Genomic DNA, 56,141 nt, shown 5'->3' with positions numbered 1-56,141 from the left:
ACAATCGCGTAGACGGTCTACAAGACTGTAGACGATACCTGGAGGAAGCGCCGCCATGTCCGACGTACCGTCCGCCCGCCGCCCCGCCGGTGAGCTGGAGGCCGAGGTGCTGGCCGCGCTCTGGTCGGCGAGACAGCCGATGACCCCGCAGGACGTGCAGGCGGCCCTCGGCGGGGACCTCGCCCGCACGACCATCGCCACGATCCTCGCCCGGCTCCACGACAAGGGGACCGTCGAGCGCACCCGCGCGGGCCGCGCCTACGCCTACACCCCCACCGTCCAGGACCCGGCCGGCCTCGCCGCCCGGCGCATGCACACCGAGCTCGGCCGCGAGGCCGACCGCTCCACCGTGCTCGCCCGCTTCGTCTCCGACCTCTCCGCCGAGGACGAGCAGCTCCTGCGCGACCTCCTGGGCGACGGCGGGCCAGGGTCGGCGGGCGCCCCATGATGCTCGCCGTCTGGGCCCCGCTCCTCCTGCCCTTCCTGGCCGCCCCTCTCGCCCGCCGCCTCGCCGACGCCCTTCCGCCCCGCGCCGCGGCCCTGACCCTCGCGGGCACCACGGCCGTCCTCGCCGTCGGCACCCTCTGCTCCCTCGGCCTGCTGGCCGTGGCCGGGCTCCTCCAGCTGCCCCCGGTCGCCGCGGTCGGCCACCTCTCCCTGCCCTGGCTCACCGCCGCCGCGCCGGACGCCCCCTTCGCCGCCGCCGCGGCCGGAGTCGCCCTGCTCGTCCTCACCGCCCTCGCCGTCCGCACCGCCCGCCGACGCCGACGCGAACTACGCGCCGCCCGCGCCGCGCTCCCCCCGCACGCCCCCGTGCGCCCGCCGCGCTCCCCCCGAGGCCTCCTCGCCTCCCTCCTCCAGCCGGGCGAACCCCCGCTCACCGTCCTCGACGACGAGCGCGCCGACGCCTTCGCCCTCCCCGGCCACCTCCACGAAACCGGCCGCATCGTCGTCACCTCCGGCATGCTGCGCGCCCTCGACGGCCCCGAACGCGCCGCCCTCCTCGCCCACGAACGCGCCCACCTCACCGCCCGCCACCACCTCTACCTCGCCCTCGCCGAACACGCCGCCGACCTCCACCCGGCCCTGCGCACCCTGCGCTCCCCCCTCGGCTACCACCTGGAACGCTGGGCAGACGAGTCCGCCGCCACCCACGTCGGCGACCGCACCGTCACCGCCCGCGCCGTCGGCCGCGCCGCCCTCGCCGCCAGCCGCGCCCCCTGGCCCGCCCGCCCCCGCCTCGCACCCGCCGCCCACTCCGGCCCGGTCCCCCGCCGCGTCGCCGCCCTCCTGCACCCCCGTCCCACCCCGCGCCCCACCCCGCGCCACCGCGCCACCACCCTCGCCCTGGCCGCCTGCCTCACCCTCACCACCGCCGCCACCCTCGAGGCCACCGCCGACCTCCACCACACGGTCGAAGCCGCGCAGTACACCCCCGGGCACCACCACTGACGGGGCGCACGGGCCGGAGCCCGCGCGCCCGCACCACCCCCACCCGGCGACCACCCCGACTTGCCGGACCCCATCCCCACAGCCCCACCTCCCCCGTACTCTTTCGTCAGCGCGCCACCCCGGCGCGCCCTCGACCCCCGCGAGGAGCGATGCGCGTGCGGCAGACCGGACGCCAGTCCCGACGGCCCGAGCGCCGTACCCCACCTGCCACGGCAACCACCGCAGAGCTCGCCAAGGTCCACGAGCACACCCTCACCGAACCCCTCGCCGACCTCACGGCGCCCGCCGAGCCCGCCCTCCTCCAGCCCCGCCCCGAGATCGGCGACTCCTGGGCCCGGCTGCGCCGCCTCGGCCTCGACCCCGACACCGGCGCCGCCGCCGTCCAGCTCGGCCCCGCCGAGCTCGAGCGGCGCCGACGCACCAGCGGCCTGACCACCGTCATGCCCGTCCTGCGCGACACCCTCCTCACCCCCGTCGCCCAGGCCCCGCTGCTCCTCGCGATCGCCGACGCCGAGGGCCACGTCCTGTGGCAGGAGGGCGAACGCGGCCTGCGCCGCAGCGCCGAACGGATCGGCTTCCTGACGGGCGCCCGCTGGACGGAGGAGAGCGTCGGCACCAACGGCATCGCCGTCACCCTGCGCGCCCGCCGCCCCATGCAGGTCCACTCCTCCGAGCACTACCTGCGCAGCCACCACGCCTGGACCTGCGTCGCCGCCCCCGTCCACGACCCGGGCACCGGCCGCCTCGTCGGCGCGATCAACCTGAGCGGCCCGGCCCACAACGTCCGCCCGTACCTGCTGCAGCTCACCGCCACCGCCGCCCGCCTCGCCGAGACCGAACTGCGCGCCCACCGCATGGAGGCCCTGCACCAGCTGCGCACCCTCGCCGCGCCCCTGCTGGCCCGGGTCGGCGGACCGGCCCTCGTGGTGGACGCGGCCGGCTGGACGGCCGCCGCCGCCGGCATGCCCGCGCCCGAACGGCTCCGGATCCCCGCCAACGGCTGGGCCCCCGCCGCACTGCACTGGGTGCCGGGCCTCGGCGAGTGCGTCCTGGAGCCCCTCGCGGACGGCTGGCTGGTGCGCCCGGTCGGCGTCCCCGGCGAGGACGGCCACGGCGAGCTGAGCACCGAACGGGCCGAGGGCGCCCGGCTACGGCTGGACCTGCGCCGCCCCGAGCGCCCCGAACTCTCCGTCCAGGGCGCCGCCGACAGCTGGTCGCACCCGCTCAGCCCGCGCCACGCCGAGCTGCTGCTCCTGCTCGCCACCGCCCGCGAGGGCAGCACGGCGGCGCAGCTCGCCGAGGCGCTGTTCGGCGACCGCGCCCGCACGGTGACGGTGCGCGCCGAACTGTCCCGGCTGCGCCGCTACCTGGGCGGGCTGCTGGCCCACCGTCCGTACCGGTTCGCCGAGTCGGTGCTGGTCACGGTGGACGGACCGGAGGACCCGTACGACCTCCTGCCCGCCTCCACCGCTCCGGCGGTGCGGCATCTGCGGGCCGCCCTCGCCGCGGGCACGGCCCGGCTGCCGGGCGCGGTCCCGGCAGCCGTCCCACAGCCGCGCCCGCCCGGGGACGGCCCGACTCAGCAGCCTCCCGCGAGCAGTTCGGCGAGCTGGGCGTCGGTGGGCCCGCAGTCGTGCTCCTGGTCGACGGAGACGAGCGCGTAGGTGCGGTCCAGCCACGCCTGGACCCGGGGCTTGGAGACCTCCAACAGGGCGCTGCCGTGCGGGGATTCGAGCGCCAGGTGCAGCGTCGAGCCGTGGCAGGGGCAGTAGGCGGGCCACAGTTTGACGTCGCCCTGGCCGCTCAGGGTGCACAGGCCCTCGCGCAGCAGGTCGCGGGAGAACACCCAGTCGGCCTCGTCCGGGCGGCCGAGGTGGAAGGTCAGCAGCACCTCGTACGGGCGGGCGGCGTCGAATCGGAACCGGGTGCGCACCTCGCCGATGACCTCCTCGCCGAGCGAGATCCTCAGCATCAGCACCTCCTCCACCGCCGCCGGAGCGGCGGTGGAGCCGTCCCCATCGCCGCCCGTGGGGGTAGCGGCGAGGGGCGCACTGGAGGCTGCGGACAGCGGGTCGGGCGGCATGACGATCTCTCCGGGACGGCTCGGGATGCCTCCCAGCGTGCGTCACCCGCCGCCCGGCGGCAAGGGTTGCAAAGAGGTTGCAATAACCCCCCTTCGAGCCCCGCAGCCCTTACCGAAATCACCGGACGGACCGTCAACTCCCGGCTGTCGAACGAGTGTCCACGAAGTGGATCGGAAACGTCCACAGGTCGACCGCCCGCTGGTAGGCTCGCCCCCTCCCTGCGCGGGCCGGGGCGCCTCGAGGTGCGTGGGAGAATACTGCGACGCGACGGCGGCTTCGGGGAGGGATGGGTCCGTTGGCGGTACGCGAGGACACCGCGCGGGACGTACGGCACGAGCCCGAACGGCACGGCAGACACGGCCGCCCGCGCCCGTTCGGCGGCCGGTTCCGCCTCCCCACGCTCCGCTTCTCCGGCGCCGCGATGGCGATGTCCACCGTGGTCGGGATCAGCATCGCCACGACCCTGCTCCTGAACGAGCAGCAGGGCGTCGGCCGCCGCGCCGGAGTCGCCCGGATCGGCACCACGCCGCCGGCCACACCCACGGCGGACGAGCAGACGGAGGCGGCCGCCGGGCAGACCCCGAGCGCCGACCACGCCTCCGGGCGCCCCTCCCACCAGCACGATCGCGGGCCCAGGCGGGGGAACGACGGCACCACGGCCGCCGGCCGCCAAGGCCCCCAGGTCCCGTCCCCGAGCGTGCCCGCGCACGGCGGCGAGACCACCGACCACGACGCCTCGCCCTCCGCGGCCTCCGCGGCCTCCGGACCGTCCGGCACCCCCTCGGCCCCGGCCTCCGGCACGGCGGGCGCAGCGGGCACCACCGACACCCCGAGCGCCGGACCGTCCCCCCACATCACCGGCCCGCGCCCGATCTCCCCCCACCTCCCGGTGCCGGGCCCCGCCCCTGAACCCGCTCCCGCTCCCGTTCCCCCGCCCGGCGGCGACGGGGACGGCGACGGCGACGTGACGGCCGCGAAAGCCTCCCCGCAGTCCCCGCAGTCCCCGCAGCCTCCGCAGACCCCCGAAGCCTCCGGTGACGACGCCGCCGAGACCCCGCTCCTCGTCGGCAGCGCCCAGCGCACCCCGCTCGGCCCGGACGGCCTGCGCCACCGCCTCGACCTCACCGTCATCGAGCCCGTCACCGCCCTGCAGGTCGAGTTCCGCCTCGCCCCCGGCACCTCCGCCCCCGGCACCGACTCCGCCTGGACGGACCTGCCCGGCGCCGAGGTCACCGTCCTGCAGGAGCGCGGCACCCTGGTCTACCGCTTCACCACCCCGCCCGGCACGGACGTCAGGCCCGGCCGCTACGGCTTCGGCGTCTCCGGCGCCCGCCCGGTCGGCGTCACCCCCGCCGAGAGCTGGAGCGCCGCCGCCTTCGGTATCGACCACCCCCACGCGGTCGCCACCCTCGGCGCCTTCCCCGCGCCGCCGCCCGCGCCCTCGCCCACGCCCTCATCCACGCCCTCCCCGGCGCCCCCGCCCGTACTCCGGCCCGCCCCGAAGGCCCCTGCGGCGACCACGACGACCACGACGGCCACGACACCGACACTCCCGAAGGCCCCCACCACCACCCCCTGACGGACCCCCACCCCGCCGCCCGCCGACCGGGCTCGTCCCGCCGCACCCGTTCGTTACTGTGGGCAGCACCCGGCCCGGCGCCCCGAACGCCCCCGGCCGGGCCGCCGCCCAGCACCTGAGGAGGAGTCCGTGCCCACCGTCCTGTCCCCGGGTGGCAACGCCCCGCTGACCGCCCCGCGGGTGACCGTCGAGGTCACCGCTCCCAGGGCGCTGGACGTCTCCGCCCTGCTGCTCACCGACAACGGCAAGGTCCGCTCCGACCAGGACTTCGTCTTCTTCAACGCCCCGCAGGGCCCCGGCGTGACCCTGCGCCCGGCCGGCTCCGGCGCCCCGGACACGATCACCGTGGACACCCCGGCCGTCCCGAACGCCATCAGCAAGATCGTGGTCACCGCCAGCCCCGCCGACCAGACCTCCACCTTCGCCGGGATCGAGCCCACCGCGACCGTCCGCGACGCCGACACCGGCGACGTCCTGGTCACCTTCACCCCCGCGCGGCTCGGGCTGGAGACCGCGCTGATCGTGGTCGAGGTCTACCGCCGGGGCGGCTCCTGGAAGGTGCGCGCCGTCGGCCAGGGCTACGCGGACGGTCTGGCGGGCATCGCCACCGACTTCGGCGTCACCGTCGAGGACTCCTCCACCGGAGCCGCCGAAACCGCCGGAGCCGCCAGCGCAACCGCCGCTGCCGCAGCCGAGCCCCTCGACCCGAGCAACCCCACCGTCCAACTCCCCTTCCCGGCAAGCCCCGTGAGCGCGCCCACCGTCCACCTCCCGCTCGCTCCCCCGCCGCCGCCCGTACCGCCCGCCCCCGCCTACGACCCGCGCGTCGAGTACGCCGCGCCCGCGCCCGCCCCGGCCCCCGCGGCCGCCGGGCGCCCGAAGGTCACCCTCGACAAGGGCCGCGTCAGCCTGGTCAAGGGCGGCTCCGTCTCCCTGGTGAAGAACGGCCGCCCCTACCTCTCCTCCGTCCGCATGGCCCTCGGCTGGGAGTCCGCGGCCCGCGGCCGCGAGATCGACCTGGACGCCTCCTGCCTCGCCTTCGACGCCCGCCACAAGCGGCTGGAGACGGCCTGGTTCATGAAGCTGACCATCTTCAACGGCGCCGTCGCCCACTCCGGCGACAACCTGGTCGGCGGTGACGGCGGCGACGACGAGTCGATCACCGTCCACCTGGAGGGCCTGCCCGAGGAGGTCCACGCCCTCGTCTTCGTCGTCAACTCCTTCTCCGGCCAGCGGTTCACCGAGGTCCGCAACGCCTACTGCCGCCTGGTCGACGTCCGTACCGAGGAGGAGCTCGTCCGCTTCGACCTCACCCACTCCGAGGCCCACACCGGCGTGGTGATGTGCAAGCTGGTGCGCCGCCCCTCCGGCGAGTGGGAGATGACAGCCCTGGGCGAGTTCGTCGACGCCAAGACCGCCCGGGGCATGATCGAGCCCTCCGCCGCCCTCCTGCAAGGCCGGTAGCGCGGCAACCTCACCCCCACGATTTCACCCTCCCGGGATCTCAAGCCGTCCCCTCAACGGCTCGATCTGACTCCCAGGGGGTGACATCGCGCTCTCCCCCGCACCCATTGGAGGAGAGACCGTGCCACGCTTCCTGTCCCGCCTCGCCGTCGCCGGCTCCGCCGCCGCGCTCGCCGCCGGCCTGCTCTCCCCCACCGGCGCCCAGGCGGCCGTCAAGCCGACCCCGCGCCCCGCCGCACTGCGCTGGGCCGCCCTCGGCGACTCGTACACCGCAGGCCTCATCGAGGCCACCGGCCGCCTGACCGACCCCCGGGACGGCTGCGCCCGCACCGCGCTCTCCTACCCCGAGGTGCTCCGCCGCGACCTCGGCTCCCTGGTCGACCTGCGCAACGTCAGCTGCAGCGGCGCCACCACCCAGAATGTGTACGCCACCAAGCAGACCCCCATGGGCCGCCCCCTCCCACCGCTCGGCACCGACCCCGACGCCCCCTACCCGCCCGTCCCCTCGCAGATCGACGCCGTCTCCCCGGACGCGGACGTCGTCACCGTCGGCATCGGCGGCAACGACCTCGGCTTCGGCGGCATCCTCAAGGACTGCATCGAACTCGGCGCCGCCACCCTCGGCCAGGGCACCCCCTGCAAGGACAAGTACGACGCGAGCCTGCCCGACCGCTTCCACCGGCTCGACGGCGACTACGGCACCATGCTCGACTCGCTGCACTCCAAGGCCCGGTTCGCCCGGATGATCACGGTCGGCTACCCGCACCTCGTCCCCGAGGACACCTCGCTCTGCCGCTACGGGGACCCGCTCCAGTTCGCCACCTTCACCACCGGCGACCTCGACTGGGCCCGCACCGCCGTCCTCGAACCCCTCAACGGGGTCGTCGCCGCACAGACCGCCCGCCACCACGACACCTTCGTCGACCTCTACCCCGACTCCACCGGCCACAGCGTCTGCGACGCCGACCACTGGCTCGACGGCGTGCTCACCAGCGTCATCCCGCTCAGGTACGCCCTCGTCCACCCCAACGCCACCGGCCAGGCCCACATCGCCGACCACGTCGGCCAGGCCCTGCTCGGCTGAAAAACCGCTGGCGCCCCGGCCCCTCCCCCGGTCATCCTGACCCGATGCCCAAGATCCACATCCGCGAGGCCACCGCCGAGGACTGGCCCGCCATCTGGCCCTTCTTCCACACCATCGCCGCCGCCGGCGAGACCTTCGTCTACCCCCTCGACCTGACCTTCGAGCAGGGCCGGGAATGGTGGATGCTCGATGCCCCCAACCGCACCGTCGTCGCCGTCGACGAGGACGGCACCGTCATGGGCTCCGCCAACATGCACCGCAACCGCCCCGGCCCCGGCTCCCACGTCGCCAGCGGCAACTACATGGTCGCCCCCACCCACCAGGGCAAGGGCATCGGCCGCGCCCTCCTCGAGCACACCGTCGACCTGGCCCGCCACCAGGGCTACCGCGCCATGCAGTTCAACGCCGTCGCCGCCAACAACCACCACGCCCTCAAGCTCTACCAGTCCGTCGGCTTCGAGATCGTCGGCACCGTCCCCGAAGCCTTCCACCACCCCACCGACGGCTACATCGGCCTCCACGTCCTGCACCTCTACCTGTAAACCACACCATCGAGTGAAGATCCGCCGCACACGGCATACCCGGCTCAAACAGTGAATAGCGTGACGCCCATCTGAAGGAGGGGCATCATGAGTGCTGTGGCGCATGAGCAACCGATCACGGACTCCCCATCGCAGGCTGACATCCTGCTGGAGAGCTTCCTGAGCCTGCACTCCCCCGAAGGCTTCCGGGCCGAGCTCATCGAGGGAGAGATCATCGTGGCACCACCGCCGGACGGCGATCACGACGACTGCATCAACCACCTCATCAAGCAGGTGACTCGCCGTTCAGCGACCGATATGAGCGTCTCCGGCACCAGAGGCATCCGCCTCGTAAGCGGCGGTCTCTGCCCGAAGAATCATGTGATCCCTGATGCGACCTTCGCGCCCGAAGAACTCCGCCTCTTCAAAGGTGCTCCGCCTTGGATGGAGCCGGATGGCATGGTGATGGTCGCCGAGGTCACGTCCAGCAAGCCCGACATCGACCGCATCACCAAGCGGCACTGTTACGCCCGTGCCGGCATCCCGCTCTACCTCCTCGTCGACCGGAAGAAGTCGCAGGTCAGCCTGTTCAGCAAGCCACACCGCGAGGAGTACACCGAGGTCCATCTGGCCGCCTTCGGCGAGCCGCTCGCCCTCCCCGCGCCCTTCGAGTTCGAGCTCGACACCAAGCCGTTCCTCTAGCCGCACGGCAAACGGCCCGCACCCTCCGTCAAGGGTGCGGGCCGTCGGTCCTGGGTGTCGCGGGTCAGCCCCGGGAGGCCATGGCGCGCAGGAAGAAGGTGAGGTTGGCCGGGCGCTCGGCGAGGCGGCGCATGAAGTAGCCGTACCACTCCTGGCCGTACGCGAGGTAGATGCGCACGGTGTTGCCCTCGGAGGCGAGGCGCAGCTGCTCCTCGGGGCGGATGCCGTAGAGCATCTGGTACTCGAAGGAGTCGCGCTTGCGGCCGTTCCACTGGGCCAGCTGGCCGGCGATCTTGATCATGTTGGGGTCGTGCGAGGCGACCTGGGGGTAGCCCTCGCCGGCCATCAGGACCTTGAGCGCGCGGACGTACGCGAGGTCGACCTCGTGCTTGCCCTGGAAGGCGACCGACTCGGGCTCCTTGTAGGCGCCCTTGCACAGGCGCACGCGCGAACCCGCGTGGGCGAGGTCGCGGCAGTCGCCCTCGGCGCGGCGCAGGTACGCCTGCACGACGACGGCGACGGACGGGAAGTCCACCCGCAGGTCCCGCGCGATGGAGAGCTGGCCGTCGGTCATGGTGTGGTCTTCGGCGTCGAGGCTCGCGGTGATGCCGATCCGCGCGGCGGCCTCGCAGATGCGGTGGGCGTTCTCCAGCGCGATCTTCTCGCCGTCGACGGGCAGCGACTGGCCCACGGCGGTCAGCTTGATGGAGACGTCGGCGCCCTCGGCGATCCCGTTCTCCTCCAGCGCCTTCAGCAGCGCGAGGTAGGCGTCGGCGGTGGCGGTGGCCTGCGAGACGTCGACGGTGTCCTCGCCGAGGTGGTCGAAGGTGACCGTGCGGCCGGTGGCGATGAGCTCCCGGTACGCGGCGAGGGCCGGCTCGATCGCGTCACCGGCGACGAAGCGGTCGACTATCGCGTGGGTGAGGGGGAACTTCTCGACCACGGTGCGGACCTGCGAGGACCGGGAGGCCGCGAGAAGGGCGGTACGGAGCATCGTGACTCCAGGAGCTGGTGATTCCAAGGGTGGCAGAAGAGCCGGGGCGGCGGAACGGGGGTGTGGCCGCCGCCCCGGCGGGGCGACGCCCCGGCTGCGGGGCCGGGGCGTCGCGGGCGGTCCTGGACGGACCGCGGGGGGGCAGGTCAGCCCATGTGCGGGTAGCGGTAGTCCGTCGGCGGGACGAAGGTCTCCTTGACCGAGCGGGTCGAGGTCCAGCGCGCCAGGTTCTGCTTGGCGCCGGCCTTGTCGTTGGTCCCGGAGGCCCGGCCGCCGCCGAAGGGCTGCTGGCCGACGACGGCGCCGGTGGGCTTGTCGTTGATGTAGAAGTTGCCCGCGGCGTACCGCAGCTTCTCCATCGCGTGCTCCACGGCCGCGCGGTCCTGGGCGATGATCGCACCGGTCAGGCCGTACGCGGAGACGGACTCCATCTGGGCCAGCATCTCGTCGTACTTCTCGTCCTCGTAGACGTACACGGCGAGGATCGGGCCGAAGTACTCGTCACGGAAGTACTCGCTGGCCGGGTCCTGGCAGACGAGGACGGTCGGGCGGACGAAGTAGCCCACCGAGTCGTCGTACGTGCCGCCGGCCAGCACCTCGACCGAGGAGTCGGCCTGGGCGCGGTCGATGGCGGCCTTGTTCTTGGCGAAGGCGCGCTCGTCGATGACGGCCGACATGAAGTTGGACAGGTCGGAGACGTCGCCCATGGTGAGGCCGTCGACCTCGGCGGCGAACTCGTCCTTGAGGCCGGCCCACAGCGAGGCGGGGACGTAGGCCCGCGAGAGCGCCGAGCACTTCTGGCCCTGGAACTCGAAGGCGCCGCGGGTCATCGCGGTCTTGAGCACGGCCGGGTCGGCGGACGGGTGGGCGACGAGGAAGTCCTTGCCGCCGGTCTCGCCGACGATCCGCGGGTAGGTGCGGTAGCCGGAGATGTTGTCGCCGACCTCGCGCCACAGGTGCTGGAAGGTGGCGGTGGAGCCGGTGAAGTGGATGCCGGCCAGCGCGGGGTGCTTGAGCGCGACGGCGGAGACGTCCAGGCCGTCGCCGGTCACCATGTTGATGACGCCCTTGGGCAGGCCCGCGGCCTCCAGCAGCTGCATGAGCAGGTGCGCGGAGAACTGCTGGGTCGGGGACGGCTTCCAGAGCACCACGTTGCCCATCAGCGCGGGCGCGGTCGGCAGGTTGCCGGCGATCGCGGTGAAGTTGAACGGGGTGATCGCGTAGACGAAGCCCTCGAGCGGGCGGTGGTCGCTGCGGTTCCACACGCCGTCCGAGGAGATCGGCTGCTCGGCCATGATCTGGCGGGCGAAGTGCACGTTGAAGCGCAGGAAGTCGACCAGCTCGCAGGGGGTGTCGATCTCCGCCTGCTGCGCGGTCTTGGACTGGCCGAGCATGGTGGCGGCGGCCAGGGTCTCGCGCCAGGGGCCGGCCAGCAGGTCGGCGGCCTTGAGGAAGATCGCGGCGCGGGAGTCGAAGGAGAGCGCCTGCCAGGCCGGCGCGGCGGCCAGGGCAGAGTCGATGGCGTCCTGCGCGTCGGCCTGGGTGGCGTTGCGCAGGGTGCCGAGCCGAGCCGCGTGGTTGTGCGGCTGGACGACGTGGATCTCGGTGCCGCCGCCCATCCGGCGCTCACCGTTGATCGTCATGGTCAGCTGGACCGGCTCCTGGCCGCCCAGCTCCTTCAGCTTGGCCTCCAGGCGAGCCCGTTCGGGGCTGCCGGGGGCGTAGCTGTGGACCGGCTCGTTCACCGGCGCGGGGACCTGGGTCACAGCGTCCATAGAGCGCACGCTCTCCTTCGTTGGTGCAGGGGGGATGCCGACGCGGGTCGCGCGTCGGCCACAGCACGAACGCTATTCCTGCCCGGTGGCCCACTTGATTGGCCGGGCAGCTAAATTCCCCCGTACGGCGTTGTCCGCCCCGACGAAGCGGTCACGCCGGGATCACGGCGCCCCTCAAGCGGCGCGCCCCTCGCGACCCTCGCGACCCACGGGAACCACGGGAACCACAGGAACCACAGGAACCACCCGTCGCTCCCAGTCGATCCGGTACCCGTGCACCGGCCGCAGCATCCGCTCCGGGCTCATGACCGTCCGCGCCATGAGGGGCGCGACCAGCCGGAACACCATCCGCGCGACCGACCCGGACGCCTTCTGGTTGTTGGTGCGCGCGGCGTCGGCGGCGATCTTCTCCACCCGGGGCCGGCGCATCGCCTCGTACGCGGCGAAGGCCGCCGTGTGGTCGGGCAGGTCGCGCAGGCAGCGGGCGAGTTCGACGGCGCTCTCGACGGCCAGCGAGACGCCCTGGCCGGAGCTGTTGGACGGCGCGTGCACCGAGTCGCCGACCAGCACCATCCGGCCCCGGTACCAGCGCGGGACGGACGGCATGATCTCCAGCCGGGGGAAGGTCTCGATCGTCGCGGCGTCGACCTCGCGCAGCACGTCGCGGGCGGGGACGTCGTCGGCGTGCAGTTCGCGGCAGCGGCGCAGCCACCCCTCCGGACCGATGGCGCGGGCCTGCTCGGGGGTCAGCGGCTCGGGCTGCGGGATGTTGCTGAACCAGGCGGTGCCGCTGCCGTCCGCCAGGCCCCAGTAGCCGAAGAACGCCTTGGCGCCGTTGGCGAAGTGCACCGTCTCGCCGCGCCCGGCGCGCCCGGGCAGCCGGTGCGAGCTGTAGCCGCCGACGCCGAGCAGGCCCGTGTACCGGGCGGCGGGTGCGGCCGGGTCGATCAGGGTGCGGACGGTCGACCCGGTGCCGTCGGTGCCGATCAGCAGGTCACCGGTGGCGCTGGTGCCGTCGGCGAAGTGCGCGGTGATGCCGTCCGCGCCCTCCTCGGCGTCCACCAGCCGCTTGCCGTAGTGCACGGTGATCCCCGTCTCGCGCAGCCGGCGCTGCAGCACCTCGTACATCTCGGCGCGGCGCATCAGCCGCCCGGGCGGCAGGTCGGCGAGGCCCGCGAACTCGGCCAGCGTGCCGCCCTTGCCGTCCTCGATCACCATCGGCCCGACCGGCTGCCCGATCCGGCCGACCTCCGCCCCGAGTCCGACGGCGGAGACGGCGCCGAGCCCGTTGGGGGCGAGCATGAAGGTCCCGCCGATGCCCGCGGCGGAGTGCTCGTAGGCCTCGAAGACCTCCGCCTCGATGCCGGCCTTGCGCAGCGCCAGCGCCATCACGGGGCCGGCGATGCCGCCGCCGATGACGAGGGCCTTCTTGGACGTGCGCGGTGCGGTCATTGCAGTCTCCCGAAGTACTCGTTCCAGGTCCGGACGAACTCCGGCTCCTGGAGTTGGGTGACGAGGTGTTCGACGAAGGCGATCTCGGTCTCCAGTCCGCGGACCCGGTACTCCTCCTCGATCAGGAAGAGCCAGCCGACGCCCTCCTCGGTCGCCTTGCGCAGCGTCTGCCTGGTCTCCGCGACCTCGGCGGTCAGGGCGGCCAGCCGCTTCCCGAGGAGCTCCACGGACTCGGCCGGCGGGAGCACCATGAGCAGCGACAGCGAGACCCCGAACGCGGGGTACTCGTGCTGCGGTTCGGCGACGAGTTCGCGCATCCAGTCGAAGAGCTCCACCCTTCCCTCCGGCGTGAGGGCGTAGACGGTGCGCTCCGGTCGCTGGGTGTCGCGGACGGTTTCCTGCTCGGCGACGAATCCGGCCTTCCGCAACTGCTCGACGACCATGTAGAGCGAGCTGCGGTTGTACTTGATGTTGCGGTCCTTGGCGTGCTCCTTGAGCCGGCGACCCATCTCGTACGGGTGCATCGGTTCGGCCATGAGCTCCGCCAGGACCGCGAGGGCCAACGGGTTCGACACCTTGCGTCGCTTCGCCACGAGACATCCTCATCTCTTGGTCAGTTCTGACTATCTACTCCTGAATAGTCAGAGTCAACTAATTACGTTCGGCAGACCCCAACTCTGTCCGCCCGGCTAAAATCAACCACATACCGTTGTCCGAGCGGATGAAGGAGGCCCCGCGTGACCACCCCCGGCCTCCCCCTCCGCCAGCTCCTGATGTCCCTGGGCGAACCCCTCGTCGAACTCCAGGCCGCCCCCCAGGGCCTGGACGTCCCCGTACGCGACGTCGCGATCCTCGACCCCGAGGACCCCCCGACCGCCTCCCCCGGCGAACTCGTCCTCGCCATCGGCGCCCGCGGCCGCGCCGCCCTGCCCGCCCTGCGCGCCGCCGGACGGGCGGGAGCCGCCGCCGTCGCCGTCAAGCTCGACGGCCCCGGCCAGGCCGACGCCCTGCGCGAGGCCGCCACCGAGGCGGGCGTCGCCCTGCTGTCCGTACGCCGCGAGACCCGCTGGGAGCACCTCGACTCCCTCGCCCGCGCGATCATCGCCGGCCCCGACGCCCCGAACGCCCCCGGCGCCCCCGAACCCAACGCGGGCGACCTCTTCTCCCTCGCCCAGACCGTCGCCGTCCTCACCAGCGGCATCGTCTCCATCGAGGACACCTCCAGCCGCGTCCTCGCCTACTCCCGCTCCTCCGACTCCGACGAGGTCGACGACCTGCGCCGGCTCTCCATCCTCGGCTGGCAGGGCCCGGAGCCGTACCTGTCCAAGCTCCGCGAGTGGGGCATCTTCCAGCACCTGCGCACCTCCGACGCCCCGATCGCCGTCGAGCCGCACCCCGAGCTCGGGCTGCGCCGCCGCCTCGCCATCGGCATCCGGGCCGGGGCGCAGCCGCTCGGCACCATCTGGGTGCAGGAGGGCTCCCGGCCGCTCGCCCCGCACGCCGAACAGGCCCTGGTCGGCGCCGCCCGCGTCGCCGCCGCCCAACTGGTGCGCCGCCGCCGCGAGTTGTCCGCCGACGTCCGCCTCACCCAGACCCTCCTGACGGGCCTGCTGGAGGGCTCCACCGGCCCCCAGTCCCTCGCCACCCACCTCGGCCTGGACCTGCGCCGCCCGGCCACCGTCCTCGCGTACGGCGCCCACACCACCGAGGCGCTGCACCGCTCCGACGTCACCGGCCTGATCTCGGTGCACACCGCCGCCCGCCACCGCGCCGCGTTGCTCGCCCCGATCGAATCCCGGGTGTACGTGCTGCTGCCCGAACTGCCCGCCGGCCTGCCGATGAGCACCGTACGGGCCTGGGCCGCCGAGGTCGTCCAGGCCGCCCGGGACCACCTCGGCGTCCCGCTGCGCGCCGCGATCGGCTCCACCGTCGAGGGCCTCGCCCAGGTGCCCGACTCCCGCGCCCAGGCCGACCGCATCCTCGACGCCATGAACCGCGGCGGGGTGGACCTCGACGTCGCGGCGCTGATCGACGTCCAGGCCGAGGTGCTGGTCAGCGAGATGCTCGCCCTGCTCCAGGACCGTACGGGCCTGCGCGACCCACGCCTGACCGCCCTCACCGCGTACGACCGCCGCCACGGCACCCGGCTCGCCGAGTCCGTACTCGCCTGGCTGGACGCCCTCGGCGAGGTCCGGGTGGCCGCCGACGCCCTGCACATCCACCCCAACACCCTGCGCTACCGGGTGCGCCGCGCCGAGCAGTTGACCGGCATCGACCTCGCCCAGCCGCAGCAGCGCCTCCTGGCGATGCTCCAACTCCGGCTGCCCAGGGACGAGTAGGCCTACCGCCGCCCCACCCGCCACTGCTCCCAGGCCGACAGCCACAGCTGCTCGGCCATCCGCTGCTCCTCCCACACCGCGGCCCCGCCGTCCGCCGGCCGCTCCCGGCGCAGCTGCGCCCAGGCCCGCTGCGCGGGCAGGCTCGCCACCTCGCTGGCGAACACCGTGTACCGCACGACCTCCTCCACGGCCGCCTCCCCCTCGGCCGTGCCGACCAGCCAGTGCGTCTGCCGCGACAGCCGGTCGAGGTGCTCGACCATCGCCGTCACCGCCGCCACCGCCTCCTCGCGGCTCTCCGTCGCCAGCCGCATCTGCTGGCGCACCGCCGCCTCCCACCGCACCGCGCCGGCGTCCCCGCGCAGGCGCCGCGGAAGCCTGGGCGTACGGCCCGCCCGCAGCTGCGACTCGAGCGCGGAGCTCTCCGCGACGGACTGCGCGATCAGCGCCCGGTGCGCCTCCAGCCCGGTGACGGGCGGCAGTTCGCGCTCCTCGACCGGCACCCACCGGGCCCGCCGCGAGGCCAGGTCGCCCAACAGGGCGGTGCGCCCGCGCAGGTGCCGCTCGAAGTCCCGGATGCCGGCGAGCTCCACCCCGCCGGAGGGCACCCCGCGCCCGCACACCGTCACCGTCAGCCCGGCGACGCGCAGCCGCCCGGCCCACACCGGCCCGGCGCTCATCCCGGGCCACAGCACCGGCCGGTCCTCGTGCACCTCCGCCGCGCGCGGCTCGCCGTCCACGGTGATCCACTCGCGCAGCGCCCGGACGCGGCCGGGCCCCTCGCCCTCGTCGATCCCGGCCTGCTCGTACAGCCGGTCCCGCTCGTCCTCGACCACGTCCTCCAGCTCGGGCAGCCGCTCGCAGCCGTCCGCGCCCGGCCGGTAGGTGCGCACCGTCACGTACGGTCCGGCGGCGGAGGCCCAGTCGCCGCACTGCACCTCGACCCAGCACAGCTCGCCGCCGCAGGTCTCGAAGGCCGTCAGCGCCTCGCCGCCGTCCGCGGCCCCGCCGACCACGCCGTACACCGGGAAGCCGACCCGCTCCAGGATGTGGCGGGAGAACTCCTCCTGCTCGTCGAGCCGGTCGTCCAGGCCCCTCGGCCCGGCGCCGGGCCCGGCCTCCGCCCGCCGGGCGTTCCACTCCTGGGGCCTGCCGCCGATCTCCCGCACCATCCTGTGCCGCACCCCCGGTTCCCTCGCGTCCGCACCCGCTCCCGCCACCATACGTGCCCGGCAGCTGCCGGGTCATCAGCTCGGTTGCGGTACGCACCTGCTGTCCGTACGGGTACGAGCTCTCCGCCATGACCGTGTCAGGCGGCCGGTTGTCAGCCGCCGTCCCTACCCTGGGCGGCATGACAGCACAGAACGACCGGAGCTTCCCCGCCCGGATCAGCATCGTCACCCTCGGCGTCTCCGACCTCGACCGCAGCGCCCGCTTCTACGAGGGCCTCGGCTGGAAGCGCTCGGCCGCCTCCAGCCCCGAGATCGTCTGGTTCCGCACGGCCGACTCCGTCCTCGGCCTCTTCCCCGCCGACGAACTGGCCGCCGACGCGGGCGTGCCGGGCGGCGGGGAGCCGGCCTTCCGCGGCGTCACCCTGGCGGTGAACCTGGAGTCACCCGCCCTGGTGGACGCCGCCCTGGAGACGGCCGTCGAGGCCGGCGCCGTGGTGGTCAAGCCGCCGACGCCGACCAGCTGGGGCGGCTACTCCGGCTACTTCGAGGACCCGGACGGGCACCTGTGGGAGCTCGCCCACAACCCGTTCTTCCCCTTCACCGAGAGCGGCTCCCTCGACCTGCCGTAGATCCCCTACCGCCGCCGACGCCTCCCTACGGCCTTTTTTACTGCCGAGACCGCGCCTTGAAGGCCGCCTTGCGGGCCTCCTTCGCCACCGCCCGCTCCGGGTGCATCTCCCCGATCGCCTCCAGGACGTCCGCCGTGTACGGGTGGTCGACGCGCCACACCTCGGCGAACCACCCCGAGGACTCGTCCCCCACCGGCAGGTCGGCGATCAGCTCCCGCATCGCGCCCTCCCCGCCGCCGAGCAGCTGGGCGGCGAAGGTGTCGATCACCGTCCACAGCGCCATCGCCCGCTCCGGCGCGGGCACGTCCGTCCGCCCGAGCCCGGCCAGCCAGGCCCGGGCCGCCCCGCCCAGCTCGGGGTCGTCCATGACCTCCCGGGCCGCCGGCTCGGCCGCGGCCCCCAGCTGCCGCAGGGCCTCGACCGCCAGCACCCGGCGCATGGGCGCGTACGCGTCGGAGCCGCGCGAGGCCGCCAGCAGCTCGCGGGCCGCCGCCAGCGGCTCCCGCCCGGCCAGCCAGACCTTGAGCTCCTCCTCCGGCAGCACGTTCACCGACTCGCAGACCGCGTGCAGCAGCTCGGCGGCGTCGCCCTGGGCGAGGTCGCCGACCAGCGGCGCGTCGTAGCCGTCCTCCAGCAGCCACTGCCGCACGCCGTACTGGCCGAGCGGCGTCAGCCGTACGAGCCCGAAGCGCGCCGACTCCTCCTCGTCCAGCGGCTCCTCACCGACGACGACGGGCCCCTCGCCCTCGTCCTCGTCGAAGAGCTCGGGGTCGATCGGCCGGTAGTCCAGCATGCCCAGCTCGGCGAGGTCGGCGAGCATCGGGTCCAGGGCGACCATCAGGTCGGTGATGTCGCCGAGCATCTCCTCGCTCGGCTCCTCGCCCTCCGGCACCACCAGCAGGGCGGCGAGCACGCCCAGCGGCACGGTCTCCTGGCCGGGGTCGGCGAAGGCGGTGGTCTCGTACAGCACCTGCAGCGCCTCGTCGAGCAGTTCGGCGGCGGCCTGCCGGGCCTCCTCCACCTCGTCGAGCGCGCCCTCGTCCCCCTCGTCGCCCTCCTCCCCTTCCTCCGGCAGCGAGTCCGCGTCCACCGCCAGCTCCCGGACGATCCCGGCGGCCGTCAGCCACAGCTCCAGGACGGTGTCCGGGTCCCCCTGCTCGGCGGGCTCCAGGTCCGGGCCGGGGACGGCGACGTGCCGGCCGTCCTCCGTCGTCCCGAGCTCCACCAGGTCCAGGTCGCAGGCCAGCGACCAGGCGCGCATCGCCTCGATCTCCGCCGCCTCGGGCACCTCGCCCTCGGCCGGGGCCAGCCCGAGCAGCCGCGCGGCGGGCGCCCGGTCCTCCTCGACCAGGTCCCCCAGCGCGTCCACGACCCGGTGCGGGGCGGCCCAGCGGGCCATCGCCAGGGCGTACCCGAACATGGGGACGGCCTTCGCGAGGACGGCCAGCTCCGGCTCGGGGAGCAGCTTCACGGGCGGGACGAGCACGGCCGCGTCGTCCAGGTCCTCGTCGTCCAGGCCGTGCGCGGCGAACGCCCCGTAGAGGTCCTGGAGGTCCAGGTCGGCGGGCAGCACGGCCTCCGCGGCCGCGCCCTCACCCGTCTCGGCACCAACGTTCTTCCGACGTCGTCCGGCCATCGTCGTGTGCTCTCCCTCAGCCAGCGGTCCGCTGATCCACTCCGCGTACCGGTCCACTGCCTCAGCGTATAGGTCGGGCACCCCCGACGCCCTGGCTCCAGGGGCGCGCGAAGGGGCGCGCGCCGCCTTCGTGCGCCCACCCCTTATCCTTCGATCTGGTACCGCGCACACCCCGCACGGACCACCGGGCAACGAAGCCCACATCCTCAGCTCATCCGCTCCACCTGGGAGCCCCGCACCGCGGCCACACCACAGCGCCTCAGGACGGGTGCGCCGGCACACCCCGCCGACCCGGTGGGGCCCTGCCACAGGAGATCCCTCACATGGCGGACCTCTCCCCCGCCGGCCCCGGCCTGCGCACCGCGCAGTTCGACGGGCGCCGACTGTCGGAGGCCCTGCTTCCCCTGGAGCTCGCGCCCCGGCCCCAGCTCCAGCTCTCCGCGATCAGCCGCTGGAACGCGATGCGCGGAGTCCGCGTCGGCCTGGTCTCGACCGCCCTGCTGCTGATGCTGATCGGCGCCAACCTGGCGACGCCGATCTACCCGCTCCTCCAGCAGAGCCTGCACCTGACCGCGCTCGACACCACGATCCTCTTCACGATCTACGTGTTCGCCCTGGTCCCCGTGCTGGCCGTCGTCGGCCACTGGTCCGACCACCTCGGCCGCCGCGCCCTCATCCTGCCCGCCGTCGCCCTGGCCGCCGCCGGCGACGTGGTCTTCGCCACCTCCGGCAGCTTCTGGCAGCTCGCCGTGGGCCGCGCGATCCAGGGCATGGCCGTCGGCCTCTCCACCGGCGCCGCCGGAGCCGCCCTCGGCGACCTGCTGCCCGACCACCCCACCCTGGCCGCCAAGCTCACCCTGGCCTGCTCGGCCGGCGGCGTCGCCCTCGGCCCGGTCGTCGGCGCCCTCCTCGCGGGCGGCTCCGACCCCCTGATCACCCCGTTCCTCCTCCACGCCGTGGCGCTGCTCTCCCTCTGCATCCCCCTCGCCGTGGTCCACCCCCGCATGCCCGGCCGCAACCGCCCCCCGGCGTCCCCGCCGCGCATCACCACCCCGGCCCACCTGCGCCCGCAGCGCCTGCGCCTGCCCCGCACCGGCCGCCGCGAGTTCCTCCTCGCCGCCACCGCGGGCTTCATCTCCTACGCGGTCTTCGGCGTCTACCTCAGCCTGGCCCCCGCCTTCGCCGCCAAACTCCTCCACACCCCCTCCCACCTGGTCGGCGCCGTGGTCGCGGCCCTCCTCCTCGGCTCCTCCGCCGCCGCCCAGCTGCTCGTCCCCCCGACCTCCGACCGCACGGTCATCGCCCTCGGCATGACCGGCCTCGCCAGCGGCCTCGCCCTCGTCGTCGCCGCCGGCTACACCGGCACCCCCGCCCTGCTCTTCATCGGCAGCGTCCTCGGCGGCGCCTGCCAGGGCGTCGCCTTCCGCTCCCTCTTCACCACCGCCGTGGCCGCCATGAACCCCGAACGCCGCGGCTCCGAGCTGTCCGCCCTCTGGATCATCGTCTACCTCGGCAGCTCCCTCCCCATCGTCATCGTCGGCGCCCTCGTCCAGCGCTACGGCCTCCTCCCCGCCATCAGCGGCTTCGCCACCGTCGCCGCCCTCCTCTGCACCGCCCTCGCCCTCGCCGTGGCCCGCAAGCCCAGGACGCCCTGACCCGTAGAACACAACGGTGCTGCCCGGGACTCCTTCGGAAGTCCCGGGCAGCACCCTTTCCACCAGCTGAACACCCGCGCATCATCCGCTCCGTTGCACAGCTCCACCACCGTTCCCCACCATCCACCCCCCACCCGCCTCCCGGCGGGTGCCCACCCCCGGCCTCCGCCGCGCGCGCCCTGCCGGGCAGCGCGCGGCGCTGAGCAACGCACCTGCACCCTAGCCATGCGCCGAGCGGGGCACGCCTCGCAGTGGTCCGGCATGAACCGAAGCCCGCCCGTCCGCCCCCGAAGCGGGTACCTTCCGAGTACGGCCGTGCTCCCGGAAGGGGACCAGGATGACGCAGTGGACCGACTACACCACAGGCGAGCGCATCAAGCTCCTCCGCGGACCGGAAATGACCCAGGAGCAACTCGCCGAAGCCTCGGGCCTGTCCGTGGCGACGATCCGCAAGGCGGAGCGCAACCTGGGCGGCAGCCTCCAGACGCTGCTTCGCATCTCGGCCGCGTTGCACACCGACGTGTCGGTGATACTCGGTCAGCAGGCTCCCCGCCGCGCGATGCACGGCGGGGACCGGGCGATGATGCGCGAGTTGTCCCGCATCGTCCATGACACGGCCGCAGGCATCGGCATCGACGTACAACCCCCGCCCCCGGCCGACCTCGCGGCCGGACTCGCCGCCGCTTGGGAGTCCTACCGCTCCGGCGACTACGTGGGCGCAGGAGTACGCGTCGCCCCAGCACTGCGCGAAGCCGCCGCCGCGCTGAAGGCCGCTCCGGTCGACCAGGAGAGTGCGGCGGCGGGTATCCTCGCGGACGCCTACCGGCTTGCCGCCTACGTGGCGAACCAGTTCGGCGCCCGAGATCTCGCGTACGCCGGGATCGGTCACGCGCAACACCAGGCCGACCGCGTCGGAGACACCGTCCGCTCGGCCATGGTCGCGTCGGGCCGGTCGTGGATCTACCTGCGGGACGCCCGGCTCGACCAGGCGGAGGAGACCGCCCGCACATCGTACGAGTCCATCGAACCTCGGTACGGGGACCGTAATCTCGGAATGCTCGCCACCTACGGATGGCATGTGACCTTCGCCGCCGTCGTCGCCGCCCGCCAGGGGAATGTCGACGGCGCCGACGACCTACTCTCACAGGGGCTTGCGGTAGCAGCCCGAATGGGCCGAGACGTCATGGTGAACGGCACGGCGTTCGGACCGGCAACGGTCACCGCACAGGCGATCGGGATCTCCGTCTCAACCGGCCAGCCAGGGAAGGCGCTCGGCCTGTTCCAATCGATCGGCGACACGAGTTCGCTCACCCCGTCCGCACGCAACCGGATGCTGCTGGACGTGGCGCTCGCACAGGCCGAAGCCAGGCAGTCCGACACTGCTCTGGACACTCTGCTCGAGGTGTGCTCCGCCGCTCCTGGCTGGGCCCGGCATCAGGGACTGCCCGGGGTGATCGCTCAGAAGGCGAGCGCGGGCAGCGCCACCACAGCCAAGTTGCGCAAGCTCTCGTCGATCCTCGGCACATCCGTGATCATCAGCTGAGAGTGATACACCGCGTATCACTCGACACCGGTACGACTTCGGGAACTGACACCCTCCATCTGTTCACGGACAGTAAGTCCTCCGCGACAGTTGGTACATGCCGACGCTCCATCCTCTGCTGCCGAAACCACTGCCCGCTCCCTCGTCGAGCCCGACCACCCTCCGGTTGCCCTACACCCCCATGTCAGCCCGCACCGCCCGCCACATGGTCCGCGTCAAGCTCACCGAGTGGAGCCTTCCCCACCTGATCGACGACGCCGAGCTGATCACGTCCGAATTGGTGGGCAACGCGGTGAAGACCGGCTGCCTGACGTTCCTGATCGTCGGCATCCGGCGCACGACCAGCAGCACCGTGCGACTGCTGGTCTCGGACGGGTCCGCGTCCCCGCCGGTCCTGATCGATGCCGGTCCCGACGCCGAATCCGGCCGAGGGCTCGCCCTGGTCGACCAACTCACCCGCCAGCGGTGGGGCGTGACCGTATGGCCACACGGCAAGGTCATCCACGCCGACCTTGCCGCTTCACTTCCACGCTCGGTCGACGCTCGCAAAGACCGTGCCCGCACAGCCCGATAGCCGCACCGGGCAGCCTGCGGGGCGCGCGGCCGAAGCCAAGGAGAAGAAAGACCGTGAACACCGATCCCACCCCGGAAACCCTGCGCACCGCCATGGTGAAGGCCCTGCGCGAGGATGGCACCATCCGCACCGAGCGCATCGCCGAGGTCATGGGCCGCGTACCGCGTGAGCCGTTCGCGCCCGAGGCGCGGCCCGCCGACGCCTACGACCCCGAAAACGCGGTGGTGACCAAGCGCGACAAGGACGGGCTCGCGATCAGCTCGGTCTCCGCCCCGCGCATCCAGGCGTTCATGCTGGAGCAGGCCGGTCCCCGGCCCGGGGAGAACGTCCTGGAGATCGGCTCCGGCGGCATGTTCGCCGCCTACCTCTCCGAACTCGTCGCGCCCAAGGGCGCGGTCACCACCGTGGACATCGATCCGGAGGTCACCGGCCGCGCCCGCCGACTGCTCGAAGAGGCCGGCTACGAGAAGGTGCGGGTCGTCACCGCAGACGGCGCGTTCGGCCTCCCCGAGCACGCCCCGTTCGATCTGATCGCGGTCACGGTCGGCGCTCCGGACATCCCTCCGGCATGGCGGGAGCAGCTGGCCCCCGGCGGCCGGATCGTCGTGCCGCTACGCGTTCGCGGCCTGATGCGCTCCATCGTGCTCGTTCCCGAGGGCGACCACCTGGTCAGCACCGGCTACGAGCTGTGCGGCTTCGTCCCGATGCAGGGCTCGGAGGAGAACCGCGAGCGCCTGGTGCTGCTGCACGACGCCCCGGGCGAGGAGGTCGGGCTGCGGCTGGACGACGGCGATCACGTGGACGCCGAAGCCCTGCGTGCGGCCCTCACCTCGCCCCGCCAGGAGGTCTGGTCAGGGGTGACGGTCGGCGGCGAGGAGCCGATCGACGACCTCGACCTGTGGCTGGCCACCGCACTGGACGGCCATGCGCGGCTGACCGCGACACCGGCCGCCCGGGACAAGGGGCTCGTCGCATCCGCTTCCCCGCTGGGCGTCGCCACGTTGGTGGTGGGCGGGACCCTCGCCTACCGCACCGTCCGCCCCATCGACGAGACCCTCACCCGCTTCGAACTCGGCGCGTACGGACATGGCTCGGCGGCTGCCGCTGCCACCGCCCGTCTCGTCCACGAGATCCAGGTCTGGGACAAGGAGTACCGGGGCGGCCCGGGTGCCCGCTTCGACGTCCACGTGGCCGGCACGCCGGACGACCGGCTGCCCACCGGCCGCGTGGTCGACAAGCCCCACACCCGCATCACGATCTCCTGGCCCGGGAAGCCGTAGCCCCCCGGGCCAGGTGAGCATCACCCCACCCATCCCCAACACCTCCAGGAAGTAGGAGACATGGCTCAGGACCAGGACAACGGCTTCGAGCTGGACATCACGATCGTCGAGCAGGGCCCCGTGATCGGCGAGCTGATGGACAGCACCAGCGACGGCTGCGGCAAGACCTGCCAGTCGGCCTGCTCCAACAGCGGCTGCATCGCCTGACCCACGCCTGTGTCTGGTGCAGGGGCCGTGCGGGCCCCTGCACCAGACACAGGCAACGACCTCACCGACACCGAGACGGAGGCGCGCATGTACCGAGCTCTGGAGGTGGCGCTGTTACGTGCCTCCGCCCGCACCAGCCCTCGCCCGCTACGGCCGTGGCCCGACCTCGACGCCGACCCCGCCCCGGCGGAGGCTTGGCAGTCCTGGATGTCCGACACCTGGGCCGACCCGCAGCTCGCCGCGGCCGTCCACCTGGCGAACCCCGCCTTCGCCGCACGCGTCGAAGAGGTCGTCGACGGCCGCGTCCGGGCTCCTCGCACCGTTCGCAAGGCCGGTCAGACACTCGTCCGCTACGCCCTGCGGCAGCATCACCGCGCGACTCCGTTCGGCCTGTTCGCCGGTGTCGCCCCGGTACGCATCGGCCCCGCGCTGAAGGGGACTTGGGACGCGGACCACCACGCGATCGCCCGGCCGGACGCCCGATGGCTCACGGAAGTGCTGAGCCTGCTGGAACACGACCCCGAGCTCCTGCTGCGCCTGCCGGTGACGGCCGAGCAGACCTGCACGACGCGCGGCGACCAGCTGGTCGTCCCGCTTCGTCGCCCCGGCCAGCAGCAGAGCGCCGAGGCGCCCACCGAGGTCTCCCTACGCCGCACCGGGCCAGTTCGTACCGCAGTCGATTCGGCTCAACGGCTGATCCGGCTCGACCGCTTGGCCGAGCTCGTACTCGCCGCCCATCCCGGTGCCAGTCCCGAGCAGGCCGAACAACTGCTCGTGCAGTTGGTCCGCCACGGCGTCCTGATCACTACCCTGCGCCCACCGATGACCGCTTCGGACCCGCTGAGCCACGTCCTGGACCAGCTCACCACGGCCGAGGCCGAATCGATCCCCGCCGTTGAAGACACGATCCGGCTGATCCACGAGGTCAGCCACAGAATCGTCATCCACAACCTGGCCCCGAACCGCGAGCAGCGCGAGGAGCGCACCCACCTTTCGAGGCTGACCGGCGGCGCCGACCGGCCCACTCTCGCCGTCGATCTCCAGCTCGGAGCCGACCTGGCCATCCCGCACACGGTGGCCCGAGAGGCCGAAACCGCCGTCGCCCTGCTCGCCCGGGCGAGCCCGTTTCCCACCGGCACTCCAGCCTGGCGCGACTACCATCTGCGGTTCCTGGAGCGGTACGGCATCGGCGGGCTGGTACCGCTCCTGGACCTGGTGAACCCGGACACGGGGCTGGGCTTCCCGGCGGGCTACCGCACGAGCGCCCTGGAGCCGCCTCCCACCCAGATCACGTCCCGCGACAAGGTAATGGCCAAGGCCGCGCAACTCGCCGCCCTCGACGCGGCCGACACCGTGGAATTCACGGACCTGCTCACCGGACTCGGCACGGATCAGCCCGACCACCTACCGCCCCACCTCGACCTGTGCGTCCAGGTCCACGCCGCAAGCCGCCAGCATCTCAACGACCGCGACTTCCGGCTCGTGGTCACCGGCCTGTCTCAGGGCGCGGGCACGACCATCGGCCGGTTCCTGCATCTACCCCACGCGGACCTACGTCGGCTCGCGGACGGGCTACGCGACGCACCCACACTGACCGCGGGCGCCCGCCGCGCCCAAGTCTCCTGTCCGCCCCTGTGGGCCGGCACCGACAACGTCGCCCGGGCACCACGCATCCTGGACGACGTCATCGCCATCACCCAGCACGAGCCCGAGGCGCTACCGCTACGGGACCTGCTGGTGACCGCCGATGCCCGCCGGATGCACCTCCTGTCCCGAACCACCGGGCAGGTGATCGAGCCCTCCTCGTTCAATGCCGTCGAGGCGGTGAACTTCACCCACCCCCTCGCCCGGTTCCTCACCGAACTGCCCCGCGCCGGTGCCGCCGTCCTCACCCCGTTCTCCTGGGGCCCGATGGCTGATTCCCTCCCGGTCCTTCCGGCCGTCCGGCACGGACGCATCACCCTTGCCGTCGCCCGATGGCGACTCAGCACGACCGATTTCCCCGCTGCCAGGTGGGAGCGCGCCTTCGACGACGCACGACACCGGCTGCGGATAGCGACCCACGTCGACCTCGGCGACGGCGACCAGTGTCTGAGGCTCGACCTCGACCAGCGCGCCCACCGGCAGCTGCTGCACGCCCATCTGCGCCGCAACAACACAGCCGTCCTGCGACAGGCCCCCGGCCCGAAGGACCTCGGTTGGGCGGACGGCCGCGCCGTCGAGATCGTCCTGCCGCTGGTCTCCCTCGCCGAGCCACTGCCACCGCCGACAGTGCACGCGGCCGCCGTCACCGCGCCGCCCGACGAACATCCAGCCACTCCACAGGCGCGGTGGGCCTTCGCCAAGGTCTACGCCCAACCGGCCCGGCACGCCGCAATCCTGGCCCGCCTGCCCGAGTTGCTCACAGCCCTCGGCCGTCCGGACTGCTGGTTCGTCCCCTACCGCGACCCGGACCCGCACCTGCGCCTACGTGTCCGTGCCGGTGTCGTCCCCTTCGAGGTCCTCGCCCGCCAGCTCGCCGCCTGGACCGACGATCTGCGCGATGCGGGCCTGGCCTGCGGCCGCCTCCAGTGGGACACCTACCGGCCCGAGACCGGGCGCTACGGAAGCGACAGCCTCCTCGAACGAGCCGAGGCCGTTTTCGTCGCCGACTCCATCGCCGCCCTCGCCCAGCGCCGCCACGCCGGCCCGGGCCGCCTCCACCCGCAGGCCCTGACCGCCGCAGCCTTCCTCGACCTCGCCTCCGCCTTCTCCGGCGGCACCGAGACCGGAGCGGCATGGCTGGCCGAACACATCACCCGCACCGCCGGCGAACCAGCCCTCGACCGGGCCGTCCTCGCGCAATCTCTGCGCCTCGCCGACCCGGCCGACACCTGGGCCGGACTACGCACCGAGACCGGAACGGACATCACCCACGCCTGGGCCTCCCGTCGCACCGCCCTGCGCACCTACCGCGCCGCCCTGCAGAACCGCCCCGGGCCGGACCCGGACTCCGTCCTGGCCTCGCTCCTGCACATGCACCACATCCGCGCCACCGGAATCGACCCGGCAGGCGAACGCAGCTGCCTCCGTCTTGCCCGCGCCACCGCGCTCGCCCTCACCCACCGACGCCAAGGACACCACCCCCGATGACCCGAACCGCCGACACACACGCTGCCCAATCCCTGGCCACCGGCGCAGTCGGCATCACCCTGCTCCACGCCGAACGTGCCGCCCTCGGATGCTCCCCCTGGAGCTCCGTCCACGACTGGCTGACCGGCATCACCCACCAGCCCCTCATCGGCTCCGACGATGCCGCCTTGTTCATCGGCGCACCTGCCTTGGCCTTCACACTCCACACCGCCGCCACGGGCAGCGAGCGCTACACGAAGACACTGTGCGGTCTCGACGAAGCAGTCCACAGGCTGGTCCACCGCCGCCTCGACCGGGCCCACGCCCGCATCGACTCCGGCGAGTTCACGCGTGCCGCCGAGTACGACCTGCTGTACGGCCTCACCGGCCTCGGCGCCCACCTGCTCAAGCGCGACCCGCACGGGGACGCCCTGCACGACGTCCTCTCCTACCTCGTACGCCTCACCCAGCCGCTGCCCGGCACCGACCTGCCCGGCTGGTGGGTGCGGTACGACCCTGCCGGACGCACCTCCGCCACCTTCCCCGGCGGCCACGGGAACCTGGGTCTCGCTCATGGCATCACCGGCCCCCTCGCCCTGCTCGCCCTCGCCAAACGTGCGGGCGCCACCGTCGACGGCCACACGGACGCGATGCTGCGCATCCTCACCTGGCTCGACACCCTGTGCCAGCACGGCCCCGACGGCCCCTGGTGGCCCCAGTGGGTCACTGCCTACGAACACCGCCTCGGCGCCATCCTCCAGGACAGCCCGCCACGCCCGAGCTGGTGTTACGGCACCCCCGGCCAGGCCCGCGCCCAACAGCTCGCCGCGATCGCCCTCGGCGACGCCCACCGCAAACGCAATGCCGAAGACGCCCTGCTACGGTGCCTCACCGCCCCCGCCCAACTCGACCAGATCACCGAACCGGGCCTGTGCCACGGAGCCGCCGGCCTCCTGCACACCGTCCACCGCGCTGCCCACGACGCCACCGACCCGGACCGGTTCACCGCCCACCTTCCCGCCTTGCGCACCCTTCTTCACTCGCAACTCCCCGCGCGGGAACCGGGATTCCTCGACGGAACCAGTGGAGTCCGCCTGGCCCTGCATGCCGCCGACCGTGGTGGTGCGCCCGCCACGGGGTGGGACACCTGCCTACTCCTCGCCTGACCGGCCATGAACCGCCACACCGAACGCCCGTACCTGGAGCGGGCAATCCTCGCCGTCCTCACCGGAACCGACACCGCCCGGGCCGCCGCCCAGCTCGGCATCGACGCCGCCGACCTGGCCACCGCCGCCGAGACCTACCGCACCGCCGGACGCGCCGCCATCGCCTCGCCCCCCGACTCCTGGGCCCACGTCAACATCAGACCCACCGACTGGCACAGCGCCGAGGCCACCATGGCTGCCCATCTCGCCCCCATGCTGTGCGACGCCGAAGCCCGAGGCACCCTCATCTCCTGGTGGTACGTCCGCAAGCACCCGTACTGGCGGCTGCGCCTGCAAACTGCTTGCCTCGCGCTCCGCACCCACCTGGCCCAGGAGATGGCCCGACTTCAAAGCCAAGGCGTGATCGCCTCCTGGTCACCAGGCATCTACGAACCTGAAACCGCAGCCCTCGGAGGGCCGTTGGGGATCAACGCAGCCCACGCCCTTTTCCACGCCGACAGCCGTGCTCTCCTGACCGAACACCATCAGCCCGAAACCCCGCGCCTCGGACGACGAGAACTCTCCATCCTGATGTGCAGCGTGATGCTCCGCGCCGCAGGCCAGGAGTGGACGGAGCAAGGCGACGTCTGGACCCGAGTCGCTGCCATGCGCCCGACGCCTGCCGGCCTACCGGAGTCCGACACCGCCGGAATTCGAGCACTACTGTCCGCCGACACCCTCGCCATGGCCGAACCCGGCCAAGCCCTCCACGGGGAAGCCGACCGCATCCACGCCTTCGCACGTGCAGGCCACGAACTCGCGGACATCGCCCTTCGAGGAAGCCTCACCCGTGGACTGCGCGACGTCCTCGCACACATGATCGCCTTCCACTGGAACCGCGTCGCGATCCCGACCCCGCATCAAGCAATCCTCGCCCGCACCGCACGCGACCACATCCTCGGAGCCCCGCCATACAGCACCGCGTCCGCGCCGTCCTTGTCACCCCGAACGACACCACGCTGCTGATCAAGCGCATCCGCCCCGGCGTCGACCCGTACTGGGTGATCGTCGGCGGCAAGGTCGAACCAACCGACACCAACCCTGAGGACGCCCTCCTGCGCGAGGTCCGCGAGGAGATCGCCGGCGAAGCCGAGATCGTCCGCCATCTGCACACCATCGAGACCGGCGACGAGCGCCAGGACTTCTACCTCGCCACCATCGACAAATGGAGCTTCGAGGACCGCACCGGGCCCGAGTTCAGCCAGGAAGGCCGAGGCGAGTACATCCTCGAAGAGATCCCTCTGACCACCGACGCCCTCAACGCAGTCAACCTCCTACCGCTGGACTTCGCCGCCGTCCTGCGCAAGGCCGTCGAGCGCGGGCTGTCGCCAGTCTCTGAAAAGTGACCCCAGCCAGTTCTTGAATGTTGACCCCTCTGGTCATCCTGTGCGGCTTGGAGGCCGCGCAGACAGGTGGCCAGTTATGGGCGTCGTCGGGGATGTCCCAGCGGTGGGTGGTCCAAGCTCGGCGGAGCAGACTGCGTACGGGAGCGGCCGGACGCTCACCGGGGGGTGGGGCTGGCGTCGTGCGGGTGCGGGTGGCGGTGGCGCTTCTTCATCCACAAGGCCGCGCACCCGGCCGTGATCAGGCCGGCGATGGCAAGGGCGGGCCCGCCAAGGGTGATGATGTGCTGGATGGACGTGGCGGCACCGTAGCCGACGCCGGCTTCGGCGGTGGCCCACAGGCAGGCGGCGGTGGCGCTGTAGGGGGCGATGCGGCGGTAGGGCAGGCTGGTGGCGCCTGCGAAGTGGGGGGCGAGGGTGCGGACGACGGGGATGAAGCGGGCCAGCAGGATGGCTCGGCCGCCGTGGCGGGTGGTGAGGGCCTCGGCGCGTTGCCAGAGGGGGGCGGGGATGCGGCGGGCCGCGCGGCCGGTGCGCAGCCGCTGACCGAGGAGGCGGCCGGTGCGGTGGGCGAGGAGGTCGCCGGCGATGACGGCGCCGGCCGCGGTGGCGATGACGAGGGGGAGGCTGAGGTGGCCGGCGCGGGCCATCGCGCCGGCGGTCAGCATCAGGGTGAGGGTCGGGATGAAGGCGCCGACCAGGAGGATCGACTCGGCCAGCACGGCCAGGGCCAGCACTCCGTAGGCGGCCGGCGGCGGGAGGTGGGCAAGGAGGTCGGTCAGGACGTGCATCTACTGTCCCGCCTGGTCCACAGGGTGCTGCTGACCGTCGGCGGAGGGCTGGGAGGGCACTGGGGGGTGTTGCAGGTGCCAGACGTGGGCGGGGGGCAGGTTGGCCCATACGCTCCAGCGGGCGGTGGCGTAGCGGCGCTGGTAGGCGGTCATGACGTGGTCCACGGCGGCGTGCCGGCGTGCTTCGGAGGGTGAGGCGAGCAGGGTGCGGGCGCGTCGGGTGCCGAGGTAGGCGAAGTAGGTGAGGGTTCCGCCGGGGTGGAGCAGTTCCATGTAGCGGCCCATGATCCGTTCCACGGTGTCCGGGGCGAAGTTGGTCAGCGGCAGGCCGGAGACGATCACGTCGTAGCGCCGGTCGGTGTCGAGGTCTTCGACGAGGCTCTGGTGGACGGTGATGTCTGCGGAGCGGGACGTCGTGCGGGGGTGGGTGGCGGCGAGGGTGCGCAGTTGGTCGGCGAAGCGGGGATTGGCCTCGACGATGTCGAGGCGGCTGCCGCGGGGAAGGCGGGGGATCAGGTGGCGGGTGACGGCGCCGGTGCCGGCGCCTGCTTCCAGGACGGCCAGCGGACGGGGCGAGCGGGCGCGGACGGGCTCGGCCAGGGCGTGGGCGAGGGCCTTGCCGCTGGGGGCGACGGCGCCGGTGGTGCGCAGGTCGCGGGCGGCTTCGATGAGGAACATCCAGCCTTCGGCATGGCGCTGCGCGGTGGCGCGCTGGTGCGAGGTCGTCCAGTCGTTCATGGATTCGACGCTACGGAGCGGCGCTGTCCTTCAAATCCTCCGTTCTGCGACGGGCTTGGCCGACGAAAGTAGGGGGCCGCCATGGACTTTCGTCTGGCCGGAAACCGTCGTGGAATGCCTAGCATGGCCGGGTGACGTGGTGGAAGGGCCCGGTGTGGGCGGCGGTCGGGCGTACGGGGTTCGTCGCCTTTTTGGCGGCGGGCGCCGCGGTGAATGCCGCGCTGCTCTTCGGCGGCCGGTACGTGGTGCCGGTGAGCGCTGCCGCGCTGGTGTGCGCGGTGGCGCTGGCGGTGCCCCGGCTGCGACGGTTCGTCGCGCCGTGGGTGGTGGCGGCGGGGACGGCGTGGTGGGGGTGGCTGCTGGCTCCGCTGCTGGCCGTTTCCCTGTTCGACCTGGCCGTGGCCCGTCGGATGCGGGTCGCCCTCGGCTGTGTCGTCGTGGCGCTGGGCGCCAATGTGTTCGGTGCCCAGGCCACGTCGCTGTGGGCCGACCGGCGGTGGGTGTCGGCCCTGTTCGTCCTGCTGTTCGGGCTCGTGGTCGGCCTGTGGCAGGGCAACCGGCGGCGGCTGGTGAAGTCGCTGGCCTCCGAGGTCGAGCATCTGCGGACGGAGTCGCAACTGCGGGAGGAGACGGCCCGGGTCGCCGAACGTTCCCGCATTGCCGCGGAGATGCACGACGTGCTGGCCCACCGGCTGAGCCTGATCGCCTTGCACACCGGAGTGCTGGCCACCCGGGGCGACGGCCTGCCCGCGCCGGTCGTCGAACGCCTGGTGCTGCTGCGTGCCACGTCCGCCGAGGCCCTGGCCGACCTGCGCGACGTTCTCGGCGCCCTGCGCGACCCGGACGCGGCGCAGGGCGCGACGCTCGCACCCGCGATACGAGACGTACGGGAGCTGGCCGAGGAGGCACGCGCCGCCGGGCAGCACGTCGAGCTGACCGTCGACGGCGTTCCCGAGCAGGCTCCCACGACCCACCGGCTGGCCGCGTACCGCATCGTCCAGGAGGCGCTGACCAACGTCCGCAAGCACGCGGGCGGCGCCGCGGTGACCGTACGGGTCGACTACCGCCCGCCCGCCACCCTGATCGAGGTCACCAACACCCCCGGCGTCCCCGGCACTTCCGGCACGGGTGCCGTCGAGTCCGGATACGGGCTCGTCGGTCTGCGCGAGCGCGTCACCGCGCTGGGCGGCACCCTGGACGCAGGGCCCGCCGGCGCCGGCGCCTGGCGGCTGGCCGCACGCATCCCCCACCCCGTCGGTATCGGACAGAACGGCACCCGCACATGATCCGCGCCATGATCGTCGACGATGACGCCCTGGTCCGCCTCGGCCTGAGCGATCTCCTCGACGGCGACCCGGGCATCCAGGTCGTCGCCCAGGCCGTGGACGGCCTGGACGCCGTCGAGCAGGCCGGCGCCCGTCGCATCGACGTGGCCCTGGTGGACGTGCGTATGCCGCGCATGGACGGCATCACCGCGACCGCCCGGCTACGGGCCCTGCCCCACCCGCCGAAGGTGATCACCCTGACCACCTTCGACCTCGACGAGTACGTCTACAACGCACTCGCCGCGGGAGCCGACGGGTTCCTGCTCAAGGACACCGATCCCGCCGAGATCCTGCGTGCCGTCCACCTGGTGGCAGCCGGCTCCGCCATGCTCCACCCCGCCGCGGCCCGCCGGCTCATCGACCGCTACCACGCCGGCAACCAGCCGAAGGCCACCGCCGCGCGGGAACGGCTTGAGCGGCTCACCCCCAGGGAACTGGACGTGCTGGCCCTGCTCGCCCAGGGCGAGACCAACGCCGACATCGCCACCCGCCTCACGATGCGGGAAAGCACCGTCAAAGCCCACGTCAGCCGCATCCTCACAGCCCTGGGCGTCACCAACCGCGTCCAGGCCGCCCTCCTGGCCCGCGACGCGGGACTGCCCACCTGACCAAGAGGGCAGGCACTGAAGGACGTTGGGGCACTGACCTCATCGACGCCCCGGTGACGGACTCACGGTCGCCGAAGCACACGGTGACCAAAACCAGGACCTCGAGGATCCCGGAACCTGCTCCTTCGCCCACCTGTTCACCAGGCCATCGACGCCTGGCTGCGCGGCTTCTTACTGTGGCGCGCAGCCGCGCAGGACGGACGCGATCAGGTCGTCCAAGCCGTACTCAGCCACCTCCGGCGGCAGGACGCCGCTCACCGTCAGGTCCGCGTAGCCGTGCAGTGCCGCGACGACTGGCAAGGCGATCCGTTCGAGTGGTCCCTCGCGTACTTCGCCCTCGCGCTGCCCGTCGCCGATCAGCTCCAGGAGTTGATCGGACCATCGGTGGGCGGTCGCCCCGAGTGATTCCGACGCCTGCGGACTGTGCTTGACCGAGAACATCAGATCGAGCAGTGCGGCGTTGGCCACGGCGAAACCCACGTAGGCGCGGGCCGCGGTGTCCAGCCGGTCGGCGAACGCCTCACCAGCGCCTTCCTGTGAGGCTGCGATGGTCTCGGCGAGCCGCTCGAACCCGGTCAGCGCCAGGGCGTCCAGCAGTGCCTGCTTGGACTTGAAGTGGCGACTCGGCGCGGCGGGGCTCACCCCGACCTCGCGGGCCAGTTCGCGCAGGGACAGCGCGGACGCCCCCCGCTCGCGCAGTGTCTCCTCGGCTCGCGCGAGCAGAGCGACGCGGAGGTCTAGCCGTGCGGGATGACGGTGGCGGGAGGCTCGGTGCCCAGCAGGGCGGCGAGGTCGGCGCGAGAGCCTTCGGTGCGGCAGATCCACGGGACATCGGCGGCGAGGATGCGCGGCGATCTCGGTGGGCGTGCTCAGGGTGCCGTCGTGCCGAGCCTGCCAACTTCCGCTGAGCACCTGGTCGGCGATGTGGTCAGGCACGCGCAGTTCGGCGGCGATCCTCCGGGCGGCATGGCTGCGCTCGCGATCGTCCGGGGCCGGAACCAGAGTTCCGAATAGGTCCAGGATCACGGCGGTGGGCCGCCATCCGGCAGGCGTCGCAGTGACGATCGGGCTCTGTTCCGGGAGGGCCAGGGTGCTGTCCATCAGTTCCCTTCCGTCACCGGCGACGGCGATGGGCCGAGACCGGTGATCGAATCACCAAGTGGGGGCTTCTCCAGCGGCTTTGCCGGCCGAAGCCTGGGGGTTGAGCAGCTGTTGAAAGCCTGCCTGCCGGAGCCCGCTCCGGCGTAGGTCCGCGCGTCGCACCGCCGTGGAACCGGCACCGAACCGAGCCCCGCGGTACCGCAGTGCGAGAGGATCGCCGCTCGTCGCGGCTGTGGTACTCGTGCCGAACCCGTGCTGAACCATTGCCCGTACGACCCGGGATGCCTCGGAATAGGCTGCTAGCGTCGTCAGTACCGATCGCGGGGGTTCGAGTGGGCACGGTGCAGCGTTGGTCAGGTCGTGAGGCCAAGGCTCTTCGTGAGGCATTACGGATGACCGTCCGCGGTTTCGCAGCCCACCTCGGTGTCAGCGATCGGACGGTGTCCAAGTGGGAGGCCGGCGGGGAGCACCTGTTCCCCGTGACCGACTCGCAGGCACTGCTCGACACAGTCCTCGACCGGGCGGACCCCGACGCTGTGGACCGCTTCCGACAGCTCCTCGACGGGCACGCCCGTCATCGAGCGACCACTACGGGAAGTTACGTCCTAGCGCCACCTCCGGAGCCCGGCTTGGTACACAGATCCGAAGACTTCGACAGCGTCATCTCCCTGCTGGCCGAGGCGAACGCATCCGGCAGGAGCCCGGTACTGGCGGTGTGCGGACCCGGCGGCTTCGGCAAGACGACCCTGGTCACGCAGGTGTGCGAGGACCCCGGCGTCCGGGAGATGTTCCCCGAGATCCTCTGGGTGGAGACAGGAGAAGGCTGCACCGCCGCCCGCGTCGTGGAGCTGATCTCCGATCTCTGCGTGCACGTCGACGGAACCCGCCCCGCACTCACCGATCCCGAGCAGGCCGGCTTCCGCCTGGCCCGCGTGCTGCAGGACAGGCGGGTGCTGCTCGTCATCGACAACGTCTGGTCGGCGGCGGACCTGGCCCCGTTCCTCTTCGGAGCGCCATCCTGCACCCGCCTCGTGACCACGAGGAACATTCGCACCTGCCCATCGACGGCGCAGGTGCTGCGGCTCGGCCCGATGTCGGCTCCGGAGATCAGCGAGCTGCTGACCCGATCCGTCTCCCGCCTGACCCGGCCGGCCGCCGACCGGCTGGCGGCCCTGTGCGGCGGGTGGCCGCTGCTGGCCACCGTGGTCGGCTCCAACGTCTCCTCCGACCTGAACGCGGGAGCCTCAGCCGAACGGGCCGTCACCGAGGCCAGGCAGGCACTGCACGCCCACGGCCCACAGGCGTTCGACGTCTGGGACGCGGACCAGCGTTCCAACGCGATCGGCCACGCCATCACCGCCAGTCTGCGCAGTCTCGACGAGGGCGTACGGATCACCGGCGGCTCGTCGCTGCGCGAGCGCTACCTCTCCCTGGCGGTCTTCCCCGCCACGCTCCCGGTGCCTCTGAGCGTGCTCACCCACTGGTGGGGCACGTCCCACGGCTGGTCGGCCAGCACCGTCCGCCAGTTCTGCCGGATCCTGGCCGACCGCTCGCTGATCAGCGCGTATCTGGCCGACCGGGACGCGGTGGTCCTCCACGACGTGTTCCGCTCCTACCTGAAGCACATGGTGGGCGATCAGTGGGAAGCCCTGCACGCCTCGTTGATCGCTTCCTACCGCGGCGCCGGTGCGGCGGACTGGTCGCAGCTGTCGGCATCCCACCCCTACATGTGGCAGCAACTGCCGTACCACCTGCACGAGGCCGGACTCGATGACGAGCTGGTGGACCTGCTGTCGTCCACCTCGTACGTGGCGCGCAAGGCGGCCACGATCGGCAGCCAGTCCCTGGCGGCCGACGCCATAGTCCTCGGGACCGTCGAACCCTTCCGGGCCGACTCCCACCCCCGGCACCGGGACTGGCATCGGGCCGGCACCCTGACCGGTGCCGGGTACCTGCTGCACGGACTCCGGACGCCGCAGGACATGGCCTCGACGCTGACCCTCGCCCTTGTGCGGGCGGGCGACCTGCCGTTCGGCAACGCCACGGAGACCGCCGACGCAGCCGGCTTCCATGCCTCGTGGGCCCGAGCCGCCGCAGTGGGGCACGGCCACGTGGGCGCCGTCGTCTCGGTCGCGACCGCTGCGGGCCTCATCGCCTCCGGCGGCGAGGACGGCGCCGTCCGGGTATGGGACCTCGCTTCGCGCACCCTGGTCCACGCGTTCCACGCCCACACCGGCTGGGTGTTCGCCACTGCCCTGACGCATGACGGCGCGCTGCTGGCCTCGGCGGGCGAGGACGGCCTGATCCGCCTCTGGAACCCCCGCACGGGAAGAGCTCTCGGCATCCTGGCCGGTCACGATCGCCGAGTCCGCTGCCTCAGCTTCACCCCGGACGGCCAGTACCTGCTGTCAGCAGCTGAGGACGGGAACGTGCGGGTCTGGAGCATCGAGGAACTGAGCCTCAGCCACTCGATGGCGACCTGCGGAACGCCGCTGTGGACGGTCTCCGTCGACGCCGCTGCGCGGGTCGTGGCCGCAGCGGGTGAGGACGAGTTCGTCCGCCTCTACGACCTGGCGACCGGCGCGCTCCTCGACGAGAAGGCGGGTCACCGGGACTGGGTCCGGTCGGTGGCCTTCTCCCGCACCGGCGGGCTCCTCGCCTCGGGCTCGGGGGACCGCTCCGTGGTCCTCTGGGACACCAGCGGCGGCAGGCTCAACCAGGTCCGGCGGGTGGACGGCCTTCCCGCACGCGTCCGCTCGGTGGTCCTCGACGGCCAGTCGGACCTCCTCCTCGCCGCCACCGAGGACGCCGTCATCCGGGCGTTCGACGCCGGTGGCCCGGTCGGCGAGGTGCGGATGCCGCCGGGCGTCGACTGGGTCCGGGCACTCGCCTGCGCGGCCGACGGCACGGTCGTCGCCGGCTGCGAGGATGGCGCCCTGCGACTGTGGACGAAGTCGGAACCTGACGGGATCCACACCGTAGCCGAAGGCTCGAACACGGTCTGGTCCACCCACATCACGTCCGACGGCGGTCTCGGCGCCGTGGGCCACGGTGACGGCCACGTCGAACTCCTGGACCTGCCCACCGCCGCGTCGCGCCGCGAACTGCTGGGCAGCGCGGGCCGGGTGTGGTCGGTGGCCACCGGTGGCAGGTACGTCGCGGCGGCCTGCGGGGACGGCTCAGTCCACGTCTGGTCCCTCGACGACGAGAGCTGGGCACTGCGGCTCAACGACGACGTCACCCGGAGTTGGGGCGTCGCGGTGGCCCGGTCCGGCACCCGGCTCGCCGCCAGCACCGGCGACGGGCACATCCGGTGCTGGGACCTCCCCTCCGGAGCGCTGGTGTGGGAGCAGCAGGCCCATGCCGGCCGCGTGCGGTCGCTAGCGTTCGACGCCGAGGGTCACCTGCTCGCGGCGAGCGGCGGCGACGGCTCCGTGCACCTCTGGGACTCGCGCACGGGTCGGCACCTCAACCGGTTCGTGAACCCCGGAGGATGGGCACGTTCGATCGCCGTCGATGCCGCGGGCGCCCACCTCGCGGTGGGCTCGGGCACCGGGGAGATCCACGTCCGCGACGTCCGAACCGGCCAGTTCACCGCTCACCTGTCCGGACACGTCGGCCGGGTCCTCATGATGGCCTTCGGCGACGATCCCGACCGACTGCTGTCGGCTGCGGCCGACGGAACCGTGCGGGCGTGGTCGCTCAGCCACCAGCACCAACTCGCCGAGGTACGCGTCGACGCGACACTGAACTGCGCCGCCGCCGACCCCGGTACGGGTCGCGTGCTCGTCGGGAGCGCGGCCGGCCCTGCGTCGCTGCAGCTCCATCACGGGCAGACCGTGGATCATGTGGCGGAACTCGCCGACAGCCGAGGAGAAGGACGAATCTGAGCATGCCCAGCGCACCCGTGATCCTGAGCGGCACCTCCGGCTCGTTCGCCCGGGATGTCTTCCACGAGCGGCACCCGAAGCTCGTCCGGCAGGTGCTCGATGCACTGCCGTACGGGCCGAGCGAGCGAGCCGCGATCGAGGAGCTCCTCGCCGAGAGCACCGAGGGTGTACTACAGCCACTCAGCACCAGTACCCACGACCACCAGCAGTGGCTGGAGTGGGGTGAGGGTCTGTTCGGACGGCCGTGGGGCGAGGCGCCGTTCCTGTGGGCCGAGAGCTACTTCTACCGCAGGCTGCTCGAAGCCAGTGGCTACTTCGTGCCCGGGACTTGGCAGGGCATCGACCCGTTCGCACCGTTCAAGAACGCCGAACTCGCCGGCCCGGCCGTCGACGCCGAGTTGGCCGGTCTCAGCGAGCTGCCCTCCCTGTCGGCCGAGAAGCGGGCCGACGTGCTGCTCTCGTCGGCGCTCTGGGGCAACCGGGCGGACCTCAGCTTCCAGATCACCGCATCGCCGAGCGACGCCCAGCCCTCTGCCCTAATTGCGGACGACAGCCTGCTCCTCTGGTCTGCCCTGTCGGCGGCAAGTCATCCAAGGGTCTGCGTCATCGCGGACAATGCCGGACGGGAACTGCTGCCGGATCTCGTACTGGTCGACCACCTCCTCACGAGCGGGTTGGCGGCCAATGTCGTCCTGTACGTCAAGCCCTCCCCCTACTACGTGTCGGACGCGACCACCGCAGACGTCCTTGCCACCATCGAGCGCCTTCGTACCGCACCTGGGCAGGAGGCAGAACGGATCGGACGCCGACTCTGGGACGCGATGAACAGCGGCACGCTCGTGGTCCGCACGCACCCGTTCTTCTGCGCGCCGCTGCCGTTCCACGACATGCCCGCCGATCTCAGGGCCGAACTCTCCGGTGCCACGATGACGATCCTCAAGGGCGACCTCAACTACCGCCGCCTCGTCGGGGACCAACTCTGGGACGCCACAGTTCCGTTCGCCGAGCGGGCTGACCACTTTCCGTCCCCGGTAGCGGCTCTGCGTACGTTGAAGTCGGACGTCATCGTCGGTCTCAACGAACCGGTGGTCGCCGGGCTGGACGCAACGGGGGAGCCATGGCGCACCACCGGCAAGTACGGCCTCATCCAGGTCCACCTGCATGCGTAGCACTTGCACTATCAGGCGAAGTTGCGAACGCGTCTGAGGCAACGTCAAATCAAACGCCACTGCCGCGCGAACCCGTTGGGTTCGCGCGGCAGCAGGTTGAAGACGGAGAAGCTGAACCTCAGCGCATCCACGCCGCGCTGCCCCCCAGCAGCCGACCTGCTAGAGGAGATCGAGGCGTTCATCGCCAGCCCGACGTCCGTCCTCATCCGGTGACCACGCCGGTAGGCTCCCCAGGCATGACCCCAGTCCACCTGACCGGGCCCCGCCTGGCGATGCGCGAAGTCGAACCCGGGGACACCGACGACCTCCTAGCCGTCTACGGCGACCCCGAGGCCACCCGGCACCTCAGCTTCGAACCCCGCACCCGCGAGCAGGTCCAGGCGATCACGGACCGCTCCATTGCCGCCGCGAACACCAGCCCGAGGAGCGAGTACTGCCTCGCCATCACCCATCTCGGCGAGCACCGGCTCATCGGATATGCCCGCCTGGCCACCGAGCCCCAGGAGGCCGCCACCATCGGCTTCGCCCTCCACGCAGCCGACTGGGGCAAGGGTCTCGGCACCGAGACCGTCCACCTGCTGTGCGCGCTCGGCTTCAACACCCTGGGCCTGCACCGCATCTGGGCCGCCCGCTCCCCGCTCAACGAGGCATCCGCACGCACGCTCCTGCGTGCAGGCATGACCAAGGACGGACGCATCCGTGACCACGTATTCGTCCACGGCGCCTGGCGGGACTCGATCACCTACTCGATCCTGGAACACGAGTGGACGCCGATCGACGGGCTGAGCACCAACCGATCCGCGCAGTCCGACGACGACATCAGCCCGAATAAGTGACCTCGCAACAAACCAAGGAGACCGACGAACAGTACGAGGGCTGCCTCAGTTCTCGTAGTGGTAGCGGCCCTGGGCGATCAGGATCGAGTCGTCGGTGACCTTGTAGATCAGCCGGTGCTCATCGTTGATCCGACGCGACCAGTAGCCCTGGAACCCGTGCTTGAGCGGTTCCGGTTTGCCGATCCCCTCGTTGCCGTTGCGCGCGACATCGGCGACGAGGGTGTTGATCCGCTTGAGGATCTTGCGGTCCTGGACCTGCCACCACAGGTAGTCCTCCCAGGCCCGGGAGGAGAAGGTGATCTTCACTCCGGGTCCGCCAGCTCCCGTACGGTTCCGCCGCCGTTCTCCAGCTCGTCGATGGAGGCCAGCAGGCGGCGGGCGTTCGCGGGGCTGCGCAGGAGGTAGGCGGTCTCCTTGAGGGACTGGTAGTCCTCCAGCGAGACGATGACCACCGGCTCGTGCCCGGCGCGGGTGATCACTATCTCCTCGCGGTCGTCGGTGACCGCATTGAGCACCTCGGCGTAGCGTGCGCGGGACTCCGAGTAGGTCATCGTCTTCATGGCTCGACTCCTCCGCTGGGTACAAGAAACTGTACGCCGGTACGGGTGGGGCGACAAGGCGGGATTCCCGGAGTGGATGGTGAGGGTAACGGGGGCGAGCCCGGGGGTGGGCACCCGCCGGGAGGCGGGTGGGGGGTGGATGGTGGGGAACGGTGGGAGAGCTTCTCAGCGAAGCGGATGATGCGCGGGTGTTCAGGCGCAGAAACGCCGCTGCCGCGCGGACCCGGAGGGTTCGCGCGGCAGCGGCGGCAAGCACATACAGAGCAATCAGACGTTGAACCCCAGCGCCCGCAGCTGGTCGCGCCCGTCGTCCGTGATCTTGTCGGGCCCCCACGGCGGCATCCAGACCCAGTTGATGCGCAGGTCCTGCACCAGCCCGTCGGTGGCCGTCTTGGCCTGGTCCTCGATGACGTCCGTCAGCGGGCAGGCCGCCGAGGTGAGCGTCATGTCGATGGTGGCCACGTCGGACTCGTCGATGTGGATGCCGTAGATGAGGCCCAGGTTGACGACGTCGATGCCCAGTTCGGGGTCGACGACGTCCATCAGGGCCTCGGTCAGGTCCTCCACCGAGACGGTTCCGGCGGTGGTGCCGACGATCAGGCCCGTACCGGCCGTCTGGTCCTCCGCAGCGGAGGTGGTTTCGTCAGTCACAATGATCAGTCCTCCTCTACGGATTCAGTCGGTAACGGGGTGCTGCGCCAGCGCCTGGGCGGTGGCGTCCTTCCAGGCCATCCAGCTGAGCAGCGCGCACTTGACGCGGGCCGGGTACTTGGAGACGCCGGCGAACGCGACCGCGTCCTCCAGCACCTCCTCGTCGCCCTCGCCCTGGCCCTTGCTCTGCATCAGTTCCAGGAAGGCTTCCTGGACCACCTGCGCCTCGCCCACGGTCTTGCCGACGACCAGGTCGTTCAGCACGGAGGCGCTGGCCTGGCTGATCGAGCAGCCCTGGGACTCGTACGAGACGTCAACGACGGTGGAGCCGTCGAGCTTCACCCGCAGGGTGATCTCGTCGCCGCACGTCGGGTTGACGTGGTGCACCTCGGCGTCGCCGTCCCGCAGGCCCTTGCCGTGGGGGTTGCGGTAGTGGTCCAGGATGATGTCCTGGTACATCGAGTCGAGCTTCATGATCGTCCGCCCTGTCCCGTCAGCCGAAGAAGTTCCGGACGTGGTGCAGGCCGTCGATCAGCGCGTCGACCTCGCCCGGCGTCGAGTACAGGTAGAACGACGCCCGCGTGGTCGCGGGAATTCCGTACCGCAGGCAGACGGGCCGCGCGCAGTGGTGGCCGACGCGCACGGCGATGCCCTGCTCGTCGAGCACCTGGCCCACGTCGTGCGGGTGGATGTCACCGAGGGTGAACGAGATCGCCGCGCCGCGGTCGACGGCCGTACGCGGGCCGATGATCCGCAGGTCGGGGACCTCGAGCAGCCGCTCGACGGCGTACTCGGTGATGGCGTGCTCGTGGGCGGCGATCTTGTCCATGCCGATGCCGGACAGGTAGTCGATGGCCGCACCGAGCCCGACCGCCTGGGCGATCGGCGGGGTGCCGGCCTCGAACTTGTGCGGCGCCGGGGCGTAGGTGGACGAGCCCATGGTGACGGTCTCGATCATCTCGCCGCCGCCGAGGAACGGCGGGAGGTCCTCCAGCAGCTCCTGGCGGCCCCAGAGGACGCCGATGCCGGTCGGGGCCAGCATCTTGTGACCGGTGAAGGCGACGAAGTCGGCTTCGAGCGCCTGCACGTCGAGCACCATGTGCGGGGCGGCCTGCGAGGCGTCGATGACGACGAGCGCGCCGACGGACTGCGCCTTGCGCACGATCGTCTCGACCGGGTTGACGGTGCCCAGCAGGTTGGAGACCAGCGTGACCGAGACGACCTTCGTCCTCTCGGTGATCAGCTCGTCGATGTTCGAGAGATCGAGCCGACCTTCATCGGTCAGCCCGAACCACTTGAGCTTCGCGCCGGTGCGCTGCGACAGCAGCTGCCACGGGACGATGTTCGAGTGGTGCTCCATCTCCGTGATGACGATCTCGGAGTCGGCGTCCACGCGGTACGGCTCGTCGGCCCAGCCCAGCATGTTGGCGACGAGGTTGAGCGACTCGGAGGCGTTCTTGGTGAAGATCACCTCGTTGCGGCTCGGCGCGTTGACGAAGGCCGCGACCTTGTCGCGGGCGCCCTCGTACAGCGCCGTGGCCTCTTCGGCGAGCACGTGCACGCCGCGGTGGACGTTGGCGTTGTGCCGCTCGTAGTAGGCGTTCAGGGCTTCCAGCACCTGGCGCGGCTTCTGCGAGGTCGCCGCGTTGTCCAGGTAGACGAGCGGCTTGTCGTCGTGCAGCACGCGCTGCAGCACCGGGAAGTCCTTGCGGATCGCGTCGGTGTCGAGCAGGGCGGAATGACCGGTGAAGGCATGCGTCACTCGGACGCGCCCCCCTTCACGTACGCCTCGTAGCCCTCGTTCTCCAGCTTGTCGGCCAGCTCGGCACCGCCGGACTCGACGATGCGGCCGCCCGCGAAGACGTGGACGTAGTCGGGCTGGATGTACCGCAGGATGCGGGTGTAGTGGGTCACCAGCAGGGTGCCGACCTCGCCGGTGGAGCGGACCCGGTTGATGCCCTCGGAGACGATGCGCAGCGCGTCGACGTCCAGGCCGGAGTCGGTCTCGTCGAGGATCGCGATCTTCGGCTTGAGCAGCTCGAGCTGGAGGATCTCGTGGCGCTTCTTCTCGCCGCCGGAGAAGCCCTCGTTGACGTTGCGCTCGGCGAAGGCCGGGTCCATCTGCAGGGCGGCCATGGCCTCCTTGACCTCCTTGACCCACAGCCGCAGCTTGGGGGCCTCGCCGCGGACGGCGGTGGCGGCGGTGCGCAGGAAGTTGGAGACGGAGACGCCGGGGACCTCGACCGGGTACTGCATGGCCAGGAAGACGCCGGCCTTGGCGCGCTCGTCCACGGACATCTCGAGGACGTCCTCGCCGTCGAGCAGCACGGTGCCGCCGGTGACGGTGTACTTGGGGTGGCCGGCCAGCGAGTAGGCGAGGGTGGACTTGCCGGAGCCGTTGGGGCCCATGATGGCGTGGGTCTCGCCCTGCTTGACGGTGAGGTCGACGCCCTTCAGGATCTCGCGCGGGCCGTTCTCGGCGTCCACGGAGACGTGCAGGTCGCGGATTTCAAGGGTTGCCATGTGTACTCAGGACTCCTGGTTGACGGAGACGAGCACATCGTCCCCTTCGATCTTTACGGGGTAGACGGCGACCGGCTTGGTGGCGGGCAGACCGGAGGGCTTGCCGGAGCGCAGGTCGAAGCTGGAGCCGTGCAGCCAGCACTCGATCATGCAGTCCTCGACCTCGCCCTCGGACAGCGAGACGTTCGCGTGCGAGCAGATGTCGTTGATCGCGAACACCCCCTCGTCGGTGCGGACGACGGCGACCGGGACGCCGTTGAGGTCCACGCGCTTGGGCACGTCCTCCTGGAGGTCGCCGAGCGCGCAGGCACGCAGGAAGCTCATCGGGATCAGACCGCCGCTTCGAGCTCGGCGTCGATCTTGACCATGAGCTGCTCCTGCACCTCGGCCACACCGATCTGCTGCAGCAGCTCGGCGAAGAAGCCGCGCACCACCAGGCGGCGGGCCTCGTCGGCCGGGATGCCGCGGGCCATCAGGTAGAACAGCTGCTCGTCGTCGAAGCGGCCGGTCGCGGAGGCGTGGCCGGCGCCGACGATCTCGCCGGTCTCGATCTCCAGGTTCGGGATGGAGTCGACCCGGGCGCCGTCGGTGAGCACCAGGTTCCGGTTGAGCTCGTACGTGTCGGTGCCCAGCGCGGCGGCGCGGATCAGCACGTCGCCGACCCAGACGGCGTGCGCGTCCTTGCCCTGGAGGGCGCCCTTGTACGCGACGTTGGAGCGGCAGTGCGGGGTGTCGTGGTCGATGACCAGACGGTGCTCCAGGTGCTGGCCGGCGTCGGCGAAGTACAGGCCGAACAGCTCGGCCTCGCCGCCGGGGCCCGCGTACTTGACGCGCGGGTGCAGGCGCACGAGGTCGCCGCCGAAGGTGACGACGACGGACTTGTACGAGGCGTCGCGGCCGACCAGCGCGTTGTGCTGGGCGACGTGCACGGCGTCGCGGTCCCAGTCCTGGACGGAGACGAAGGTGAGCTTCGCGCCGTCGCCGACGAGCAGCTCCACGTTGGCGGCCCGGGTGCCGGTGCCCTCGTGGTTGAGGACGACGACGGCCTCGGCGAACGGCTTGACGTCGATCACCACGTGGGCGAAGCGGACGCCGCCCTCGCCGCGCACGTCGATCCTGACCGGCTCGGCGAGCACCGCGTCCTTGGGGACGGTGACGACGAGCGCCTGGTCGAACGCGCTGAACGCCTGCGCGGCGACGCGGTCGACGGGCGTGCCGGCCTTGCCCAGGCGGGCGTCGTCACGGCCGACGGTCTCGGCGGTGACGCCGTCCGGCAGCGCGAGCTCGACCTTGTCCTCGCCGCGTTCGCCCGCGGCGGCGGTGCCGTCGTGCAGGCCGCCGAGGCGGTGCAGCGGCGTGAACCGCCAGTCTTCCTCGCGGCCGTGCGGCACCGGGAAGTCGTTCACGTCGAAGGAGGGCTTGACCGCGACGCGCGCGTCGATCGGCTGCTGGACCGAGGTCCGGCCGGTGCCGGGGCCGGCGAGCTGCGCGCCCGCGCCCGCCGTGCCGACCTCGATCGAACCGGCGGTGGTGGAGCCGGTGGTGTTCTGCTCAGCCATGGCTGTTCGTTGTGCTCTCTTCCTCGAAATCAGTGGATGGCGGTCGGACGGCCGGGGGTCAGCCGACCGAACCCTCCATCTGCAGCTCGATCAGCCGGTTGAGCTCCAGCGCGTACTCCATCGGCAGCTCGCGCGCGATCGGCTCGACGAAGCCGCGCACGATCATCGCCATCGCCTCGAACTCGGTCAGGCCGCGGCTCATCAGGTAGAACAGCTGGTCCTCGCTGACCTTCGAGACGGTCGCCTCGTGGCCCATGGACACGTCGTCCTCGCGGACGTCCACGTACGGGTAGGTGTCCGAGCGGGAGATGGTGTCCACCAGCAGTGCGTCGCACAGCACGTTGGACTTGGCCCCCTTGGAGCCCTCACCGATCTCGATCAGGCCGCGGTAGGAGGTCCGGCCGCCGCCTCGCGCCACCGACTTGGAGACGATGTTGGAGGAGGTGTTGGGCGCCATGTGCACCATCTTGGCGCCGGCGTCCTGGTGCTGGCCCTCGCCGGCGAACGCGATCGACAGCGTCTCGCCCTTGGCGTGCTCGCCCATCAGGTAGACGGCCGGGTACTTCATGGTGACCTTGGAGCCGATGTTGCCGTCGACCCACTCCATGGTCGCGCCCTCGTACGCCACGGCGCGCTTGGTGACCAGGTTGTAGACGTTGTTCGACCAGTTCTGGATCGTCGTGTAGCGGCAGCGGCCGCCCTTCTTGACGATGATCTCCACGACCGCGGAGTGCAGCGAGTCGGAGGAGTAGATCGGCGCGGTGCAGCCCTCGACGTAGTGGACGTAGGCGTCCTCGTCGACGATGATCAGCGTCCGCTCGAACTGGCCCATGTTCTCGGTGTTGATCCGGAAGTAGGCCTGGAGCGGGATGTCGACGTGCACGCCCTTCGGCACGTAGATGAACGATCCGCCCGACCACACCGCCGTGTTCAGCGCGGCGAACTTGTTGTCGCCGGCCGGGATGACGGTGCCGAAGTACTCCTTGAAGATCTCCGGGTGCTCGCGCAGCGCGGTGTCCGTGTCCAGGAAGATGACGCCCTGCTCCTCCAGGTCCTCACGGATCTGGTGGTAGACGACCTCGGACTCGTACTGCGCGGCGACACCGGCGACCAGGCGCTGCTTCTCCGCCTCCGGGATGCCCAGCTTGTCGTACGTCGCCTTGATGTCCGCCGGCAGGTCCTCCCAGGACTCGGCCTGCTTCTCGGTGGAGCGGACGAAGTACTTGATGTTGTCGAAGTCGATGCCGGTCAGGTCGGAGCCCCAGGTCGGCATGGGCTTCTTGCCGAACAGCTTCAGGCCCTTGAGACGCAGGTTGAGCATCCACTCGGACTCGCTCTTCTTCGCGGAGATGTCGCGGACGACCTCCTCGCTGAGCCCGCGCTTGGCCACGGAGCCGGCGGCGTCCGGGTCGGCCCAGCCGTACTCGTAGTTGCCCAGGCCCTCGAGCTCCGGGTGCGAAACGGTGTCAGTCATGCGAGCTTCCTAACGCGCGGACGCAGAATCTTCGGTGGACGCGGAATTTTCCGACGTGCTGGCAGTCGGCACTGCATCGGAGCCGCGGACCGTGCTGCGCACGGTGGGCGACGATGCGGCACCGGTTGCCGGCACATAGGTGGTGCAGACCCCGTCGCCGTGGGCGATGGTGGCCAGCCGTTGCACATGGGTGCCCAGGAGCTGGGAGAAGACCTCGGTCTCCGCCTCGCAGAGCTGCGGGAACTGCTCGGCGATGTGCGCGACCGGGCAGTGGTGCTGGCAGAGCTGGGCACCCGCGGGGGCCTTGGCCGCCGGGGGGACACGCCGCACCGTCGCAGCGTACCCGTCCGCGCTCAGCGCCTGGGCGAGGGCCTCCGGGCGATCCTGCGCCTCGGCCTGCCGCAGGGTCTCCAGGTACTTCTCGGCCTGCTTGCCGAACCGGGCCCGGGCGAAGGCGGCGACGGCCTCCTCGCCCGCCTTGCCGCCGCCCACCGAGTCGGCGATCCAGCGCAGCGCGTCGGCGGCGAGCTGGTCGTACGCCTGGTAGAAGGCGTCGCGGCCGGCGTCGGTGAGGCCGAAGACCTTGGCCGGGCGGCCGCGGCCGCGGCTGCCGTAGACCCGCTGTTCGCGGGCGTCGACCAGGCCGGTGGCGGCCAGCGAGTCCAGGTGGCGGCGCACGGCGGCGGCGGTGAGGCCGAGCCGGCTGGCCAGGTCGGCGGCGGAGGACGGGCCGTGGTCCAGGATGGAGCGAGCGACCCGGTCACGGGTGGCGCGGTGGCCGTCCAACAGCACCTCTGCCGCCGTCGCGGGCACGTCGTAGCCGGGGGCCGACTCGGCCTCCTGCTGCGGGGTGTGCTCGCGCATGTTTTTCACAACACCAGTGTTGCGTAATTACTTCCGCCGGGACAAGCCGTGATCCACGCCGCACCCGTGTCATCTGTCACGCAGGCAAGCCTTACCTGGCTTGGGAATTCGATCATGCGGGCACCTTCAGGGCGCCGTTTCGATCACCGAGGCGCCGTCCGGCCCGCGCGTGAGGCCCTCTTAGACTCGCCGGTATGAACCCCGTACCCGCGGTCCAGATCGCCGGGCTGGTCAAGCGCTACGGCGAGAAGGTCGCGGTCGACGGCCTCGACCTGACCATCGCCCCCGGCACGATCACCGCAGTCCTCGGCCCCAACGGCGCCGGCAAGACCACCACCATCGAGACCTGCGAGGGCTACCGCCGCCCCGACGCCGGCACCGTCCGCGTCCTCGGCCTCGACCCGGTCGGCCAGAACGCGGCCCTGCGGCCCCGGATCGGCGTGATGCTCCAATCGGGTGGCGTGTACGCGGGGGCGCGCGCCGTGGAGATGCTCCGGCACACCGCCAGGCTGCACGCCCACCCCCTGGACGTCGACGCCCTCGTCGAACGCCTGGGCCTCGGCTCCTGCGGCCGTACGACCTACCGCCGCCTCTCCGGCGGCCAGCAGCAGCGCCTCGCCCTCGCCATGGCCGTGGTCGGCCGCCCCGAGCTCGTCTTCCTGGACGAACCCACCGCGGGCCTCGACCCCCAGGCCCGCCGCGCCACCTGGGAACTCGTCCGCGACCTGCACCGCGACGGCGTCACCGTGGTCGTCACCACCCACCACATGGACGAGGCCGAACAGCTCGCCGACCACGTCGCCATCGTCGACGGCGGCCGCGTCATCGCCCACGGCACCACCGAGGAGCTCTGCCGCGGCGGCTCCGAGGACGCCCTGCGCTTCGACGGCCCGCCCGGCCTCGACCTCGGCCCGCTGCTCAAGGAGCTCCCCGCCGGCGCCGCCGCCGTGGAGACCTCCCCCGGCAGCTACCGCGTCCAGGCGCCGGTCTCGCCCGCACTGGTCGCCGCCGTCACCGCCTGGTGCGCGGCCTCCGGCATCCTGCCCGAACGGCTGTCCGTCCAGCGCCGCAGCCTCGAAGACGTCTTCCTCGACCTGACCGGACGGGAGCTCCGCTCGTGACCGACTACTCCCCCAGGCCGGGAGCGGCGCCCGTCGGCCGGATGCTGCTCGCCCAGACGGCCTTCGAGACGAGGATGCTGCTGCGCAACGGCGAACAGCTGCTGCTCACCGTCGTCATCCCGACCGTCCTGCTGGTGCTCTTCTCCGCCGTCGACATCGTCGCCGTCGACGGCCCCGGCAAGCGCGTCGACTTCCTCGCCCCGGGCCTGCTCGCCCTCGCCGTGATGTCCACCGCCTTCACCGGCCAGGCCATCGCCACCGGCTTCGAACGCCGCTACGGCGTCCTCAAGCGCCTCGGCGCCAGCCCGCTGCCCCGCTGGACGCTGCTCACCGCCAAGACCGGCTGCGTCCTGGTGACGGAGATCCTCCAGGTCGCGCTGCTGTCCGTGATCGCGCTCGCCCTCGGCTGGTCCCCCCACGGCAACCCTCTGGCCGTCGCCGCCCTGCTCGCCCTCGGCACCGCCGCCTTCTCCGGCCTCGGCCTGCTGATGGCCGGCACCCTCAAGGCGGAGGCGACGCTGGCCGCCGCCAACCTGGTCTTCATCCTGCTGCTCCTGGCCGGCGGGGTGATCGTGCCGCTGGGCAAGTTCCCCGACGCCGTACGGTCGGCGCTGGAACTGCTGCCGATCTCCGCCCTCTCGGACGGGCTGCGCTCGGTGCTCCAGCACGGCGCGGGCGTGCCCTGGTCCGACCTCGGCATCCTCGCCGTCTGGTCCGTCCTCGGCCTGGCGGCGGCCGCGCGCTTCTTCCGCTGGGAGTAGCGTCCTGGTATGCCCAACGCCCCCCGGCCTCAACAGGCCGGGGGGCGTTCGTCGTTCGGCTTACCGGGGGCGTCAGCCTTCGCTGCCGCCACGACGCTTGCGGGCCAGCAGCACGAGCGCGCCACCGACCAGCACCACGCCGCCACCGGCGGCCGCGATGATCGGGGTGGAGTCGCTGCTACCGGTCTGCGCGAGCACCGGGCCGGGGGTGCTGGGCGACGGAGACGGCGTCTTGGTCGGCGTCTTCGTCGCGGACGGCGTGACCGTGGGGGTCACCGTCGGAGTCGGGGTCTGCGTCGGGGTCTTGCTGGGGGTGGGGACCGGAGTCGGCGTGTGGCACGGCTCGATGGTCTTCGTCTCGTCGACGGCCCATGACGGCTCGCTCGGCGACTCCGTGGTCTTGACCACCAGGTGCGCCTTGACCGCGGCGTTGTGGTCCTTCACCACGACGCTGTCGTGGAACTCCTTGCCGAAGGTCTTGCCGTCCAGGACCTTCTCACCGTCGATGGTGAGGGTGACCGTGTTCGTCACGCCCTGCTTGTCGCTGTAGTTGATCAGATCGATCTGCACCTTGTCGCAGGTCACCGACCAGGTCGGCGTGTGCGCCGAGGCACTGGTCGCCAGCGCCAGGGGAAGAACGAATCCGGCCGCCGCCGTACCGGCGAGGGCCGCCGCGCCCATCCTGGATATCCGCTGCTGTCGCGCCATACCTTGTTCCCCTCCGAACGGTCTTACGCAGCAGGCGTGTTGAATGGGTTCGCGGTGGCCCGCCACGACTGTCCGGGGGACTCTACCGGCACTCCCACATCTCGCCACACCCCGCCGTGCGACCGGAATTCGTCTGTCGGTCCGCTGTCGAATGTGTATGACCAGCCCATCACAGCCGCCACCTCGCTGAACGCGTTTTCGGCAAACCTGAATGAACTTCGTCACCTTCAGACAGAACGGCGCCCCCGGCGATCAGGTTCAATCACCGAGGGCGCCGCATCGGCCACGTCAGCCGTGTCAGCTGCGTCAGCCGCGTCTAATCGGGCTGGGCTCCGATCAAGCCTTCTTGGCCGCCCGGCGACGGGCGACGACGACCATCGCGCCACCGGCCGCGATCACCGCGGCGCCGGCGATGGCCAGCGGGACCACCGGGCCGGAGCCGGTGTGGGCCAGGTCGCCGCCGTCGGCCTTGGCGGACGGACTGGCCGCCCCCGGCACCGCCGGAGCGGTGGAGGAGGACGGGCCGGCCGAGCCGCCCGCGCTCGGCGAGCCGGTGCCGCCCGGAGTGGTCGCGCTGCCGGACGGGTTCGGCGTGGCGGTGGTGCCCGGGGTGGTGGCCGACGGCGACGGCGAGGTCGGCGTGGTCGGCGGGGTGGTCGGCGGGGTGGTCGGGGTCGTCGGCAGGCAGCCGGTGAAGGGGTAGTGGTGCGTCTCCGCGCCACCCTTACCGGTCAGCGAGGCGGCGATGACCGAGCCGTTGACCGGGCCGGCGCTGCCGAGGTCGAAGGCGGCGTTCGGGGCGAGCACGGTGCCGGCCCAGGCGGCGGCGCTGTTCTTGACGACCTTGGTGGCGGTCGGGAAGTTCCACAGCAGCTTGGCCCGGATCGCGCCACCCGAGGCGCTCTGCAGCTTGTCGTCCAGGAGGAAGGCGTTCTTGCCCGCGTCCCAGATGCTGAAGCCGGTGGTCCCGGCCGCGGCCATGTCGTACGAGCCGCCGGTCACGTTGATCACGGTGACCGAGCCGGCGGGCACCTTGAGGAAGACGTCCTTGGCGCCCTGGAGCTTCGCGGCGTCGACGGTGAAGCTGTTGTACTTCGCGTCGCCGCCGGTGAAGGTCAGCTTCGGGCCGTCCGCCTGGACGGTGGCGCCGGCGGTCTGCGGGACGGCGGCCAGCGCGGTCGAGGCGGCGCGCAGCTTGGCGAACTCGGCCTTGAAGTCGATCGGCGAGGCGCCCTGGCCGACGGTGCCGGCGTGGGCCTGGATGACGGCGCCGTCGGCCTTGGAGCCGTAGACGCCGTTGCCCTTCATCACCTGGGTGTTGCCACCGGTGAGCTTGCCGGCCACGACGAGCGCGTTCTTGCCCGGCAGGGCGTCGACCTGGGCCTGGGTCAGCTCCTGGCCGACCGAGAACCCACCGGTGAAGTCGGCGTTGCCACCGACCGCGACGGCGCCCTCGGCGTCGGGGGTGTGGGTGTCGTCGCCCTCGATGAACTCGCCATACAGGTTGGCGACCCCGAGGCTGCGGCACTCCTGACCGGGGTCGGCAGCCTGGGCGGCCGGGGCGACGAGGCCGGCCAGGACGAACGAGCCGCCGACGGCGAGCGCGGCGGCTGAGGTGGATATGCGCATGTGCAGGATCTCCGCTTACGTGCGGGAGGAGTGGGAGCGGCCCGAAAAAAAGGTATGGACCAATCCGCACTCTTGCGGCCATACGGGTGATTGGTCAAGACCAATGTGCGTGTCGTCCGAATTATCCCGTTTGGATTCTCGTACCCCTGGGTAGCGTCCGCCGTCGCCCGGTGCCGCGCCCCGCCCCAAGATCAGCTGTAAGGGCACCTACGATTGACCCCGTGATGAACCCCTTCTCCCTGCTCGCCGAGCGCTGGCAGCCCTCCGCCGAGATGGTCCGGCGCGCCACGTTCGCCGCACTGGTGATGAGCGTGGTCATCGTCGTCACCGGCGGCGCCGTCCGCCTCACCGCCTCCGGCCTCGGCTGCACCACCTGGCCCCGCTGCACCGACGACAGCCTGGTCCCGACCGCCGAAATGGGCTTCCACGGCGTCGTCGAGTTCACCAACCGCATGCTCACGTACGTGCTGAGCGCGGCCGTCGGCTGGGCCATCCTCGCCGCCCGCTGCCACCGCCCCTGGCGGCGCAGCATGACCAAGCTCGGCTGGGCCCAGTTCTGGCTCGTGATGAGCAACGCCGTCCTCGGCGGCATCACCGTCCTGACCGGCCTCAACCCGTACACCGTCGCGCTGCACATGATCGCCGCGATGGGCCTGGTCTGGGTCGCCCTGCTCATGTGGGAACGCTCCAAGGAAGGCGACGGCCCCGCGAAGCTCGCCGTGGCCCGCCCCATCCACCAGCTCTCCTACGTCCTGGTCACCGTCATCGGCCTCCTGGTCGCCGCCGGCACCCTGGTCACCGGCGCCGGCCACCACCCGGGCACGCCCAAGGACAACAAGATCGTCCCGCGCATCCCGATCGACTACGACCGCCTCGCCCAGTTCCACGCCGACCTGGCCTTCATCGCCGTCGGCCTCGCGATCGCCGCCCTCTTCGTCCTCGCCGCCGTCAAGGCCCCCCAGCCCGCGAAGGCCCGCGCCAAGGAACTCCTCGCCGTCCTCCTCCTCCAGGGCGTCCTCGGCTTCATCCAGTACTTCACCGACGCCCCCGAGCTGATGGTCGGCCTCCACATGCTCCTGGCCTCCCTCACCTGGATCGCCGCCCTCCGCATCCCCCTCGCCCTCCGCACCCGCGCAATCGCCGACACTCCGGCCACCCGCACCCTCGAGCCCGCCACCGCCTGACCACCGCCCGAAGGGCCCCCGCATCGCACGCGATGCGGGGGCCCTTCTGCTCGCTGAACACCCGCGCATCATCCGCTTCGCCGAGCAGTTCCCCCACCGTTCCCCACCATCCACCCCCCACCCGCCTCCCGGCGGGTGCCCACCCCCGGCCTGGCCGCGCTACGCGCGGCCGACCGAACGGCATGGGCGCTGGAAAGGGGGAAGAGGAAGAGGAGATGAACCGGCCGACAGTGGTGACTACTCGGCCATGCTGTACGCCTCGTGAGGAACAGCCCGCTCCCACACCGCGTCGAAGGATGCCGCGCAGCTCCGCGCCACAGCGGGATCGTCATTTTGGTCCGTGTGCACCCACTGGCCGTCGCCGTCGAAGATGTTGAACTGGACGATCCTGCCGTCGAACAACCAGAAGTCGTTTCCGGGCAGTAGCAGGTCGGAGGCTCCCCTGCGAGGCAGCCACCGCACCTCCTCGCCGCCTGCCACGTTGGTGAAGGTGAACGAGTGCTCGTACCGGATGTATTCGCTGGCAGGCTCCGAGATGACCCTGGCTCGTTTCACCGAGACCCCGTTGGCGGTCACCTCCTGAACGAGGTCGAGCCACGGCCTCCACCACGACCCGCGATCGGCGGGGTCGAGCCGGTGACCCGACTTCCAGGCCCGGAAACCCTCTTCCTCGTTGTCGACCGCGTAGACATCGCGCAGTTCCAGGTGGACCGCCGACTTCCGCGCAGACCTCAAAAGGTCAGCGAAGCTGTTCAAACTCTGCGACATCCAACGCCTCCTCGAGTGCCTTGGCCATCCGGGCCGGGAGGCCCTACCTGTCAGAGGTCTGGCCTAGGTTCGGGCCTGTGAACCACAGCAGCTCCAAGGCCGGGGCGCCCCACGAGCCTGACTTGCCGCCCTACCAGGCAGTCCTGGCGGAGACTGATTGGGCTTCGCTCGAGACGGCTTTCGGAAACGGTGAGTGCCTTCCCGAAGTCCTGGCACAGTTGCTGGAGCCTGATCCCAAGGCGCAGGTCACCGCTTTGTCGGAGCTGACTGAGCTGGTCGGCCACCAGGGCACCATCTACGAAGCCACCGCCCCCGTCGCCGTGTACATCGCCGGCATCCTCGCCCACCCGGCGGTCATGACCCTCCGGCCGTATCGCAACGTCCCGTTCCGCGCGACCTTGTTGAACTGGTTGGCTTCCACGGCCGACGACGCCTCCGATGAGGTTGTCGACCGCACCGAGCGGTACTTCCCTGGCTTCCTCGCCCCCGGCACCACGCTGGCGGCCTTCCGCGACCTGCGCCCGATGCTTTTTCGAGCCGTCTCACCGTTCCTGGAGGACAGTCACGAGGACGTGCGCGAAGCCGCCGGCCTCGCCGCGCTCGTCCTCGCCGAACACCCCGCACTTGCCCAGCATCGCGATCACCTAGCTGTCTACGCGTGCCGTGACGTCAGCGACACGGAACCTTTCCAGGAGGGGCCCTGGGGCTGCGGGCCGCACAGCGATGGCCGGGGCGATCTCGAGCCTCCCTTCTGACTCATAGGCGAGCAGACTATGGCCCAGGAAAGTGCAGCCAGCCGAGTACAGGTCTGCTGCGAGGACGCCCGACCTCATCCAAGTCCGCTTCAACCCATCACGGGCAACCGCCCCATAAGCGCAGGAAGTCGGCCCAGCCGACTTCCTGCGCATCTGCCCTCCACCACCCTCTGCAGGCACCGAGTGGAGCGATGCAATCTCTCCGATGCCGTTACTCAGGCTTGAAAGGCTCGAGATAGACCTTCTGCCACTCCAACGAGGTCATGGTGAGAGCCGCCTCCGCGAGCTCCCGGGCGGAGTCGGTCTTCAGACTGCCGAGACTGCTGTCGATCCACGGCTGGACGTTCTGGTAGCCCTGCTCCCGGTACTCGACCGCTTGGAGGAGGCATTCGAGCTTGTCGGCGTCGTGCGCGACGACCACCTCCAGGCTCTCGCCGTTCTCATACTCCGCGACGACTGCATTGATCCCAGCGACAACAGCCGGGTGAGCAGCGCTGACCTGGTCGGCGGTCACCCGCTCGTTGGAGGCTGCGGTGAGGTACCGCCGACCGATGTGCGGGATGTCACCGATGCGAGTCTCCTGCGTGTCGTGGAAGAGGCACAACAGAGCGACCTTCGCCGGATCAGCTCCCTCCATCATCGCGAGAACCGCACCAACGACACCGGTGCGGAAGGAGTGTTCAGCGATCGTCTCAGGGTCCTTCACCCCGGCAATCCACCACCCCGACCGCTTCGCCCGCTTGAGCATCCCCGCTTCGAAGAGATACCCCGCAGTGCCCTTCGCCTGCCCGTTCTCTGCCATGGCCGACCTCTCTCAAACGCCGTACCCACCTGTCCGGAGACCGTAGTACAACGATTCCGACTTGCGCCGGGACTCGGAAGACAGAGTTCCACCATCAAGCAGAACACCAACTCTTCCAGCCAATTCCCGTGCCGCATACGGATCAGAGTCGAACAGGTTCCGGCGTGAAAGAACCAGAGCCCAGACGGAATGAACGTACAGATCGGTGTACTCAACGGCCCTGTCCAGCCGCACTGCGAGCTCCCGCAGCAGCGCCGAGGCGTCCCAGGCTGGTCGGTCGCGCTCAGTCATGAAGAAGTCGTCTGTCTGAGCGCGCCGGTCGAGCCCGAGCCAATGCGCCCAGTAGTTCAGGTTGGCCGCCTCGGCCTGGTCCTGGTCGGCGATGGATCTGTTGATGAAATCACTCAGCAAGCTCGGGTCACCCTGACGAGCTAGAGATCGTCTTCAAAGATCAGATCCAGAGCAGGATCGAGGCGATGGTGACGGCGGCCTGGTAGGACTCGCGGGTCTTGTCATAGCGGGTGGC

53 protein-coding genes are annotated in these 56,141 nt (G+C 71.6%); 28 read left to right on the top strand and 25 right to left on the bottom strand.

The features are described from left to right. The first annotated feature begins 55 nt into the window (after positions 1 to 55). From ACIBCA_RS34205 to ACIBCA_RS34195, 3 genes are all read left to right on the top strand, one after another. Positions 56 to 448: a BlaI/MecI/CopY family transcriptional regulator gene (locus ACIBCA_RS34205; protein WP_396286994.1), complete on the top strand. Its 393-nt coding sequence runs from the start codon at positions 56 to 58 to the stop codon at positions 446 to 448. Next, on the top strand, positions 445 to 1,452 hold the full coding sequence (locus ACIBCA_RS34200) for a M56 family metallopeptidase (RefSeq protein WP_396286993.1): 1,008 nt from the start codon (positions 445 to 447) through the stop codon (positions 1,450 to 1,452). The genes ACIBCA_RS34205 and ACIBCA_RS34200 overlap by 4 nt, the downstream gene beginning before the upstream one ends. Positions 1,453 to 1,601: 149 nt before the next feature. Next, positions 1,602 to 3,116: a GAF domain-containing protein gene (locus tag ACIBCA_RS34195; RefSeq protein ID WP_396286992.1), complete on the top strand. Its 1,515-nt coding sequence runs from the start codon at positions 1,602 to 1,604 to the stop codon at positions 3,114 to 3,116. On the opposite strand, the gene ACIBCA_RS34190 is transcribed toward ACIBCA_RS34195, so the two are convergent. Beyond that, complete coding sequence (locus ACIBCA_RS34190) at positions 3,032 to 3,535, bottom strand: SsgA family sporulation/cell division regulator (protein ID WP_396286991.1); 504 nt, start codon at positions 3,533 to 3,535, stop codon at positions 3,032 to 3,034. The genes ACIBCA_RS34195 and ACIBCA_RS34190 overlap by 85 nt on opposite strands. Positions 3,536 to 3,831: 296 nt before the next feature. Between ACIBCA_RS34190 and ACIBCA_RS34185 the strand changes: the two genes are divergently transcribed. The 5 genes from ACIBCA_RS34185 (at position 3,832) to ACIBCA_RS34165 (ending at position 8,886) form a co-directional block, all read left to right on the top strand. After that, entirely contained in the window at positions 3,832 to 5,115 is a 1,284-nt protein-coding gene (locus ACIBCA_RS34185; RefSeq protein ID WP_396286989.1) for a hypothetical protein, read from the top strand. Between the two features lie 141 nt (positions 5,116 to 5,256). After that, entirely contained in the window at positions 5,257 to 6,579 is a 1,323-nt protein-coding gene (locus ACIBCA_RS34180) for a TerD family protein (RefSeq protein ID WP_396287043.1), read from the top strand. A gap of 121 nt (positions 6,580 to 6,700) precedes the next feature. Further along, positions 6,701 to 7,663, top strand: coding sequence for an SGNH/GDSL hydrolase family protein (locus tag ACIBCA_RS34175; RefSeq protein ID WP_396286988.1), 963 nt, complete (start codon positions 6,701 to 6,703; stop codon positions 7,661 to 7,663). Positions 7,664 to 7,716: 53 nt separating this feature from the next. Next, positions 7,717 to 8,205 carry a GNAT family N-acetyltransferase gene (locus ACIBCA_RS34170; RefSeq protein WP_396287041.1) on the top strand — a complete coding sequence of 163 codons (489 nt, stop codon included), beginning with the start codon at positions 7,717 to 7,719 and terminating at the stop codon, positions 8,203 to 8,205. An 87-nt stretch (positions 8,206 to 8,292) separates the two neighbouring features. After that, on the top strand, positions 8,293 to 8,886 hold the full coding sequence (locus tag ACIBCA_RS34165) for a Uma2 family endonuclease (RefSeq protein ID WP_396286987.1): 594 nt from the start codon (positions 8,293 to 8,295) through the stop codon (positions 8,884 to 8,886). A gap of 64 nt (positions 8,887 to 8,950) precedes the next feature. Here ACIBCA_RS34165 and ACIBCA_RS34160 read toward each other — a convergent pair whose 3' ends face one another. From ACIBCA_RS34160 to ACIBCA_RS34145, 4 genes are all read right to left on the bottom strand, one after another. Further along, positions 8,951 to 9,880 (bottom strand): proline dehydrogenase family protein, encoded by a 930-nt coding sequence (locus tag ACIBCA_RS34160; protein ID WP_396286986.1) that lies wholly within the window; start codon positions 9,878 to 9,880, stop codon positions 8,951 to 8,953. 146 nt (positions 9,881 to 10,026) lie between these two features. Next, positions 10,027 to 11,655: an L-glutamate gamma-semialdehyde dehydrogenase gene (gene pruA / locus ACIBCA_RS34155; protein ID WP_396286985.1), complete on the bottom strand. Its 1,629-nt coding sequence runs from the start codon at positions 11,653 to 11,655 to the stop codon at positions 10,027 to 10,029. A 174-nt stretch (positions 11,656 to 11,829) separates the two neighbouring features. Continuing rightward, a complete protein-coding gene (locus ACIBCA_RS34150; protein WP_396286984.1) occupies positions 11,830 to 13,107 on the bottom strand; it encodes an FAD-dependent oxidoreductase in 1,278 nt (425 codons plus the stop codon). After that, positions 13,104 to 13,700, bottom strand: coding sequence for a PadR family transcriptional regulator (locus tag ACIBCA_RS34145; protein ID WP_396286983.1), 597 nt, complete (start codon positions 13,698 to 13,700; stop codon positions 13,104 to 13,106). The genes ACIBCA_RS34150 and ACIBCA_RS34145 overlap by 4 nt, the downstream gene beginning before the upstream one ends. A gap of 144 nt (positions 13,701 to 13,844) precedes the next feature. Here ACIBCA_RS34145 and ACIBCA_RS34140 point away from each other — a divergent pair, with 144 nt between their 5' ends. After that, positions 13,845 to 15,446: a PucR family transcriptional regulator gene (locus ACIBCA_RS34140; protein ID WP_396286982.1), complete on the top strand. Its 1,602-nt coding sequence runs from the start codon at positions 13,845 to 13,847 to the stop codon at positions 15,444 to 15,446. A gap of 2 nt (positions 15,447 to 15,448) precedes the next feature. On the opposite strand, the gene ACIBCA_RS34135 is transcribed toward ACIBCA_RS34140, so the two are convergent. Then, positions 15,449 to 16,627: a hypothetical protein gene (locus ACIBCA_RS34135; RefSeq protein ID WP_396286981.1), complete on the bottom strand. Its 1,179-nt coding sequence runs from the start codon at positions 16,625 to 16,627 to the stop codon at positions 15,449 to 15,451. Between the two features lie 167 nt (positions 16,628 to 16,794). Between ACIBCA_RS34135 and ACIBCA_RS34130 the strand changes: the two genes are divergently transcribed. After that, positions 16,795 to 17,244, top strand: coding sequence for a VOC family protein (locus ACIBCA_RS34130; RefSeq protein WP_396286980.1), 450 nt, complete (start codon positions 16,795 to 16,797; stop codon positions 17,242 to 17,244). A 37-nt stretch (positions 17,245 to 17,281) separates the two neighbouring features. On the opposite strand, the gene ACIBCA_RS34125 is transcribed toward ACIBCA_RS34130, so the two are convergent. Next, the gene (locus ACIBCA_RS34125; protein WP_396286978.1) at positions 17,282 to 18,880 is read right to left on the bottom strand and encodes a hypothetical protein; all 1,599 of its coding nucleotides are present in this window, start codon (positions 18,878 to 18,880) and stop codon (positions 17,282 to 17,284) included. Between the two features lie 323 nt (positions 18,881 to 19,203). On the opposite strand from ACIBCA_RS34125, the gene ACIBCA_RS34120 reads away from it, so the two are divergent. From ACIBCA_RS34120 to ACIBCA_RS34080, 9 genes are all read left to right on the top strand, one after another. Then, a complete protein-coding gene (locus ACIBCA_RS34120) occupies positions 19,204 to 20,535 on the top strand; it encodes an MFS transporter (RefSeq protein WP_396286977.1) in 1,332 nt (443 codons plus the stop codon). 337 nt (positions 20,536 to 20,872) lie between these two features. After that, a complete protein-coding gene (locus ACIBCA_RS34115) occupies positions 20,873 to 22,078 on the top strand; it encodes a helix-turn-helix domain-containing protein (protein WP_396286975.1) in 1,206 nt (401 codons plus the stop codon). Between the two features lie 97 nt (positions 22,079 to 22,175). Continuing rightward, entirely contained in the window at positions 22,176 to 22,652 is a 477-nt protein-coding gene (locus ACIBCA_RS34110) for an ATP-binding protein (RefSeq protein WP_396286974.1), read from the top strand. Between the two features lie 53 nt (positions 22,653 to 22,705). After that, on the top strand, positions 22,706 to 23,932 hold the full coding sequence (gene fxlM / locus ACIBCA_RS34105; protein WP_396286973.1) for a methyltransferase, FxLD system: 1,227 nt from the start codon (positions 22,706 to 22,708) through the stop codon (positions 23,930 to 23,932). A gap of 60 nt (positions 23,933 to 23,992) precedes the next feature. Beyond that, positions 23,993 to 24,139 (top strand): FxLD family lanthipeptide, encoded by a 147-nt coding sequence (locus ACIBCA_RS34100; RefSeq protein ID WP_396286972.1) that lies wholly within the window; start codon positions 23,993 to 23,995, stop codon positions 24,137 to 24,139. Positions 24,140 to 24,244: 105 nt separating this feature from the next. Continuing rightward, the gene (locus ACIBCA_RS34095) at positions 24,245 to 27,271 is read left to right on the top strand and encodes a lantibiotic dehydratase (RefSeq protein ID WP_396286971.1); all 3,027 of its coding nucleotides are present in this window, start codon (positions 24,245 to 24,247) and stop codon (positions 27,269 to 27,271) included. Then, the gene (locus tag ACIBCA_RS34090; RefSeq protein WP_396286970.1) at positions 27,268 to 28,416 is read left to right on the top strand and encodes a lanthionine synthetase C family protein; all 1,149 of its coding nucleotides are present in this window, start codon (positions 27,268 to 27,270) and stop codon (positions 28,414 to 28,416) included. Before ACIBCA_RS34095 ends, ACIBCA_RS34090 begins: the two co-directional genes overlap by 4 nt. A gap of 6 nt (positions 28,417 to 28,422) precedes the next feature. Beyond that, positions 28,423 to 29,421 (top strand): thiopeptide-type bacteriocin biosynthesis protein, encoded by a 999-nt coding sequence (locus ACIBCA_RS34085; RefSeq protein ID WP_396286969.1) that lies wholly within the window; start codon positions 28,423 to 28,425, stop codon positions 29,419 to 29,421. After that, positions 29,367 to 29,801, top strand: a complete 435-nt coding sequence (locus tag ACIBCA_RS34080; protein ID WP_396287040.1) for an NUDIX domain-containing protein — start codon at positions 29,367 to 29,369, stop codon at positions 29,799 to 29,801. The genes ACIBCA_RS34085 and ACIBCA_RS34080 overlap by 55 nt, the downstream gene beginning before the upstream one ends. 155 nt (positions 29,802 to 29,956) lie before the next feature. On the opposite strand, the gene ACIBCA_RS34075 is transcribed toward ACIBCA_RS34080, so the two are convergent. Beyond that, complete coding sequence (locus tag ACIBCA_RS34075) at positions 29,957 to 30,589, bottom strand: DedA family protein (protein WP_396286968.1); 633 nt, start codon at positions 30,587 to 30,589, stop codon at positions 29,957 to 29,959. Beyond that, a complete protein-coding gene (locus ACIBCA_RS34070) occupies positions 30,590 to 31,327 on the bottom strand; it encodes a class I SAM-dependent methyltransferase (RefSeq protein WP_396286967.1) in 738 nt (245 codons plus the stop codon). A gap of 131 nt (positions 31,328 to 31,458) precedes the next feature. Here ACIBCA_RS34070 and ACIBCA_RS34065 point away from each other — a divergent pair, with 131 nt between their 5' ends. Both ACIBCA_RS34065 and ACIBCA_RS34060 read left to right on the top strand, forming a co-directional pair. Then, positions 31,459 to 32,613 (top strand): sensor histidine kinase, encoded by a 1,155-nt coding sequence (locus ACIBCA_RS34065; RefSeq protein ID WP_396286966.1) that lies wholly within the window; start codon positions 31,459 to 31,461, stop codon positions 32,611 to 32,613. Beyond that, positions 32,610 to 33,260 (top strand): response regulator, encoded by a 651-nt coding sequence (locus ACIBCA_RS34060; RefSeq protein ID WP_396286965.1) that lies wholly within the window; start codon positions 32,610 to 32,612, stop codon positions 33,258 to 33,260. The genes ACIBCA_RS34065 and ACIBCA_RS34060 overlap by 4 nt, the downstream gene beginning before the upstream one ends. A gap of 171 nt (positions 33,261 to 33,431) precedes the next feature. On the opposite strand, the gene ACIBCA_RS34055 is transcribed toward ACIBCA_RS34060, so the two are convergent. Beyond that, positions 33,432 to 33,983 (bottom strand): TetR/AcrR family transcriptional regulator, encoded by a 552-nt coding sequence (locus tag ACIBCA_RS34055; protein ID WP_396287038.1) that lies wholly within the window; start codon positions 33,981 to 33,983, stop codon positions 33,432 to 33,434. A gap of 659 nt (positions 33,984 to 34,642) precedes the next feature. Here ACIBCA_RS34055 and ACIBCA_RS34050 point away from each other — a divergent pair. The 3 genes from ACIBCA_RS34050 (at position 34,643) to ACIBCA_RS34040 (ending at position 40,256) form a co-directional block, all read left to right on the top strand. Next, complete coding sequence (locus ACIBCA_RS34050) at positions 34,643 to 38,251, top strand: NB-ARC domain-containing protein (RefSeq protein WP_396286964.1); 3,609 nt, start codon at positions 34,643 to 34,645, stop codon at positions 38,249 to 38,251. 2 nt (positions 38,252 to 38,253) lie between these two features. Beyond that, entirely contained in the window at positions 38,254 to 39,420 is a 1,167-nt protein-coding gene (locus ACIBCA_RS34045; protein ID WP_396286963.1) for a damage-control phosphatase ARMT1 family protein, read from the top strand. Between the two features lie 236 nt (positions 39,421 to 39,656). Continuing rightward, complete coding sequence (locus ACIBCA_RS34040; protein WP_396286962.1) at positions 39,657 to 40,256, top strand: GNAT family N-acetyltransferase; 600 nt, start codon at positions 39,657 to 39,659, stop codon at positions 40,254 to 40,256. A 45-nt stretch (positions 40,257 to 40,301) separates the two neighbouring features. Here the strand turns inward: ACIBCA_RS34040 and ACIBCA_RS34035 are convergent, their stop codons facing one another. The 10 genes from ACIBCA_RS34035 to ACIBCA_RS33990 form a co-directional block, all read right to left on the bottom strand. After that, the gene (locus tag ACIBCA_RS34035; RefSeq protein ID WP_396286961.1) at positions 40,302 to 40,562 is read right to left on the bottom strand and encodes a Txe/YoeB family addiction module toxin; all 261 of its coding nucleotides are present in this window, start codon (positions 40,560 to 40,562) and stop codon (positions 40,302 to 40,304) included. Then, positions 40,559 to 40,816 carry a type II toxin-antitoxin system Phd/YefM family antitoxin gene (locus ACIBCA_RS34030; RefSeq protein WP_396286960.1) on the bottom strand — a complete coding sequence of 86 codons (258 nt, stop codon included), beginning with the start codon at positions 40,814 to 40,816 and terminating at the stop codon, positions 40,559 to 40,561. The genes ACIBCA_RS34035 and ACIBCA_RS34030 overlap by 4 nt, the downstream gene beginning before the upstream one ends. Positions 40,817 to 41,083: 267 nt before the next feature. Continuing rightward, complete coding sequence (locus tag ACIBCA_RS34025) at positions 41,084 to 41,416, bottom strand: metal-sulfur cluster assembly factor (protein ID WP_078860786.1); 333 nt, start codon at positions 41,414 to 41,416, stop codon at positions 41,084 to 41,086. Positions 41,417 to 41,491: 75 nt separating this feature from the next. Further along, positions 41,492 to 41,941, bottom strand: coding sequence for a Fe-S cluster assembly sulfur transfer protein SufU (sufU, locus tag ACIBCA_RS34020; RefSeq protein ID WP_396286958.1), 450 nt, complete (start codon positions 41,939 to 41,941; stop codon positions 41,492 to 41,494). 19 nt (positions 41,942 to 41,960) lie between these two features. Further along, complete coding sequence (locus tag ACIBCA_RS34015; protein WP_396286957.1) at positions 41,961 to 43,229, bottom strand: cysteine desulfurase; 1,269 nt, start codon at positions 43,227 to 43,229, stop codon at positions 41,961 to 41,963. After that, positions 43,226 to 43,990 (bottom strand): Fe-S cluster assembly ATPase SufC, encoded by a 765-nt coding sequence (gene sufC, locus ACIBCA_RS34010; RefSeq protein WP_031065281.1) that lies wholly within the window; start codon positions 43,988 to 43,990, stop codon positions 43,226 to 43,228. The genes ACIBCA_RS34015 and sufC overlap by 4 nt, the downstream gene beginning before the upstream one ends. Positions 43,991 to 43,996: 6 nt before the next feature. Next, positions 43,997 to 44,314: a non-heme iron oxygenase ferredoxin subunit gene (locus ACIBCA_RS34005; RefSeq protein WP_031065283.1), complete on the bottom strand. Its 318-nt coding sequence runs from the start codon at positions 44,312 to 44,314 to the stop codon at positions 43,997 to 43,999. A gap of 5 nt (positions 44,315 to 44,319) precedes the next feature. After that, positions 44,320 to 45,549 carry a Fe-S cluster assembly protein SufD gene (sufD, locus tag ACIBCA_RS34000; protein WP_396286956.1) on the bottom strand — a complete coding sequence of 410 codons (1,230 nt, stop codon included), beginning with the start codon at positions 45,547 to 45,549 and terminating at the stop codon, positions 44,320 to 44,322. Positions 45,550 to 45,607: 58 nt separating this feature from the next. Further along, positions 45,608 to 47,023 carry a Fe-S cluster assembly protein SufB gene (gene sufB / locus ACIBCA_RS33995; RefSeq protein ID WP_031065289.1) on the bottom strand — a complete coding sequence of 472 codons (1,416 nt, stop codon included), beginning with the start codon at positions 47,021 to 47,023 and terminating at the stop codon, positions 45,608 to 45,610. 9 nt (positions 47,024 to 47,032) lie between these two features. Next, the gene (locus ACIBCA_RS33990) at positions 47,033 to 47,887 is read right to left on the bottom strand and encodes a helix-turn-helix transcriptional regulator (RefSeq protein WP_396286954.1); all 855 of its coding nucleotides are present in this window, start codon (positions 47,885 to 47,887) and stop codon (positions 47,033 to 47,035) included. A gap of 194 nt (positions 47,888 to 48,081) precedes the next feature. Here ACIBCA_RS33990 and ACIBCA_RS33985 point away from each other — a divergent pair, with 194 nt between their 5' ends. Both ACIBCA_RS33985 and ACIBCA_RS33980 read left to right on the top strand, forming a co-directional pair. Next, on the top strand, positions 48,082 to 49,008 hold the full coding sequence (locus ACIBCA_RS33985) for an ABC transporter ATP-binding protein (protein WP_396286953.1): 927 nt from the start codon (positions 48,082 to 48,084) through the stop codon (positions 49,006 to 49,008). Between the two features lie 41 nt (positions 49,009 to 49,049). Beyond that, positions 49,050 to 49,769, top strand: coding sequence for an ABC transporter permease (locus ACIBCA_RS33980; RefSeq protein WP_396287037.1), 720 nt, complete (start codon positions 49,050 to 49,052; stop codon positions 49,767 to 49,769). A 72-nt stretch (positions 49,770 to 49,841) separates the two neighbouring features. On the opposite strand, the gene ACIBCA_RS33975 is transcribed toward ACIBCA_RS33980, so the two are convergent. Together ACIBCA_RS33975 and ACIBCA_RS33970 are read right to left on the bottom strand one after the other, a co-directional pair. Next, entirely contained in the window at positions 49,842 to 50,477 is a 636-nt protein-coding gene (locus ACIBCA_RS33975; protein WP_396286952.1) for an LAETG motif-containing sortase-dependent surface protein, read from the bottom strand. Between the two features lie 336 nt (positions 50,478 to 50,813). Then, a complete protein-coding gene (locus tag ACIBCA_RS33970) occupies positions 50,814 to 52,106 on the bottom strand; it encodes a choice-of-anchor A family protein (protein ID WP_396286951.1) in 1,293 nt (430 codons plus the stop codon). A gap of 224 nt (positions 52,107 to 52,330) precedes the next feature. Between ACIBCA_RS33970 and ACIBCA_RS33965 the strand changes: the two genes are divergently transcribed. Further along, on the top strand, positions 52,331 to 53,290 hold the full coding sequence (locus ACIBCA_RS33965) for a heme A synthase (RefSeq protein WP_396287036.1): 960 nt from the start codon (positions 52,331 to 52,333) through the stop codon (positions 53,288 to 53,290). A gap of 237 nt (positions 53,291 to 53,527) precedes the next feature. Here ACIBCA_RS33965 and ACIBCA_RS33960 read toward each other — a convergent pair whose 3' ends face one another. Then, positions 53,528 to 54,058 carry a DUF6879 family protein gene (locus ACIBCA_RS33960; RefSeq protein ID WP_396286950.1) on the bottom strand — a complete coding sequence of 177 codons (531 nt, stop codon included), beginning with the start codon at positions 54,056 to 54,058 and terminating at the stop codon, positions 53,528 to 53,530. A gap of 77 nt (positions 54,059 to 54,135) precedes the next feature. On the opposite strand from ACIBCA_RS33960, the gene ACIBCA_RS33955 reads away from it, so the two are divergent. Further along, positions 54,136 to 54,813 (top strand): hypothetical protein, encoded by a 678-nt coding sequence (locus ACIBCA_RS33955; RefSeq protein WP_396286948.1) that lies wholly within the window; start codon positions 54,136 to 54,138, stop codon positions 54,811 to 54,813. Positions 54,814 to 55,024: 211 nt separating this feature from the next. Here the strand turns inward: ACIBCA_RS33955 and ACIBCA_RS33950 are convergent, their stop codons facing one another. Continuing rightward, complete coding sequence (locus ACIBCA_RS33950; protein ID WP_396286947.1) at positions 55,025 to 55,615, bottom strand: HD family hydrolase; 591 nt, start codon at positions 55,613 to 55,615, stop codon at positions 55,025 to 55,027. Positions 55,616 to 55,627: 12 nt separating this feature from the next. Further along, complete coding sequence (locus tag ACIBCA_RS33945; RefSeq protein WP_396286946.1) at positions 55,628 to 56,026, bottom strand: hypothetical protein; 399 nt, start codon at positions 56,024 to 56,026, stop codon at positions 55,628 to 55,630. Between the last annotated feature and the right edge of the window lie 115 nt (positions 56,027 to 56,141).

This window comes from Kitasatospora sp. NPDC051170 (assembly GCF_044455705.1).
GTDB lineage: Bacteria > Actinomycetota > Actinomycetes > Streptomycetales > Streptomycetaceae > Kitasatospora.
This window is presented reverse-complemented; position numbering and strand designations above follow the sequence as displayed.

Excerpts from the sequence above, each read along its gene's own strand:
- ACIBCA_RS34205 (WP_396286994.1), top strand. The coding sequence starts at position 56 with ATGTCCGACGTACCGTCCGCCCGCCGCCCCGCCGGTGAGCTGGAGGCC.
- ACIBCA_RS34200 (WP_396286993.1), top strand. The coding sequence starts at position 445 with ATGATGCTCGCCGTCTGGGCCCCGCTCCTCCTGCCCTTCCTGGCCGCC.
- ACIBCA_RS34195 (WP_396286992.1), top strand. The coding sequence starts at position 1,602 with ATGCGCGTGCGGCAGACCGGACGCCAGTCCCGACGGCCCGAGCGCCGT.
- ACIBCA_RS34190 (WP_396286991.1), bottom strand. The coding sequence starts at position 3,535 with ATGCCGCCCGACCCGCTGTCCGCAGCCTCCAGTGCGCCCCTCGCCGCT.
- ACIBCA_RS34165 (WP_396286987.1), top strand. The coding sequence starts at position 8,293 with ATGAGTGCTGTGGCGCATGAGCAACCGATCACGGACTCCCCATCGCAG.
- ACIBCA_RS34160 (WP_396286986.1), bottom strand. The coding sequence starts at position 9,880 with ATGCTCCGTACCGCCCTTCTCGCGGCCTCCCGGTCCTCGCAGGTCCGC.
- pruA (WP_396286985.1), bottom strand. The coding sequence starts at position 11,655 with ATGGACGCTGTGACCCAGGTCCCCGCGCCGGTGAACGAGCCGGTCCAC.
- ACIBCA_RS34150 (WP_396286984.1), bottom strand. The coding sequence starts at position 13,107 with ATGACCGCACCGCGCACGTCCAAGAAGGCCCTCGTCATCGGCGGCGGC.
- ACIBCA_RS34130 (WP_396286980.1), top strand. The coding sequence starts at position 16,795 with ATGACAGCACAGAACGACCGGAGCTTCCCCGCCCGGATCAGCATCGTC.
- ACIBCA_RS34125 (WP_396286978.1), bottom strand. The coding sequence starts at position 18,880 with ATGGCCGGACGACGTCGGAAGAACGTTGGTGCCGAGACGGGTGAGGGC.
- ACIBCA_RS34120 (WP_396286977.1), top strand. The coding sequence starts at position 19,204 with ATGGCGGACCTCTCCCCCGCCGGCCCCGGCCTGCGCACCGCGCAGTTC.
- ACIBCA_RS34115 (WP_396286975.1), top strand. The coding sequence starts at position 20,873 with ATGACGCAGTGGACCGACTACACCACAGGCGAGCGCATCAAGCTCCTC.
- ACIBCA_RS34110 (WP_396286974.1), top strand. The coding sequence starts at position 22,176 with ATGCCGACGCTCCATCCTCTGCTGCCGAAACCACTGCCCGCTCCCTCG.
- ACIBCA_RS34100 (WP_396286972.1), top strand. The coding sequence starts at position 23,993 with ATGGCTCAGGACCAGGACAACGGCTTCGAGCTGGACATCACGATCGTC.
- ACIBCA_RS34090 (WP_396286970.1), top strand. The coding sequence starts at position 27,268 with ATGACCCGAACCGCCGACACACACGCTGCCCAATCCCTGGCCACCGGC.
- ACIBCA_RS34085 (WP_396286969.1), top strand. The coding sequence starts at position 28,423 with ATGAACCGCCACACCGAACGCCCGTACCTGGAGCGGGCAATCCTCGCC.
- ACIBCA_RS34075 (WP_396286968.1), bottom strand. The coding sequence starts at position 30,589 with ATGCACGTCCTGACCGACCTCCTTGCCCACCTCCCGCCGCCGGCCGCC.
- ACIBCA_RS34070 (WP_396286967.1), bottom strand. The coding sequence starts at position 31,327 with ATGAACGACTGGACGACCTCGCACCAGCGCGCCACCGCGCAGCGCCAT.
- ACIBCA_RS34060 (WP_396286965.1), top strand. The coding sequence starts at position 32,610 with ATGATCCGCGCCATGATCGTCGACGATGACGCCCTGGTCCGCCTCGGC.
- ACIBCA_RS34050 (WP_396286964.1), top strand. The coding sequence starts at position 34,643 with ATGCCTCGGAATAGGCTGCTAGCGTCGTCAGTACCGATCGCGGGGGTT.
- ACIBCA_RS34045 (WP_396286963.1), top strand. The coding sequence starts at position 38,254 with ATGCCCAGCGCACCCGTGATCCTGAGCGGCACCTCCGGCTCGTTCGCC.
- ACIBCA_RS34040 (WP_396286962.1), top strand. The coding sequence starts at position 39,657 with ATGACCCCAGTCCACCTGACCGGGCCCCGCCTGGCGATGCGCGAAGTC.
- ACIBCA_RS34030 (WP_396286960.1), bottom strand. The coding sequence starts at position 40,816 with ATGAAGACGATGACCTACTCGGAGTCCCGCGCACGCTACGCCGAGGTG.
- sufU (WP_396286958.1), bottom strand. The coding sequence starts at position 41,941 with ATGAAGCTCGACTCGATGTACCAGGACATCATCCTGGACCACTACCGC.
- sufC (WP_031065281.1), bottom strand. The coding sequence starts at position 43,990 with ATGGCAACCCTTGAAATCCGCGACCTGCACGTCTCCGTGGACGCCGAG.
- ACIBCA_RS34005 (WP_031065283.1), bottom strand. The coding sequence starts at position 44,314 with ATGAGCTTCCTGCGTGCCTGCGCGCTCGGCGACCTCCAGGAGGACGTG.
- sufD (WP_396286956.1), bottom strand. The coding sequence starts at position 45,549 with ATGGCTGAGCAGAACACCACCGGCTCCACCACCGCCGGTTCGATCGAG.
- sufB (WP_031065289.1), bottom strand. The coding sequence starts at position 47,023 with ATGACTGACACCGTTTCGCACCCGGAGCTCGAGGGCCTGGGCAACTAC.
- ACIBCA_RS33990 (WP_396286954.1), bottom strand. The coding sequence starts at position 47,887 with ATGCGCGAGCACACCCCGCAGCAGGAGGCCGAGTCGGCCCCCGGCTAC.
- ACIBCA_RS33985 (WP_396286953.1), top strand. The coding sequence starts at position 48,082 with ATGAACCCCGTACCCGCGGTCCAGATCGCCGGGCTGGTCAAGCGCTAC.
- ACIBCA_RS33980 (WP_396287037.1), top strand. The coding sequence starts at position 49,050 with ATGCTGCTCGCCCAGACGGCCTTCGAGACGAGGATGCTGCTGCGCAAC.
- ACIBCA_RS33975 (WP_396286952.1), bottom strand. The coding sequence starts at position 50,477 with ATGGCGCGACAGCAGCGGATATCCAGGATGGGCGCGGCGGCCCTCGCC.
- ACIBCA_RS33970 (WP_396286951.1), bottom strand. The coding sequence starts at position 52,106 with ATGCGCATATCCACCTCAGCCGCCGCGCTCGCCGTCGGCGGCTCGTTC.
- ACIBCA_RS33965 (WP_396287036.1), top strand. The coding sequence starts at position 52,331 with ATGAACCCCTTCTCCCTGCTCGCCGAGCGCTGGCAGCCCTCCGCCGAG.
- ACIBCA_RS33960 (WP_396286950.1), bottom strand. The coding sequence starts at position 54,058 with ATGTCGCAGAGTTTGAACAGCTTCGCTGACCTTTTGAGGTCTGCGCGG.
- ACIBCA_RS33950 (WP_396286947.1), bottom strand. The coding sequence starts at position 55,615 with ATGGCAGAGAACGGGCAGGCGAAGGGCACTGCGGGGTATCTCTTCGAA.